This window comes from Streptomyces sp. NPDC046939, assembly GCF_040644575.1.
Lineage (GTDB): Bacteria > Actinomycetota > Actinomycetes > Streptomycetales > Streptomycetaceae > Streptomyces.
This window is the reverse complement of the sequence record NZ_JBEYWV010000008.1, coordinates 164998-219856: the sequence shown is the minus strand read 5'-3', so window position 1 is coordinate 219856 and position 54859 is coordinate 164998. Positions and strand designations below refer to the sequence as shown.

65 protein-coding genes, 6 tRNA genes and 2 pseudogenes (1 of these 73 cut by a window edge) are annotated in these 54859 nt (G+C 62.2%); 31 read left to right on the top strand and 42 right to left on the bottom strand.

What is annotated here, in order from left to right; translation table 11 throughout:
• Window positions 1–31: 31 nt before the first annotated feature.
• From ABZ877_RS11875 to ABZ877_RS11785, 19 genes and pseudogenes are all read right to left on the bottom strand, one after another.
• A complete protein-coding gene (locus ABZ877_RS11875) occupies window positions 32–307 on the bottom strand; it encodes a hypothetical protein (RefSeq protein WP_361068275.1) in 276 nt (91 codons plus the stop codon).
• Window positions 304–510: a hypothetical protein gene (locus ABZ877_RS11870; protein WP_361068272.1), complete on the bottom strand. Its 207-nt coding sequence runs from the start codon at window positions 508–510 to the stop codon at window positions 304–306. Before ABZ877_RS11870 ends, ABZ877_RS11875 begins: the two co-directional genes overlap by 4 nt.
• Window positions 511–663: 153 nt before the next feature.
• On the bottom strand, window positions 664–2472 hold the full coding sequence (locus ABZ877_RS11865; RefSeq protein WP_361068269.1) for a DNA polymerase: 1809 nt from the start codon (window positions 2470–2472) through the stop codon (window positions 664–666).
• 12 nt (window positions 2473–2484) lie between these two features.
• Complete coding sequence (locus ABZ877_RS11860) at window positions 2485–3039, bottom strand: SAM-dependent methyltransferase (RefSeq protein ID WP_361068266.1); 555 nt, start codon at window positions 3037–3039, stop codon at window positions 2485–2487.
• A gap of 262 nt (window positions 3040–3301) precedes the next feature.
• Window positions 3302–3745, bottom strand: coding sequence for a hypothetical protein (locus ABZ877_RS11855; protein ID WP_361068264.1), 444 nt, complete (start codon window positions 3743–3745; stop codon window positions 3302–3304).
• 232 nt (window positions 3746–3977) lie between these two features.
• Window positions 3978–4529, bottom strand: coding sequence for a hypothetical protein (locus ABZ877_RS11850; RefSeq protein WP_361068261.1), 552 nt, complete (start codon window positions 4527–4529; stop codon window positions 3978–3980).
• Window positions 4522–5334, bottom strand: a complete 813-nt coding sequence (locus ABZ877_RS11845) for a metallophosphoesterase (RefSeq protein ID WP_361068258.1) — start codon at window positions 5332–5334, stop codon at window positions 4522–4524. Before ABZ877_RS11845 ends, ABZ877_RS11850 begins: the two co-directional genes overlap by 8 nt.
• Window positions 5331–5717, bottom strand: coding sequence for a hypothetical protein (locus ABZ877_RS11840; protein ID WP_361068256.1), 387 nt, complete (start codon window positions 5715–5717; stop codon window positions 5331–5333). Before ABZ877_RS11840 ends, ABZ877_RS11845 begins: the two co-directional genes overlap by 4 nt.
• Before the next feature lie 271 nt (window positions 5718–5988).
• On the bottom strand, window positions 5989–6393 hold the full coding sequence (locus ABZ877_RS11835) for a DUF3310 domain-containing protein (RefSeq protein WP_361068253.1): 405 nt from the start codon (window positions 6391–6393) through the stop codon (window positions 5989–5991).
• Complete coding sequence (locus ABZ877_RS11830) at window positions 6390–7088, bottom strand: topoisomerase (RefSeq protein WP_361068250.1); 699 nt, start codon at window positions 7086–7088, stop codon at window positions 6390–6392. Before ABZ877_RS11830 ends, ABZ877_RS11835 begins: the two co-directional genes overlap by 4 nt.
• Window positions 7089–7107: 19 nt before the next feature.
• A pseudogene (locus tag ABZ877_RS11825) lies at window positions 7108–7314 on the bottom strand (hypothetical protein); the annotation flags it as partial.
• The gene (locus tag ABZ877_RS11820) at window positions 7277–7438 is read right to left on the bottom strand and encodes a hypothetical protein (RefSeq protein ID WP_361068393.1); all 162 of its coding nucleotides are present in this window, start codon (window positions 7436–7438) and stop codon (window positions 7277–7279) included. The gene ABZ877_RS11820 and the pseudogene ABZ877_RS11825, both read right to left, overlap by 38 nt.
• Window positions 7438–7731 (bottom strand): hypothetical protein, encoded by a 294-nt coding sequence (locus ABZ877_RS11815; RefSeq protein WP_361068247.1) that lies wholly within the window; start codon window positions 7729–7731, stop codon window positions 7438–7440. The genes ABZ877_RS11820 and ABZ877_RS11815 overlap by 1 nt, the downstream gene beginning before the upstream one ends.
• A 43-nt stretch (window positions 7732–7774) precedes the next feature.
• Window positions 7775–8050, bottom strand: coding sequence for a hypothetical protein (locus ABZ877_RS11810; protein WP_361068244.1), 276 nt, complete (start codon window positions 8048–8050; stop codon window positions 7775–7777).
• Complete coding sequence (locus ABZ877_RS11805; protein ID WP_361068241.1) at window positions 8043–8480, bottom strand: endonuclease VII domain-containing protein; 438 nt, start codon at window positions 8478–8480, stop codon at window positions 8043–8045. The genes ABZ877_RS11810 and ABZ877_RS11805 overlap by 8 nt, the downstream gene beginning before the upstream one ends.
• A complete protein-coding gene (locus ABZ877_RS11800; protein ID WP_361068238.1) occupies window positions 8480–8830 on the bottom strand; it encodes a hypothetical protein in 351 nt (116 codons plus the stop codon). The genes ABZ877_RS11805 and ABZ877_RS11800 overlap by 1 nt, the downstream gene beginning before the upstream one ends.
• Window positions 8831–8863: 33 nt before the next feature.
• Window positions 8864–9697, bottom strand: a complete 834-nt coding sequence (locus ABZ877_RS11795; protein ID WP_361068235.1) for an AAA family ATPase — start codon at window positions 9695–9697, stop codon at window positions 8864–8866.
• 128 nt (window positions 9698–9825) lie between these two features.
• Window positions 9826–10620, bottom strand: coding sequence for a PD-(D/E)XK nuclease family protein (locus ABZ877_RS11790; RefSeq protein ID WP_361068232.1), 795 nt, complete (start codon window positions 10618–10620; stop codon window positions 9826–9828).
• 453 nt (window positions 10621–11073) lie between these two features.
• On the bottom strand, window positions 11074–11295 hold the full coding sequence (locus tag ABZ877_RS11785) for a hypothetical protein (protein ID WP_361068229.1): 222 nt from the start codon (window positions 11293–11295) through the stop codon (window positions 11074–11076).
• Between the two features lie 270 nt (window positions 11296–11565).
• On the opposite strand from ABZ877_RS11785, the gene ABZ877_RS11780 reads away from it, so the two are divergent.
• Window positions 11566–12537, top strand: coding sequence for a hypothetical protein (locus ABZ877_RS11780; RefSeq protein WP_361068226.1), 972 nt, complete (start codon window positions 11566–11568; stop codon window positions 12535–12537).
• On the opposite strand, the gene ABZ877_RS11775 is transcribed toward ABZ877_RS11780, so the two are convergent.
• Window positions 12534–12968 carry a hypothetical protein gene (locus ABZ877_RS11775; RefSeq protein ID WP_361068223.1) on the bottom strand — a complete coding sequence of 145 codons (435 nt, stop codon included), beginning with the start codon at window positions 12966–12968 and terminating at the stop codon, window positions 12534–12536. The two genes, ABZ877_RS11780 and ABZ877_RS11775, sit on opposite strands and share 4 nt — an antisense overlap.
• A 527-nt stretch (window positions 12969–13495) precedes the next feature.
• Here ABZ877_RS11775 and ABZ877_RS11770 point away from each other — a divergent pair.
• The 9 genes from ABZ877_RS11770 to ABZ877_RS11730 all read left to right on the top strand — a co-directional run bounded on the left by ABZ877_RS11770 (window position 13496) and on the right by ABZ877_RS11730 (window position 18343).
• A complete protein-coding gene (locus ABZ877_RS11770; RefSeq protein ID WP_361068387.1) occupies window positions 13496–13843 on the top strand; it encodes an HNH endonuclease signature motif containing protein in 348 nt (115 codons plus the stop codon).
• Between the two features lie 67 nt (window positions 13844–13910).
• Window positions 13911–13981, top strand: a tRNA-Leu gene (locus tag ABZ877_RS11765).
• 105 nt (window positions 13982–14086) lie between these two features.
• A tRNA-Asn gene (locus ABZ877_RS11760) sits at window positions 14087–14158 on the top strand.
• Between the two features lie 102 nt (window positions 14159–14260).
• Window positions 14261–14333 (top strand) — tRNA-Lys (locus ABZ877_RS11755).
• 65 nt (window positions 14334–14398) lie between these two features.
• Window positions 14399–14472: transfer RNA gene (locus ABZ877_RS11750), tRNA-Trp, on the top strand.
• 138 nt (window positions 14473–14610) lie between these two features.
• Window positions 14611–14686, top strand: a tRNA-Pro gene (locus ABZ877_RS11745).
• A gap of 417 nt (window positions 14687–15103) precedes the next feature.
• Window positions 15104–15328, top strand: a complete 225-nt coding sequence (locus tag ABZ877_RS11740) for a hypothetical protein (RefSeq protein WP_361068219.1) — start codon at window positions 15104–15106, stop codon at window positions 15326–15328.
• A 403-nt stretch (window positions 15329–15731) separates the two neighbouring features.
• Window positions 15732–16910: a terminase TerL endonuclease subunit gene (locus ABZ877_RS11735; RefSeq protein ID WP_361068216.1), complete on the top strand. Its 1179-nt coding sequence runs from the start codon at window positions 15732–15734 to the stop codon at window positions 16908–16910.
• An 11-nt stretch (window positions 16911–16921) separates the two neighbouring features.
• Window positions 16922–18343, top strand: coding sequence for a phage portal protein (locus ABZ877_RS11730; protein WP_361068213.1), 1422 nt, complete (start codon window positions 16922–16924; stop codon window positions 18341–18343).
• Here the strand turns inward: ABZ877_RS11730 and ABZ877_RS11725 are convergent.
• Complete coding sequence (locus ABZ877_RS11725) at window positions 18340–18552, bottom strand: hypothetical protein (RefSeq protein WP_361068210.1); 213 nt, start codon at window positions 18550–18552, stop codon at window positions 18340–18342. The two genes, ABZ877_RS11730 and ABZ877_RS11725, sit on opposite strands and share 4 nt — an antisense overlap.
• Window positions 18553–18627: 75 nt before the next feature.
• On the opposite strand from ABZ877_RS11725, the gene ABZ877_RS11720 reads away from it, so the two are divergent.
• From ABZ877_RS11720 to ABZ877_RS11645, 16 genes are all read left to right on the top strand, one after another.
• On the top strand, window positions 18628–19182 hold the full coding sequence (locus tag ABZ877_RS11720) for a hypothetical protein (RefSeq protein ID WP_361068207.1): 555 nt from the start codon (window positions 18628–18630) through the stop codon (window positions 19180–19182).
• Between the two features lie 96 nt (window positions 19183–19278).
• Complete coding sequence (locus ABZ877_RS11715) at window positions 19279–20382, top strand: hypothetical protein (protein WP_361068204.1); 1104 nt, start codon at window positions 19279–19281, stop codon at window positions 20380–20382.
• Window positions 20383–20409: 27 nt separating this feature from the next.
• Window positions 20410–20994 carry a phage gp6-like head-tail connector protein gene (locus tag ABZ877_RS11710; RefSeq protein WP_361068201.1) on the top strand — a complete coding sequence of 195 codons (585 nt, stop codon included), beginning with the start codon at window positions 20410–20412 and terminating at the stop codon, window positions 20992–20994.
• Window positions 20995–21002: 8 nt separating this feature from the next.
• Window positions 21003–21320: a hypothetical protein gene (locus ABZ877_RS11705; RefSeq protein WP_361068198.1), complete on the top strand. Its 318-nt coding sequence runs from the start codon at window positions 21003–21005 to the stop codon at window positions 21318–21320.
• Window positions 21317–21682: a hypothetical protein gene (locus ABZ877_RS11700; RefSeq protein ID WP_361068195.1), complete on the top strand. Its 366-nt coding sequence runs from the start codon at window positions 21317–21319 to the stop codon at window positions 21680–21682. The genes ABZ877_RS11705 and ABZ877_RS11700 overlap by 4 nt, the downstream gene beginning before the upstream one ends.
• The gene (locus tag ABZ877_RS11695) at window positions 21679–22065 is read left to right on the top strand and encodes a hypothetical protein (RefSeq protein ID WP_361068192.1); all 387 of its coding nucleotides are present in this window, start codon (window positions 21679–21681) and stop codon (window positions 22063–22065) included. Before ABZ877_RS11700 ends, ABZ877_RS11695 begins: the two co-directional genes overlap by 4 nt.
• 63 nt (window positions 22066–22128) lie before the next feature.
• The gene (locus tag ABZ877_RS11690; protein ID WP_361068189.1) at window positions 22129–22722 is read left to right on the top strand and encodes a hypothetical protein; all 594 of its coding nucleotides are present in this window, start codon (window positions 22129–22131) and stop codon (window positions 22720–22722) included.
• 73 nt (window positions 22723–22795) lie between these two features.
• Window positions 22796–23104, top strand: coding sequence for a hypothetical protein (locus ABZ877_RS11685; RefSeq protein ID WP_361068187.1), 309 nt, complete (start codon window positions 22796–22798; stop codon window positions 23102–23104).
• A complete protein-coding gene (locus ABZ877_RS11680; protein ID WP_361068184.1) occupies window positions 23104–23517 on the top strand; it encodes a hypothetical protein in 414 nt (137 codons plus the stop codon). Before ABZ877_RS11685 ends, ABZ877_RS11680 begins: the two co-directional genes overlap by 1 nt.
• A gap of 9 nt (window positions 23518–23526) precedes the next feature.
• On the top strand, window positions 23527–28122 hold the full coding sequence (locus tag ABZ877_RS11675; protein ID WP_361068181.1) for a hypothetical protein: 4596 nt from the start codon (window positions 23527–23529) through the stop codon (window positions 28120–28122).
• 12 nt (window positions 28123–28134) lie between these two features.
• Window positions 28135–29133, top strand: a complete 999-nt coding sequence (locus ABZ877_RS11670) for a phage tail family protein (RefSeq protein ID WP_361068178.1) — start codon at window positions 28135–28137, stop codon at window positions 29131–29133.
• An 8-nt stretch (window positions 29134–29141) separates the two neighbouring features.
• Window positions 29142–30380: a hypothetical protein gene (locus ABZ877_RS11665; RefSeq protein WP_361068175.1), complete on the top strand. Its 1239-nt coding sequence runs from the start codon at window positions 29142–29144 to the stop codon at window positions 30378–30380.
• 4 nt (window positions 30381–30384) lie between these two features.
• Window positions 30385–31443 carry a hypothetical protein gene (locus tag ABZ877_RS11660; RefSeq protein ID WP_361068172.1) on the top strand — a complete coding sequence of 353 codons (1059 nt, stop codon included), beginning with the start codon at window positions 30385–30387 and terminating at the stop codon, window positions 31441–31443.
• Between the two features lie 110 nt (window positions 31444–31553).
• A complete protein-coding gene (locus tag ABZ877_RS11655) occupies window positions 31554–31985 on the top strand; it encodes a glycerophosphodiester phosphodiesterase (protein ID WP_361068169.1) in 432 nt (143 codons plus the stop codon).
• A gap of 362 nt (window positions 31986–32347) precedes the next feature.
• Window positions 32348–33244: a peptidoglycan-binding protein gene (locus ABZ877_RS11650; RefSeq protein ID WP_361068166.1), complete on the top strand. Its 897-nt coding sequence runs from the start codon at window positions 32348–32350 to the stop codon at window positions 33242–33244.
• A 10-nt stretch (window positions 33245–33254) separates the two neighbouring features.
• A complete protein-coding gene (locus ABZ877_RS11645) occupies window positions 33255–33488 on the top strand; it encodes a hypothetical protein (protein WP_361068163.1) in 234 nt (77 codons plus the stop codon).
• 103 nt (window positions 33489–33591) lie between these two features.
• Here the strand turns inward: ABZ877_RS11645 and ABZ877_RS11640 are convergent, their stop codons facing one another.
• The 6 genes from ABZ877_RS11640 to ABZ877_RS11615 all read right to left on the bottom strand — a co-directional run bounded on the left by ABZ877_RS11640 (window position 33592) and on the right by ABZ877_RS11615 (window position 37575).
• Window positions 33592–33828, bottom strand: coding sequence for a hypothetical protein (locus ABZ877_RS11640; protein WP_361068160.1), 237 nt, complete (start codon window positions 33826–33828; stop codon window positions 33592–33594).
• A 96-nt stretch (window positions 33829–33924) separates the two neighbouring features.
• On the bottom strand, window positions 33925–34125 hold the full coding sequence (locus ABZ877_RS11635; RefSeq protein ID WP_361068157.1) for a hypothetical protein: 201 nt from the start codon (window positions 34123–34125) through the stop codon (window positions 33925–33927).
• Window positions 34118–34384: a hypothetical protein gene (locus ABZ877_RS11630; RefSeq protein ID WP_361068154.1), complete on the bottom strand. Its 267-nt coding sequence runs from the start codon at window positions 34382–34384 to the stop codon at window positions 34118–34120. Before ABZ877_RS11630 ends, ABZ877_RS11635 begins: the two co-directional genes overlap by 8 nt.
• Window positions 34385–34836: 452 nt before the next feature.
• Window positions 34837–35175 (bottom strand): Lsr2 family protein, encoded by a 339-nt coding sequence (locus tag ABZ877_RS11625; RefSeq protein ID WP_361068151.1) that lies wholly within the window; start codon window positions 35173–35175, stop codon window positions 34837–34839.
• Between the two features lie 294 nt (window positions 35176–35469).
• Window positions 35470–36162, bottom strand: a complete 693-nt coding sequence (locus ABZ877_RS11620; protein ID WP_361068148.1) for a hypothetical protein — start codon at window positions 36160–36162, stop codon at window positions 35470–35472.
• 12 nt (window positions 36163–36174) lie between these two features.
• Entirely contained in the window at window positions 36175–37575 is a 1401-nt protein-coding gene (locus ABZ877_RS11615) for a DUF3987 domain-containing protein (protein ID WP_361068145.1), read from the bottom strand.
• A 178-nt stretch (window positions 37576–37753) separates the two neighbouring features.
• Here ABZ877_RS11615 and ABZ877_RS11610 point away from each other — a divergent pair, with 178 nt between their 5' ends.
• On the top strand, window positions 37754–38011 hold the full coding sequence (locus ABZ877_RS11610) for a hypothetical protein (RefSeq protein ID WP_361068142.1): 258 nt from the start codon (window positions 37754–37756) through the stop codon (window positions 38009–38011).
• A 124-nt stretch (window positions 38012–38135) separates the two neighbouring features.
• On the opposite strand, the gene ABZ877_RS11605 is transcribed toward ABZ877_RS11610, so the two are convergent.
• From ABZ877_RS11605 to ABZ877_RS11550, 12 genes are all read right to left on the bottom strand, one after another.
• Entirely contained in the window at window positions 38136–38471 is a 336-nt protein-coding gene (locus ABZ877_RS11605) for a hypothetical protein (RefSeq protein ID WP_361068139.1), read from the bottom strand.
• Window positions 38472–38909: 438 nt separating this feature from the next.
• Window positions 38910–39197, bottom strand: coding sequence for a hypothetical protein (locus ABZ877_RS11600; protein WP_361068136.1), 288 nt, complete (start codon window positions 39195–39197; stop codon window positions 38910–38912).
• A 95-nt stretch (window positions 39198–39292) separates the two neighbouring features.
• Window positions 39293–39661, bottom strand: a complete 369-nt coding sequence (locus ABZ877_RS11595; RefSeq protein ID WP_361068133.1) for a hypothetical protein — start codon at window positions 39659–39661, stop codon at window positions 39293–39295.
• Between the two features lie 274 nt (window positions 39662–39935).
• Window positions 39936–40295, bottom strand: coding sequence for a hypothetical protein (locus tag ABZ877_RS11590; protein ID WP_361068131.1), 360 nt, complete (start codon window positions 40293–40295; stop codon window positions 39936–39938).
• Window positions 40295–41059 (bottom strand): hypothetical protein, encoded by a 765-nt coding sequence (locus tag ABZ877_RS11585; protein WP_361068128.1) that lies wholly within the window; start codon window positions 41057–41059, stop codon window positions 40295–40297. The genes ABZ877_RS11590 and ABZ877_RS11585 overlap by 1 nt, the downstream gene beginning before the upstream one ends.
• Window positions 41060–41475: 416 nt before the next feature.
• A complete protein-coding gene (locus tag ABZ877_RS11580) occupies window positions 41476–41781 on the bottom strand; it encodes a hypothetical protein (protein WP_361068125.1) in 306 nt (101 codons plus the stop codon).
• A 108-nt stretch (window positions 41782–41889) separates the two neighbouring features.
• Window positions 41890–42222, bottom strand: coding sequence for a hypothetical protein (locus tag ABZ877_RS11575; protein WP_361068122.1), 333 nt, complete (start codon window positions 42220–42222; stop codon window positions 41890–41892).
• Window positions 42219–42473: a hypothetical protein gene (locus ABZ877_RS11570; RefSeq protein WP_361068119.1), complete on the bottom strand. Its 255-nt coding sequence runs from the start codon at window positions 42471–42473 to the stop codon at window positions 42219–42221. Before ABZ877_RS11570 ends, ABZ877_RS11575 begins: the two co-directional genes overlap by 4 nt.
• A gap of 301 nt (window positions 42474–42774) precedes the next feature.
• Complete coding sequence (locus ABZ877_RS11565) at window positions 42775–43149, bottom strand: hypothetical protein (RefSeq protein ID WP_361068116.1); 375 nt, start codon at window positions 43147–43149, stop codon at window positions 42775–42777.
• Between the two features lie 2909 nt (window positions 43150–46058).
• A complete protein-coding gene (locus tag ABZ877_RS11560) occupies window positions 46059–46859 on the bottom strand; it encodes a protein kinase (protein WP_361068113.1) in 801 nt (266 codons plus the stop codon).
• Between the two features lie 11 nt (window positions 46860–46870).
• Window positions 46871–47722, bottom strand: a complete 852-nt coding sequence (locus ABZ877_RS11555; protein WP_361068384.1) for a radical SAM/SPASM domain-containing protein — start codon at window positions 47720–47722, stop codon at window positions 46871–46873.
• Between the two features lie 68 nt (window positions 47723–47790).
• Window positions 47791–47884: transfer RNA gene (locus ABZ877_RS11550), tRNA-OTHER, on the bottom strand.
• Window positions 47885–48843: 959 nt separating this feature from the next.
• Between ABZ877_RS11550 and ABZ877_RS11545 the strand changes: the two genes are divergently transcribed.
• Window positions 48844–50193 (top strand): hypothetical protein, encoded by a 1350-nt coding sequence (locus ABZ877_RS11545; protein WP_361068110.1) that lies wholly within the window; start codon window positions 48844–48846, stop codon window positions 50191–50193.
• Window positions 50194–50343: 150 nt separating this feature from the next.
• Here the strand turns inward: ABZ877_RS11545 and ABZ877_RS11540 are convergent, their stop codons facing one another.
• The gene (locus tag ABZ877_RS11540) at window positions 50344–50583 is read right to left on the bottom strand and encodes a hypothetical protein (protein WP_361068107.1); all 240 of its coding nucleotides are present in this window, start codon (window positions 50581–50583) and stop codon (window positions 50344–50346) included.
• 31 nt (window positions 50584–50614) lie between these two features.
• The gene (locus tag ABZ877_RS11535) at window positions 50615–51430 is read right to left on the bottom strand and encodes a hypothetical protein (RefSeq protein WP_361068104.1); all 816 of its coding nucleotides are present in this window, start codon (window positions 51428–51430) and stop codon (window positions 50615–50617) included.
• 349 nt (window positions 51431–51779) lie between these two features.
• Between ABZ877_RS11535 and ABZ877_RS11530 the strand changes: the two are divergent.
• From ABZ877_RS11530 to tyrS, 3 genes and pseudogenes are all read left to right on the top strand, one after another.
• A pseudogene (locus tag ABZ877_RS11530) lies at window positions 51780–52046 on the top strand (metallopeptidase TldD-related protein); the annotation flags it as partial.
• Complete coding sequence (locus ABZ877_RS11525) at window positions 52043–53443, top strand: metallopeptidase TldD-related protein (RefSeq protein ID WP_361068101.1); 1401 nt, start codon at window positions 52043–52045, stop codon at window positions 53441–53443. The pseudogene ABZ877_RS11530 and the gene ABZ877_RS11525, both read left to right, overlap by 4 nt.
• A gap of 64 nt (window positions 53444–53507) precedes the next feature.
• Window positions 53508–54779 carry a tyrosine--tRNA ligase gene (tyrS, locus tag ABZ877_RS11520; RefSeq protein ID WP_361068098.1) on the top strand — a complete coding sequence of 424 codons (1272 nt, stop codon included), beginning with the start codon at window positions 53508–53510 and terminating at the stop codon, window positions 54777–54779.
• 64 nt (window positions 54780–54843) lie between these two features.
• Here tyrS and ABZ877_RS11515 read toward each other — a convergent pair whose 3' ends face one another.
• On the bottom strand, window positions 54844–54859 hold the 3' end of the coding sequence (locus tag ABZ877_RS11515; RefSeq protein WP_361068096.1) for a GlsB/YeaQ/YmgE family stress response membrane protein. Its footprint extends 260 nt past the window's final position; only the last 16 of its 276 coding nucleotides appear in the window; its start codon lies beyond the right edge, outside the window — the gene reads right to left on this strand; it ends in the stop codon at window positions 54844–54846.

Here is a 54859-nt window from a genome sequence, read left to right as displayed (position 1 = left end):
CAGTCACAGTCCATCTCCATGTCTTCGAACATCAGGCTTCGTCTTCCTCTGCCGGGACGAAATCAACTGGGGTCAGGCACATGACCGCATTCCAGGTGTCCTGTGCCATCTCCTTCGCAAGGTCGTACGGCACGCCCGTAGCCATGGCCTCTGTGAAGACGGAACCTGCGATCCGAGCAGAGGTGATGGCAAAAGCCCCCTGCTTGTGCAGACGAGTCGCGGTCATCTCGGTCTCAATGCCAGAGATCAGTTCCTCAAAGGAGCCCGCGGGCTCCTCCTGCCCCCGAGCCTTCTCGTTCTCGCTCACTTCTTCTCCCCCGTGTCCTCAAGCCAGTTGTTGTGAATCTCTGCCACATGCTTGGCCATCTCTTCCGTGCAGAAGTCCGCAAGTGATGGCGCCCCCCCTGCCGGCGTCCGCTTGTCGGCAGCAGGCGTGACGCACCATCCGCCGATCAAGTCGTCTTCCTGAGCACGCCACTTCTGCGCACGGAAGTCAATCGGTTCCTCCATCGATTCCCCCTCGAAATCGTTCCGCCATCGGCGCTCTTCCTTGGCTCTCTGAGAGCCCTTGCTGTACCAATTGGGGTCGTGGCCCGGACAGCAGTACCAAGACGGTCTTTGGGTCCAACGGGCCTTGGCCATCATCCGAGCCACGAAATCCCCCTAGTGCTTGCTTGCTTCGAGTTCCAGCACGCTCCCCCAGGAGCGCTGACCGATCTCCGCGTCAGCGGGTATCAGAAGCCCTTGAACCGGAAACTCCATGATCTTGGCCGCTTCTCGCGCCAACTCAGGTGCGTCCTCTTCCGGAAACGAGAAAACGATCTCGTCATGAATCGGGAGGCGCATGTAAGGCGTGAATCCAGCTTGGTCGAGCTTCAGCAATGCCCGAGCCGTGACGTCACGACTACCGCCTTGGATAGCGTAGTTGAGCGCCCGGAACCACTTGCCTGGGTCGACCGGAAGGCGTCGGCCGGTAGCCGTCCAAACGAATCCCGTCTTCCGGGCTTCGTCCGCAAGGCGTTTACCGAAGGCCCCTACCCCCGGATACGTCCTGGCGAAGGCATTGAGAACGGCGCGAGCGGTCTCTTCGTCAATGCCCGCCTGCTCCATGAGAGCAGCCCAGCCCCCTCCGTATACGGTAAGGAAGTTCGCCATCTTCCCTACCTTGCGAGGCACACCGGCAGCGTCAGCCGTGATCTGGTGCAGATCCCTCCCATTAAGGAAGGCGTCCAGCATGGTCCGATCTCGACAGAGCGCCGCCAAGTAGCGCAGTTCCATGTTTCCGAAGTCGACGGAGCAACTGACATGGCCCTCGTCCGCAAGGAACATATGCCGGACATAACCATCCCCAGAGGGGAACGTCTGAGCCGGAATGCTCCCCGAAATCGACATCCTAGACGTTCTGGCTTGGAGCGAATTGATACTTCCGTGCACCCGATCATCTGGGCCACGGCCGTTCAAGGCTCGCTCAAACCATGTCTTACGCCATTTCCCCGCCTTGCGCGACTTGATAACCGCATCGGCTAGCGGGTGTTTCAGCCCAGACAGAACGTCGTCATCCATGGCCAATTGACCGCTCGGATGATTTTTACTCGGCTTCGTTCTCTTGGTCAGCTTGACGCCCAGGGACTTGAAAACGTCGGTGAGTTGCTGAGAAGAGTTGGGGTTCTCGACGCCGAAGGACTTAGCTACGGCCTCCCATCTTTCCTGCTCGTCGGTCAGTTCCGCACACCGCCTTTCGGCGTACTCGACGTCAATCAGGTAGCCGGTCCGCTCCATTTTGGCCGTCACGTGGGCTAGACGGTGCTCCCACCCGATCAGCCCCCGCTCCTTCGACCGGTGAGGAACCAGGCGATAGAGGATCTGAAACAGGCGGTAGGCAAGAGCCGGGTCCATTCCTGCGTAGAGAAGGAAGTCCGGATCTAGGGTTTCAACCGTCTTCCAAATCTTCTCCTTGGTCGTCTTGTACTTCTTGGCTATCTGGGTCATCGACCCCTTGACCTCATCCGCAGTCTTTTCGCAGATGTAGAACTTGGTCAGCTCTTCGAGCTTGAGGCCGGGCCCACGCTCCTTCACGGCCCGTGGGTCAACAAGGTGCGCCAGAAGCCGTGTATCCCACATCTTCGGAGCAAGCTCCTCCATGGGAATTCCTAGCGCGGCTTCAGCCACGTGAAGGTCAAAGGTGCCGTTGTGTGCGACGAGCCATTCCAAGCGCCATAGGGACCGCCTGACGGCTTCGGCATAGGCAGGCCCTAGCTCGACCGGGACCACCCACGTCTCAGCACCAGTGCCGAACTGAGCCAGCCGGCACCTGAAGTCTGCTGCCCACCAGTCGAGCCCTGTGGTTTCCGTATCGAATCCAAGGATTCGGTGTTGAGAGATGAACTTCTCAAAAGCGGGAAGGTCCCGCTCCGACTCGACTACGTGAATAGAAACCGGCTGCCCCTTCAGCCGATACGAAAGCTGGATCAAGAACCCTCCCCCCTAGAGCTGTTCGAGGAATGCGTTTCCCACGTACTCCGTGTACGCAGGTGGGATGCACTCCCGGATACCTTCACGGGACATCCAAGGAACACCAAGGTCCCTTCTGGCGTCTTCCACCCCAATGAAGTTCCCGACGTAAATACCCATCTCGTCGGGCTTTCGGCGGCGCCCCATCTTGGTCTGCCGCCTGACGTGTTCCGGATGGTCCGGAGTCTTAAGCTCCCAGCCGCCTGGCTCGAAGAGTCGGTGCCTGTACGTATCGAGCCCGAAATAGGCACCGCACAAGAGAACCGGGTCACGCATTTCCGCTTCGGCGCCCATGACGTTTTCGATGACCCACGGAACACCGATGGCTCTAAGCGCGTCCCTGGTCGGCCCCAAGAGGTCTGGGTGACTGTTCTGCATGATTCGCTGTGTCTTGCTGTAGAGCTGACACGGCGGAGAGGCGTGTATGAGGTCGAAGCGATGCCCGTACGTGAGTAGGAACTGTATCGCTTCCGCCTGAACGAATTCCCACGGGTAGCGCGGCTGAGGAGCGATATCGACACCGACCACGGCAAAGCCCGCATCACGGTATCCCTTACTTGCTCCCCCCTGGCAGCAGTAAAGGTCAAGCAGTTTTCTAATCCCCCGACCCCCTTTTACAGGCCCCGCAATGCCCCGATAAGCCCAAGCAGAGCCACGGTCAGCCAGACCCCCACCCAGAAGCCGGGACCGTTCAAATCAAGGTGGAACATCACGATGTAAACCTCCAGAAACAAAAAAGAGGGCCGAGGAATCCCCGGCCCCCTTGGGTGCCTTTACTACCGATCAGCCTCTACGAGAAAGAGCCGTCCTTCTGACGCCAGAGCGGGTCACAAGCGCTGCCCTTCGGGGCATTGCAGAACATCGCGGCCCACGGACCGTTCTTGCCCTGTCCTTCTCGTAGCGTTCGGCCGTGTGGGCAGGAATCCCCGTCCGGTGCTCCCTGCTGGGTCTGGACCTTGCCGCCGCTGAAGGTCTTGGGAGCCGAGGTGCCGCCCTTGCCGCCACTGGGCTGGTGCGTCTCACGGACCTTCTTTGCGGCCAGTGCCGCAAGGTCGATGACGCCCTTGTCTGCGAGGGACTTCATGAGATCAACGGCATTCGAGGCCACCTCGTCGGCGTTCTCGCCGTAAACAGTGGGCGTGATCCACTCGGCGTCGAAGCCGGCAGCAGCCTTGAAAGTGAGGCCGATCTTGAACTTGTTCGGGGAAGTGGCGGTCACGGCAGGCTGGGTCATAGGCGTCTCCTGTTGCTGTTCTGGTTCGCCCCAGGGAGAGGGGCCGTCAAATGGGTTCGGGAAACTCAACCGTTCTCCTCTTGTAGCGATGGGCAGAGGTAGCCGTCTGGCCGTTTCACGGGCGCGGCGCCCCGATGGAGAATCGAGCACAGAACTGGCGGATAGCGCCGAACGAAAGCCGAGCAGTCGAGGCCCCGCCGAAAAGCGCACTGGACCGAAACCCCGCGCTCTGTCACGCGGTGACCCTACGAAGGTCGCGGTTCATCTGGCGGGCAAGAGCATCGAGCCCGCGGTTGCTCTGCTTGCGCTCCGTGTCGTCCTTCGCTGGAAGGCCGTAGACATACCGGCGTAGAAGTACGGTTCGTTGGCTCTTCGTGAGCTTGGTAAGTGCCAGAGAGGCGTCAAGCCGGGCAGAGACGAGATTGTCCGTGATCCGGCAGGAAAGAAGGTCGTCCTCCTTACCAAGCATCTGACCAAGCTCTTCGTCTGAGTAGACGAAAGTGGCAAGTGCCAACTTCGCTTCGTCGGGCGTGTAGTAGTAACGCCCATCCTCAACGTCTCGTGCGTCGCGCTCCTTTGAGGCGTATTGCGCTCCCGCCTTCTTGCAGAATTGCCACAAGAACTGATCTGTGTAGTTCTGCTCAATCAGCGTCCGTCGCTCGTAGGCGTGGAGAAGAATGGACTGCTTAACGTCGTCCTTCTCCACGACGCTCCATGCTGAAGCGATGGATCGTGCCGTCTTTTCTGCGATATCCGCCACGTGAGCCCAGTCGATTTCAGTCACGCGGTGCCCCCTTCCTTGCAAAGCGCCCCCCAGCGCCACGGATGAGCCTGCCGTAGCGCTCGCCTTCCACGACGAATGAGCCGTCTCGGCGGATGTCCACGGGGTAGGGGGAAACGTCGTGGTCTCCGACGTAGAGAATCCCAAAGCCGGATTGCCAGTTGGCCACGGCACCGGGACCCAGATATTGAGCGGCCCGGGGGTTCATCATGTGGCCCACCTCCATACCCCAGCGCATTCCCCCGAGATGCGAAGGGCCGTGCCGGCGGACGCCCAGGCGGTGAGTGTGACCCATGACGAGATTAGTGGTTGCCTTGCTCGCATGACCGTATGCGGTCGTACCCGCGATGCTCGACAGGCCCTTGATCTCATGACCGTGAATGAGTCCGGTGTCGGGCCCAACCTTGTGAAAGGGCGGGGTCAGTGAGATCCCGAAGCCGTCGAAATCCAGGAGCTTGGAGAAATGGAAATCGTCGGCATACTCAGCCAGAGCCGGGGCCTTGGCCGAGAGGTACGTTCGCGGCCGAAGGTCGTGGTTACCCTCTAGGATTCCGAAGGGGCCGTCGTAGACGGCCCGGATCGGCTCCAGGACCCTGCGCTTCGTAACTTCCGAATCGCTTTTGACCTGCTGCCGGTACTCGTACCGGGTGCCTTCGTTCCAGCGGCTTGGGGTCTCGTAATCGTTCAGGTCACCGATCTGATACAGCTCGTCAGGCTGGTAGTCCCTGAGAAATCCGATCAGATTGTTGAGCGCCTTTGTATCGTGGTACGGAACCTGGAGATCCGATATGACAACTATGCGTTTCAAATGGTTACCCCCGTCGCCTGCGCGTATGCCTGGCCCCAAGGCAGCCCTGTGTCCTGGTACGTCTGCATGTCATTGAGTACGTCCTTGGCGCGCTTTGAGAGCCTTGGAGCAAGCACTCCGAGGACTCGGTAAGCGGGGATTGACTCCTGCGCCGCCAGCTTTTCGAGTGGGACCCCAAGCTCGGCAAGGACCACGCCGACAGCGCAGCCCGCAGACACCAGGAAGCCGTCTTCGTCGTCGGTGTGCGCGTAGAAGCACGAACCAATTTCGTCCTTCATGTGCTCGGGCGGCGAGTAGACGTAGTCAGGCCGCTTCGCCACGACATCCCGCAGCTTCGAAAGAACCGTCTCGTCCGTCAGCTCACCTGCAACGGCAGTCGTCATTACTTCTCCCCGTTCTTGAAACACTTCGAATCGTTGATAACGGCAACGGCCTTACCTCCGCCGTTGTCAGTACCGCGAGTCGTAAAGACTCGGTGCCCGAACCCATCGCACTTTTCTGCGAAGTTCGCGTATCCGTCAGGCATGCTGTGAATCCGCGCCGGGCCGTCGTCCTTGTACTGCACTGGCGCGTCATTCCACTGTTCAGTCATGGAACTGCACGCGGAAAGAGAAAGGGCCGCAGCAGCGGCCCCGAGGATGATGGCAGCACGTTTCATCGCGCGGACTCCAGCCGTTTGATCTCGCGCTGTATATACCAAGCCGCCTTCTTGAGGTCTTCAAGCTCTGTCGTCGTGGACTTTCGACCAGCCCGACAGAGGTACTTGACGGCGTTTCCCCGGTTGAAGCAGAGGTGTTCCGTGAGATCGATGACCTCTAGTCCGCCCGGGAGCCACGTGTAATGGCTGGGTCGGTCAACGGCGTCCTCGACCCTAACGGGGTCTGTCGTGGGCTCGATCTCTTCGTCTGTGTACCAGACATGCCGAACAACCAAATCCTTGACACGCACGAAGTTGGGCCACCCCATCGCTTGCTTGGGGTCCACGCTGACGACTACGCCGAGCTTGCCCGCATGCCTGCCCTTCAGGATGGAAACTTGGTCCCCCGACTTGTACTTCACAGTCCGATCCTTTTCTTCAGAGCCTCGGGCCCGGAATTGCATAGCAGGGCATTGGAATCCTGGTGGTCGGCCATTTTGATGACCTTGCCGTTTGGTATGTCGGCAGCGAGCTGGTCCATGAAGACCAATCCGGGCTCGTCCTCAGCGATGAGGTAGACAACCTCGTATCCGAGCAGTGCGGGAGTCCAGTAGTCCCGCCATGTCCCGGTGCCAGGGGCACCCACGGCAGGGATGTCGGCCAGAGCCCAGGACTGCGTGTCGAACTCCCCTTCAACGACCACCAGGAGCGGGCTGGGCTCGATGAGGGCGGGCGTGTTGTAGAGGCGCGGCGGGTCCCCCGGGAGGGTCATGAACTTGCCGTGTCCGGTGTGCTGTTCCTTCTGGCCTGCCTGGAAGAGGTACGAACCGTCGGGCGCCTTCACGCACTGGTCAGCCACGCAACGGAACCGGACCGTTGCAACTCCGTCCTCTCCGCCGGCAGGGCGGAGGTAGGGGATGGCTAGGTACCCCGTATACCGCTCATGCCCAGGTAGAGCCGAATCGACGTAGCCCATCCCGAAGCGGCTTGCGACCGCCCCCAGGCCCCGAGCTGTTACGTACGCCTCTGCGGGGCTGCCCTGGTAGCTCTGGTGGTACCGCTTGGCTATCGCCACCGAATCGGCTATGTGCGAGTTCTTTGGCTTCAGTGAAGCCAACGCCTTCCTCCCTCATGATGACTGCGTAGGAGTCCTCCGAAAGATTGCATGTGAAGCAAGCCCATCGGCTCCTATCAACATCCACTGAAGCGGACGGATTTGAGTCCGGATGCGAAGGGAGGGGGCAAGCGGCTTTCACTCGCCCCCTCGTGGCCTTCGTTTCGAACCCGTAGTAATAGGCCAGGACTTCAGCGATTGGCGGTTTCGATGAGCTGTCGCTCACCATTGGGACCAACCTTGTAGGTCGTTACCGGAAAGTCGTACTTTCTGGCTGCGGCCATCCACATATGGTGGTTGCCGCGCCACTGACGCGAGAAGGACGGGTCAGATCCCGCGCTCATCTCTGGCATCAGAACTCCGTGGAGTTCTTCGGGTAGTTCTTGAAGTACAGGCTCGAACCGCTCGTCACGAGGTTGCTCGGGTGGCTGTTCCCATAGCCGTAGCTACGAACCCCGGCGGCGCGGAGCGCCTTGACAACTTCGCGGTACTGCCCCCGCGGGCTGTCCTTGATGTCCCCGCCGATGTACTGGCCGACTACCGCAAGAACCTCAGCCTCCTCAAGGGAGAGGGTGAGGGTGATGCCGGGGACCTTCTTGGTCTCCGTAACCTTCTGCTCAACGGTCGTGCTCTTCGCCTCAGCCATGGTTTTTCCTAACTGGTGAAAGATGGTTTGGTTTGCGAGCGAGTTAGTACGAGTAACGAGCCTTGGGCGTGCTCAACCAACGAATGGACCCACTGAGCTGCCGGGAAACGTCCTTGCCGAGGGTGTCCACTCCGGCGTTTCGGAGCGCGTAGTAAATCGCGTCGGTCGACTTGCGCGGAGAGGCGGACTCACCCGAGACGTTGCCGACGAGCACCAAGAGCGCTTCGGCTTCGTCCTTGGAGAGGGTGAGGGTGACACCCGGAACCTTCTTGGTCTCGGTGACCTGCTTCTCGATCGTGGTGTTCTTGGCGTCAGCCATTGTCATTCCCCTTGTCGAATGTGTAGCGCGGTCCAAGGACTTTCCAGGCCGGATAGTCCTCTAGGTAGTCGGCGGCTCGGCGCAATACTTCGGGACGGTCCCTAGCCCCCCGAGCTAGGAGCTGCCCATTGCAGCGGGCACAAAGAAGGCCGCGAACCGCCTCTGTCTTGTGACAGTGGTCCACGGCCAGATTGGTTTTTCTGGTCTCTCGGCAGATTGCGCACCTGCCGTCTTGCGCCTCGAACAGCCGTTGATACTCCTCGGACGTCAGTCCGTAGGTTGCCTGTAGGCGGGCGTTTCGGGACGCTTGCCGGCGCCCCGCCTTTCGGCAGGAGGAACAGACCTTCCCCCGAGAGGAGGTATAGAACCTCTCAGCCCTGTTCTTCCCGCACTTCGTGCACTCCCGAAATCCCTTCCGGGCTTCGGCCATTAGACCCCCGTCCTGATGGCCCTTTCCAACTTGCGCATCTCCGCGAGTCGGGCGCTGTCGTCCACCATGGCGAAAAGGTTGAACAGTGGGATCGCCACCGTCAATCCCTTTTTCTGGAAGTTGATTACGGCCGTCTTCACGCCCCCGTTTGCTGCCCCGATGAGAACCCTAGAAAGTTGATGCAGATTCAGGCGCTTGCCGTCGCTGATTTCCACAACGATGGCAACGCCCTCCGTGTCAACCTCCGATAGGTCGAGCTTGGGGAAGCGGCCAGCAAGCGCGAACCCGAACTCACGATCCGCCTTGAACCCGCCCCGGATGTTGTCCTGAACTTCTGCCACGGTGCCCATATCCAAGCTACCTTCCGCCCAGGGGGCAAGTAATTAAGCCGAAAGAAATTCGGGAAGCTCCTCGTCAAGTTCCTCCCACCGCAGGTTTGCACGGTTGAGGCGGAAGCTGGCGAAGGTTCCTCCCGAAGAGTCCTCGAAGCCTTCTCGGTTCTTCACTGGACTCACATGAAGCACACGGGAATTCATCCCGTCAACTTCCTTGTGGATTGTCAGGATCAGAGAAGGCACTCGATGCACCTTTCCCTTGACACCAGACAACGGAATCGGCTTCAGCCCATCGGAGTGTTCCCCCGTCACATGGTGGAGGCCAAGTACATGAGCACTCGTCGCCCTCGCCATGTCGTTCAAATATTCACATAGCCCCTCAAGGCCGAATGTGAAACTCTCAGCGTCCCCAACAATCCCAGTGTCGACGTTCGTCACGTTGTCGACCACTAGAAGGTGCGGAGTGCACCCGTACACCTCTAGGTAGCACAGAAGGTGCGTTTCTATCTCCTGCTGAGATGGCCTGGCAGAGAAGTTGAACCTCGTCCACCATCGTTTTCCCAAGGCCGCTTCGTACTCGGAGAAGTCCCCCTCAGTCAAGGCGTGCTTGATCGCCGTGGAGTCATCTCCGGTAATCATGGCCGTAGCCCTGGATACCTGAGTCGCAGAGCTTGAGTCCGCGGAGAAGTACAGCACCGGCACATTAGCCGTCATCGCCAGGAAGAGCGCAAAGAGGCTCTTGCCCGTGCCCGGTCCGGCCACCACGAGAGAAAGCTCCGAACGCCGGAACTGTACCTCTAGCCGCTTGAGCGACTTGAACGTGTGAGGAATGGGGTCACCGGCAGCCCCCCTTATATGCACCGACTGCGCCAGAGAGAACAACGACTCACCTTCCTTCCATTCACGCCCACCCAGGGGGCAAGTAATTGCGGTTTAAAAAAGCCCCGGGTGGGGCGCTTCCTGCTAGTTGTAGCCTATGTCAGGAGTGCTCTTGGACGCAAAGCCCTTTCTCACCCTCGACGGGAAGAACAGGCATAGGCAACGTCACAGAACCGGCAGAGGAACCCTGGCCTCGCAGGGAAGTCCCCTGCCTTGACTCCCTGATCCATGGCTATGAACTCGGCAGCAACCTCCTCCTCCGTAACCTCCGTCAGGTCGACAGGACGAGAGAGGCCCCCCGTCTTGGCCATGTACCAGTCAGCGTGATTGACCTCGACCCCGAGAACTTTCCGCGTCAAGACGCCGTACGTCTTGAGCTGAAACTTACTCTTCGTCGAACCCGTCTTAAGGTCCCGCACCCTGACCGAGCTATCCGGCTCGTCATGGAGCTGGTCCACGTACCCCTGAACCTGCACGCCGCCAAGATCCGCGGTCAAGTGCATTTCGATGCCAGCCTTACCCGTCACCTCGTCACGCCAGATGGAAGGCTGGTTCTTCTCGGCCCAGCGCACGTAGGCGCGGGTCTGCTCCATCCCCAGCACATACCGCGCCTCGATGTCCGACTGTCCATCGGTGCCGGCGGTCAGCCAGTGGTCTAGGTTCGGCTCCTGCACGAGGCTCGCGTTCACGAGCCTCGTGTAGTCATCATGGAACAGGTCTGCCACTTGATTCGCGGTGAGTCTCCTGCCCCCCTGCTCGAACGTCTCAATAGAGGCGTGGAATGCGGTCCCCTGGTGGGACCAGGCGGCAGGACGAGGCTCGACGCGCTCGATTCTCTGTAGCTCAAACTGACGCGGGCACTTCTTGTACTGCTCGACCTGGCTTACGGATCGAGTCATGGTTGCCACGGTCGTGAAGCGGTCCACAGTCCTCCTCGCAGTAGATGAGTCCCGCATGCACGACATGCACAGCAAACACGCTGCTTAGCGGGAACCATCGGTGAGGATGACGGTAAAGCGTGGTTTCGACAACCCTTTTTTGCCAGGGCGCAAAGAGGTCCAGCTCAAGCCTTTTGAGGGCCGAGTAATCCTCATCCTGCATGGCGTCTGACTCTGTGACGAGGTAGTACACCCCCGCCACATCCGTAGACACACGCAGGATTCTCAGACCATCTGAGACATGCGTTTCGACCCGGTGAATGACTCTGGCCCCGGCCAGAGCCGTTCGGGCAGCCTCTCTAGTCCGCCACCCCTTTGCGGCAATACCCCCAGCAACAACCCTGCCCCTGCTCACTTGCCCCCCTGTGCCACCGGATCAGGCGCGCTCTGACCGCGCCCAGTGTGTAACCAACCCCCCGAAGACCTAGCGCCCGCTAGCCCTCATCCCCACTGCGTATCCATGGGGGCGGCAGGCTCCGCCCCGCGATCGGTGGCAGGCAGCTCCACCACTACGCCCGCCGACTCGCCCGCACCCCAGTTGGGGTCACTCGGCCGCGCCGGGGTACTGCCCAGCAGTCCCAGCGCAAGCGCCCCAAGGGCGGCGGCGCCCAGTGCCTTGGTGATCCGTTTCCGGATAGTGCGCTTCTGCTCCATCGTCGTCAACCTCGTTTCCATGCTCAACTGACACCGTGTGAAGAGACCGGAACTTCTACCTCCACAGCCAGCGTCCCCACCCTTTGCAGGTTGCCAGTCCAGCGGGCTGGCAGGGTTCGACTGTACCCCTACGTTCGTACGGGTGTACGAGTCGAGTCGTCACCGTCTGTGAGCCGATGCCCCGGCCCTCGTGGTACAGATCAAGTCATGCGCGGTGCTTCGCGGGCAAGAAAATGAGGGTGTGCATGTGTCTGATGCACAGATGTGGAGGTGGTAAAAGTGGACGAAACGGGATCTTCTTCTGCGTACGACGGGTGGAACCTGTCGAGCGACGCTCGCGCGCTCACACGCCGGGCTCTCAACGGCCACCTTCTCAAGGGCGACGAGCCCGGCGCCCAAGAGCTGATCGAACGAGGTGTCCTCGTCTACGAGCCGTGGAACCAGCGCTACACCGTCGTATCCCTGTGGCAGCTTCAGCGGCGCGTGCACGCCGAGCAGCGAGCCCGCGTTTCAGACCTGCTCCACGAACAGGCGACCGCTGACCGGTTCTTCGAGGACATGACTCGCATCGAGATGGAGCAGGTCCCCGGAGTCCGGTACGCGGAGAACTTCGCCGAGGCACAGAGCGCCTTGCAGGCCGCGCTTGCCGAGGCCACAACGGTCATTCGCACGGCGCACCCCATAACGCGCACCGCAGAGTCCCTGAAGGTCTCCCTGTCGCTCGACATCCCTCGCCTGAAGCAGGGCATTGGCCTCAAGACCCTCTACCCGGACAGCGCGCGAAGCCGTGCACCAGAGCAGAACTACGCCAAGACCGTCAGTGAGCACGGCGCCGAAGTGCGCACCCTGGCGGGCGAGTTCATTCGGTGCATCATCATTGACGATGCGCTCGCAGTCATCTCGGACTACCGCACGCTGCCGGCCGACCGGAGCACCGCATGGCTTGTGACCCACCCCGGCATCCTGGCCTTTGTCACTCAGGTTTTCGAGTCCCAGTGGGCACTAGCGGCCCCATGGACGGGCGACCGCGCTCGCTCCGTCGACAACGGGACGATCACAACGGCTCGTACGCGCGAGATCCTGAGGCGGTTCTCACGGGATCAGACCATTAGACAGATCGCATCAGGCATGGGCCTCAGCGTGGCCACTATCAACGCCGAGATTGCCAGCTTGTATGAGCAGACCGGGACGGGCTCCCACTTCGCCCTAGGGGCTTGGTGGGCCCGATCAGAGGAACAGAAACTCGTTTAGTCCGCCCTCGCGAACAGTTCCGCGTTCTGGTCCCGAGGGACTTCCTCGGGCCAGCGGATCACGAAATCCCCGTCCTGCTCTGCATCCCAGGGTTCCCACTTAAACCCGTGGACAGCATGAAGCGACAGGACTTCCCCGGCCCGAATGTGATTGAGGAAGGTCCGAAGGGCAAGTTGCCCCCGATTCGACAGCTCCATGCCGAGCCGCTGACGGACAAGGGCCCGCAATCCGATGTACGCCTCGGAATCCTTCAGCTTCGAACTAGCAGGATGCCGGGACAAATCCCAGGGCAGGACCGCTGAGACATCTCTACGCGCTGCCTGGACATATTTGCCCATCAGATTGAAACGCAGCGTTACAGCCTGCCGACTAACACCAAACATCTTGCCGATATCACTATGGGAGTAACCGGCCGCTTCGAGTTGCAGCAACTCATGATCACTCTCAGGGAGCTGTTGAGGTCTCCCACGGCGGGGTTCAGTCATCATCATTGCCCCTTAATCGGCTTGTCGACGGGCTCGGCTCAATCAGCAACCTCCAGCGGTAGGCGCGGAGAGTGCCCTTAGCTTATCGACACACCCTTGCCCACCAGTGACGTTCCAGCACCGCTGTGATCCACGTCACACCTGCACCTCGGTCAGTCCGCAAGGGACCAACAGGACACGTACATACTTAGTGAGAAGTAAGGAAAACTCACTCGGTTCCCAGTAACTCAGTTACTACCGTCAGTAGTGCATCTCAGTTGACAAAGCCGGACTTCAACGCCCGGTTGCTGACCTCGTGCACCATACTTCCCCCTCTGTCGAGTCTCCCTGTCGGCCCTGCCCAGGTAGAGAGCCAGAGGCGGAGGGTGGCCCCGGCGCCAGACTAGAAGCCTCCGGGGCCACCACCAACCCTCTGAGATCACGAGTGGTGAAGACTCTGACCCGGCATTCGAACGCACGAACGATTAGGGGTGATGCTCGTGCCTAGAGCTGCGAGCATCTGCCTCGTAAGTGGCTGCCCAAGGCGAACCGTGCGCTCGGGACGTTGTATTGACCACGCCCCGCCCGAACGGGCCTGGTCACGAACGAGTGCAAGAAACCAGAACAGGGATGCTGCACGGCGCCTTTGGGACCGGCAGGTGAGGCCGCGAGCCCTGGCGCGCGACTGCTTCGCCTGTGTCCGCTGCGGGGCGCGTGAGGGCTTGGAAATCGATCACGTCGTACCCATCGCCAAGGGCGGTACCTGGACGCTCGACAACGCGCAGACCCTTTGCCGGCCATGCCACGCAGACAAGACCGCAAAGGAACGGCGGCAGCAGTAACGGCCCCTATCTCGTGGGGTAGCTCCCCTGTCTCTGAAACTCGCCCTGATCAGGTGACGGAGGAGACGGGCGTTTAGTGCAGTGGCCTAGCACTCCGGAGGAGATCCGGCGACATGGGTTCGAATCCCATAACGCCCCAAACATTTTGGAGCTGGGAAGCATGCGCGGTCCGGGACCAGCGGTGACGCCGCGTAAGAGTTCCAGTGGGGGCATGCAGGGTACGGCGTGGTTTCCGTGCCCCTATGACGTGTAGCTCAATGGCAGAGCAGGGCACTGTTAATGCTCGGGTTGCTGGTTCGAGTCCAGCCATGTCAGCAAGGGAACGAGGTAGCCCGCTGGGTAGCGGAGCACGGCTAACGCCCGTGTGGTTGGCCTCCGGGGGTTCGAGTCCCCGCCTAATTCCTTGGCCATCTCTTCGGTTCTGTAGCTCAGTTGGTAGAGCAGGGGACTCTTAATCCCTGGGTCGTAGGTTCGAGTCCTGCCGGAACCACAGAGCAAGAGACATATGTAGGGCATGCACTCCCTTGGCGCTGTGAGACAGCGGCTCTCTTGCAATGGGACGTAGCTCAAAAGGAAGAGCGCTCGGTCTCCAAAACCGAGAGACGTTGGCTCAAGTCCAACCGGCCCAGCAACGCCCGTACTTCGCGCCTTGACCGGCGCGACGACCGGGCTAGGGGAAGCTCACGAGAGAGCCCCGCCCTAGTACCCGGAGCTAGTCACTCCGTTGGGAACCGGCGGCGGGCCGGTGCAAGTCCGGTGCCCCGCATCTGGCTATAGCTCAGTCGGTAGAGCGCTCGCTTTGGGAGCGAGAGGCCGCAGGTTCGAGACCTGCTAGCTAGACCACCACCAGGCCCCCGGGAGGGGCCTTCGTTATTGATGTCGCAGCAGGAGTGATGCACAGATGCACGAGGGCCAGGACGAGCCCGAGGGCCCTCGCTTGAGGACCCCTGACCAGCCCAACCGCGCACAACTCAAGGCAGGTTGGCGCCAAGACGCGCTCTTCGAGCTTGAGGACCTGGCGGACCTCGTGGGCCTCGACCTCTCGGGGGTGCGGCTCCCATGACACGAGGGCCTGCACCTAAGGAGAACGCTCAGCGCCGCAACGTGCACCCAAACGCACAGAGGTTGCCGGCGGAGCCCCAACCCGGGCGCGAGCTGCCCAAGGGCCTTGGCATCAACACCCCCGGAGCTAAGCGCTTTTGGCGGACGTGGAGCACTTCCCCGCAGACGGCTGCATGGACAGAGACCGACTGGGCTGAGTTGGAGCTGACCACGAAGTTGGTCGATGGCCTCTTCCTCGGTGACCTCAAGTTGGCAGGCGAAATCCGGCAGCGAGTCGCCAAGTGGGGCGCCACGGTCGAGGACAGGGCGAGATTGCGCATGACTTTCGAGAAGCCGGGCGATGACGAGCCCGCGGGCGCCGCTGAGGCGCCGAGAGAACTGGATATGGACGAGGAGCTTTACAACCTGCTGAACGGCTCCTAGATAGGCGGTGATCCTTGCAGACAGGAAATCTGCCCGCAGGGGTCCCGAAGCCCAGTGAGACGCTGGGCTACCAGATCATTCGATGGGCCCAGAAATTCATTGTTCAGCCGGATGGAGACAGGGCCGGTGAGCCCTGGCAATTCACCCCCGAGCAGTTGAGGTTTGTGCTGTGGTTCTACAGCATCCGACCTGATGGGGGGTGGGCCTACTCAGCCGCAACGCTCCGACGAGCGAAGGGCTGGGGCTTAGCAAGACTCCACTTCTGGCGGCTCTCGCCATTGTCGAGTTCCTAGGCCCCTGTAGGTTCTCCCACTTTGACGCGCTCGGCCTTCCAGTTGGCAAGCCTGTCCCCCTGCCTGTCGTCCAGATTGGCGCCACAGCGCTCGATCAGACAGAACAGACCATGGACATGATCCGAGGAATGCTCTCGGAGTCCCCTGCCGAAGCGGTATACGGCCTGGACATCGGAAAAATGGTCGTCCAGTTCAAGTCTGGGAAGCCTGGAAGCATCAAGCCAAAGGCGACTGCGGGCCGCACAAATGAAGGCAACCGCCCATCGTTTTGTTTGATGGACGAATGCCATCACTGGGTGGGCTCGACGGGGGGACCGGACTTCTTTCAGACGTTGAAGCGCAATATCGAAAAGACCACGAAGGCGGGTTCCCGCTGGGTCTCTACGACGAACGCTTACAACCCGAACGAGGACAGCGTTGCCCAGATCATTCACGAGTCGGAGATGGTCGCTCAGGGCTATTGGCTCTATGACTGCCTAGAGGGCTCCATTGCCCTTGAGGACATTCGAGACCCTGCCGCAGTGCGAGCGGCCCTCGTAGAAGCGTACGGGGACGCCAGTTGGGCCGATATCGAGGGCCTGACCCGCACCATCCTCTACGACCGTACGACTCCCGACAGCACGTATTGCCGCTTCTTCTTCAACCAGATAGCCGAGTCTTCAGACGGCTGGATGAGTAAGACCGAGTGGGACGCCTGCTTTGAGGAAGACGACCCCATCATGCCAGGCGACCAAATAGCCATCGGCTTTGACGGGTCAATCCGGGGAGACGCAACGGGCCTTGTCGGCGTCCGCCTCCGTGACGCCAAGCTATTTGTCCTCGGCGTATGGGAGCGCCCAGAGAACGCGCATGATGACTGGGAAGTCGACGTTCTCGCCGTGGAGGCTGCGGTTGTCCGCGCCTTCAAGGAGTACCGCGTTGAATGGCTGTACGCCGATCCGCCGTACTGGCAAGAGGCCATTGGGCGTTGGGCAATTGAACATGGCGAGGACTACGTCTTTGAGTTCTGGACCAACAAACCAACTCGAATGACTCAGGCCGTGGAGCGTTTCCGTACCGCCGCAATGGTCAATGACCTGAAGCACGACGGAGACCCCCGCCTTACCCGTCACGTGCTCAATGCCGTGACCCGGGAAGTGCCTCAGGGGCTTCTCATTCAGAAGGATTCTCCGCGCTCTAAGCGCAAGATCGACCTAGCCGTATGCGCAGTACTCGCCTTGGAGGCACGCGCCGATGCCATCGCTGATGGACGTCTCAAGATTCGCAGGAGCCGCGTAGTGGGCTTCTAAGGAGGCCCTTTATGATCGTTCCGCCAGGAGGCCATACCGCTTTCATCGGTAAGCCGGAGAATCCTGAGCAGTGGCTCATGTACCTGTATGGAAAGGTACCGGGCCCAATGCACCCCTCACAGGCGTACAGCGCTTATTACGAGGGAGAGCAGCAGAAGCTAGCGTTCTCGCAGATGCGGTATAAGGCTGCTTTCGCCAGTGTCTTCGAGCAGTGGCGAGACAACTTCTGCGGCACGATCATCGACGCCACAAACGAGCGTCTGCACATCGATAGCTTCCGCATTCCTGGCGGGGACGATGGAAAAGACGCACGTTCCTTCTGGCAGCGCTCCTGTATGGATGCCTACTCGACCTCGGTGCACCTTGAGTCTTTGATCACGGGTAACGCGTATGTCGTCGTGTGGGCTGACGCTGATGGTGAGCCGACCATCACGCCTGTCCCTGGCAACCGTATGGCTGTCAGCTACAAGCCAGGGTCGCTCTGGGAGCTTGAGGCAGCAGCTCGGTTCGAGATGGACGCCTGGGGCCGGCAACAGGTCACGCTCTGGACCGAGGAGTACGTCTACGAGGTCGCTTACGGCACGACCGAATGGGACCAAGGCGTACGGCAGACGAACCCGCTGAAGCGTGTTCCCGTCGTGCCGTTCGAGAACCGTTCTCGACTTGGCATGGAGCCCGTATCTGATCTGGCAAATTGTGTCCCGATTCAGGACGCGATCAACAAGATCACCATGGACGCTCTCACCGCTTCTGAAGCGGCAGCGTATCCGCAAAGGTACGCCACAGGTATCGAGATCCAAGAGGACGAGAACGGAAAGCCAAGAGCGCCGTTCGATGTCGGCCTAGACAAGCTTCTTCAGGCCGAGGACCCGCAAGCCGCATTCGGCGCCTTCCCTTCGGCCGACCTCAAGAACTATGTGGTTTTGGTCGATATGCTCGTGCAGCATCTCGCCACCGTTTCGCGGGTTCCGAGTCATTACTTCCTGGTCAACTCCAGCAACACGCCTTCCGGCGAAGCGATCATCTCGGCTGAGGCCGGACTTGTCGCCAAGGTCCGTGAGCGCATGCTTCATTTCGGCGAAGCATGGGAGCGAGTCATCAGGCTTTGTTTCGCGGTTAAGAACGACAAGCGTCAAAACGCCTTCGAAATGGAGACGCGTTGGCGCGATCCCGAGTACCGCACTGAAGCGCAGCACATTGACGCGCTTCTCAAGCTGAAGCAGCTCGACGTGCCCCTTGAGTTCTTGTGGCACGAGGCCGGGTTCTCAGCAGCCGAGATATCCGACTTCCGCGAAATGCGGAAGCAGGACGCGAAGGCTCAGGCCGAGGTACAGAAGCTCATGCCGCAGCCTCAGGCGCAGCCCCCTGCGGCAACCAAACCCCCTCAGGGCAACGCGGGCAACGCGAACCGCAAGATCCACGAACCTGCCTAAGCGGCGCTGTACTCGTGGGCGCGACCACCGCGCCAGGAGACCCACATCGGGTCATCAAGGAAGCTCTCTGCGTCCTCCAGACCAGCGCGCCGCAGGAACTCGACAACATCGGCGTCACTGTGCGCCAGGCCGAGGATCTGCCCTCGCGCGGTGACGCGTCGGCCCCCACTCGGGGACGGCGGATGAACGGTTATCGGTGCCCTCTCCATACACCCACCTTGCCTCGCAAGGTCTCAGCACGCACGACGAGCCGAAATGGCTGGTCCCTCCGAAATGGAGCACGTATGACGACTCAGAACGCTGGTGCCGGCGACAAGCAGACGCCCGAGGGCAATCCTCCGGTGACTCCCCCTGTCACACCTCCGGTCACACCCCCTGCCTCTCCCACGCTGGAAGAGGTCATTGCGGATCGAGACCGCTGGAAGGCGCTGAGCAAGACCAACGAGAAGCGTTGGAACGACAGCAGCGCCGAGCTTCAGCAGCTCCAGGCGGCGCAGGAGGCTGCGCTTGAGACAGCTCGGACCGAGGGCCGGACGTCCGCCCTTGGAGAGGTCTCCAACGAGCTGGTCACTGCTGAACTTCAGCTCCAGGCCCTCAGAGCCGGTGCCAGCCTCCCTGACCTGAAGTTCCTCGACCTGGGCCGTTTCACGGGCGACGACAAGCGCCCCGACTCCGACGCGGTCAAGGCGTTCGTTGAGTCCCTGCCCCCCACGGCTTCCTCCGGAACGGAGTTCCCGCACCTCGCGGGAGCCGGTCACAACCGCGACAGCAGCGGCAAGTTTGCCAGTACCAACCCCACGGAACTTGCCGATTACATCGCAGGCGGAACGTTTCTCTAAGTCTCCCCCTCTACCGCTTAGCCCTCAGTAGAGGGGTTTTTGGCAGCCTCAACGGCGTGCGATTAAGCCCCCCTCGGGGGCTTTTTTCATGCCCCCTTGGAGGCTGCATTGCCAACACAGCACCACTTTAATCTTGACCCTAAGCAAGTCACCATTGCCGCGCTCGGCATCCTGGACCGTCAGCTCACCCTTGGGGGCATCCCGGCCCGATACAGCGAGCTGAATTTCACTGGCGGAATCGGTGACGTAATCAACGTCAACCGAGAGTCCAGGGGTATTCCGGTTCAGGAGTCGGGTATCTCGACTCCGATCAAGAACCCGATCACTGGTGACAAGAACGTCTTTGCGGCTGCGTCGGATCGGCCTCTGCCGGACACTGACCGTCGAGCCCCAAATGGCTACATCAATGAAACCCGGTTCCCGGTTCAGCTCACCACGCTCGCCCAGAACGCCACGGCGCTCGGTATGGAGCAGGTTGCTTTCGACCTCCGCCAGTTCGGCGCCCAGGTACTCACGAAGCTCACGAGGGGTTTCGCTGAGTATTTCGATGACACGGTTGCCGCGTTCATCAAGGCCAATATCACCCGGTCTGGCCTGACTGCCGCTCAGGCGAAGGTGCTTGGCGGTGACGTCGCAGTCACAATTCCGCAGGCGGATGGTACGGGCGAGAACATGTCTGCGCGTGCTCTCGCAATTCGTGCCGCACTGGTCGACGCGCGGAAGAATATGAATGTTGCTCAGGTTCCGACCTCTGAGCGCTACCTCATCGCCGGTCCTGAGGTTGAGGCAATCCTTCTGAAGGACCCGGAATTTGTGGCGTTTGATTACAGCGGCGACACCAACGCCCTTCGGCGTGCGACTGTCGGCCGTATCTACGGTTTCGACATCGTGATCCACAACAGTTTCGGTCTGGAGATGTACCTCTTCCACAAGAGCGCCATGCTCATTGCGTCTGCCTGCCCGTCGCTGCCGATGGGTGCCGTCACCGGCAGCATCCAGAACGTGAACGGAATCGCTACCCGCATGCTGGTTGATTACAACTACAACCAGAAGTCGGACACCATCGGGCTCGACACGATGTATGGCCTCACCACCATTAAGGAAGACCCGGACTACAACGTCCGAGGGACCGTGATCGGTGAGAAGTTTGTTAGGGGCCTGAAAATTTCCATCACGGAGAGCGCCCCCTCTGGTGGCTGATCTCCCCTGTTCGTTTAGGGAGTTCGAATGCCGCTAGCAACTGCTGAGGACGTGGCTGCCCGTATCGGGCGGCCCGTCCTTGCGGACGAGCAGCCCCGCATTAACGCCTTCCTCAGGGATGTCACTGGTCTCATAGAGGACTACTGCGGCCGAGACATGGCCAGGCGGACGAACCAGCTCATCACCCTGTACGCCGAGGGCGGGTGTGTCCTCACTGTCCCGGCTCGGTATCAGACCTTCCTCACCGTTGCCGGCGTTCTCGAGGACGGCCAGGAGGTCACCGGCTGGACATTCAACGGCCGCGAACTGATCCGTGAGGCCGGATGGGGCGAATCCGCGGTGACCCTGACGGCCTCTTGGGGCTATGAGGTTGTCCCTGACTCCATCACTGCCCTGGCTTGCTCCGAGGTCATCCGCTGGCTTGCCCTCACTCCTGGGGTCGGCAGGGAGCGAGTGGGGGAGGTCGAGGTTGAGTTCTCCGCGCCCAGCTCGGCGCAGACGCTCTCTCCTGCCACTCGTACCAGTCTCACGCCCTACAGGCGGAGCCGTCTGGGATCTCTCACTCTGCGCAGGGAGGGCCCTTCTCTGTCTGTCAGGGGGTGGCCCGCCTAGTGCTCTTCATGACAGACCCAGTGGAGGTCTGGCGAGCCCCCACGACATCGAGCGCGTACACCACGCGCCCCGACTGGGACCAGGCCGCGAAGGTCTGGGAAGGCTTCGCCTCAGTCCAGCCCGATGCGTCGTACGAGTCCTTCTCCCCCGCGCGGGACCAGTCCAGTGAGCGCCTTACTGCCTTCCTCCCCTACTCCGCCCTCGTCTCCTCGGGGGACCGGGTGAAGTGCAACGGCTTCATGTACGAGGTCGACGGCGAGCCCGAGGTGTGGGGCTTCACCTCCCGCAAGCACCTGAAGCTCTCCCTCTGGAGGGCTGTGCGATGACCGGTAAGAGCGCCCGCACCAAGTTCGTCCTGCATCGCGGCTGGGAACGTCAGGTCCTCATGTTGCCCGGCACCAGGGAGGCGCTTGAGCTGGCCGTGAAGAGGATCGACGCGTACGCCAAGGGCGATGCACCACGGCGGCCTAGCCGCCGAACCGCCTGGAACAGCATCCGGAATCAGATCGATTCCGTGGTCTACATGGACAAGTCCGGGTGGTACGGCGGCATCGTCATTGAGACTCACCCCCGAGCACGTCACGCCCTGTTGCAAGAGCGCGGCTTCACGACTCCTCGGGGCCACAGGGTGAAGGGCCGTCACTGGCTCAAGGGCGCCCTTCTGAAAGCGAGGGTCGGCACACGATGAGACTCGATCCCATTGAGTTCCTGGTCACCTACCTCGGAGCCCAGAAGGACATCCCTGCGGGCTCCGTCCTGGGTGACCTCAACAATCACGTCACCGGCGAGACAGCCGTCTACCTGGAACACATGGGTGGCTACCGGGTTGTGCGGGATCGTATGGACCGTGTTGACGTCGAGTACGCCGCCTACTCCATGGACCGCAAGGAAGCTGTAGACCTCGCGCTTCTCGTAAGAGAGAAGCTGCTTGAGGGTCTTCCTAACACGTCGGTTGGTGACGCTCTCGTTCTGGACGTTGAGGAGATCGACTCCCCGAAGTACGACCCCGACGACAGCTCACGAGAGCACGTCTATTGCGGTCAGGTGGCCGTGTTCTACACCGAAGCCTGACCCAACCCAACTCCCCCTCTCAGCCCCCTCCCTGGGGGCTTTTTCATGCGCTCAGGAGGCCCTATGGCCAACGATCCAAAGAAGATCCGGTTTGCGCCGAACGGCGCCATCTACGTTGCCCCTATTTCTGAGGGGCTGGTTGTTCCGAAGGATCTCGGGACGGTCGATACGGCGCCCGCGGGCTACAAGGCTCTTGGCTACGTCGATGAAGGCGGTGTCACTCTGACGCCTTCCATTGAGACGCAGCCTGTCAACGCGTGGCAGTCCGCAACTCCCGTTCTTTACAACGTTACTTCGGCTAGCTTCTCCGTGAAGGCGACCCTCCAGGAGACGAGCGAGATCACCACAGAGCTTTTCTGGGGCGCCCAGTGGGTTGAGATCATGTCGAATGATCCAACTCCTGTGGGTACTGGCGTTTTCCGGCTCGACCTTGCTTCCACTCCTGACCTCAAGGAGTTCAGCATCGTTGTCGACTGGAACCAGAACGCCATCCGGAACCGAGTGGTCATCCCCCGGGCCATGATTTCGGACCGTGGCGCTATCCAGCTCAGCCGGACCGAAAACGGAAAGTTCGAGCTGACGATGGAGGCCCTGGACTCAGCCGGCACCCTCGGGTCCGTTTTCACCAACGACGACATCATTTCCGCTGCTCCGTAGCAGAAACGATCCTCCTGAGCTGGGGCAGGACGCCTTCCCCAGCGCCTCTCTCACCCACCCCAAGGAGTCACCAATGCCCGAAGACAAGAAGCCCGCCCAGAAGAAGGCCAGCACGAAGAAGAAGGTTGCTGCGGCCGAGGCTGAGGCCAAGGGCACTTTTGCCAAGTTCGAGCACCGAGGGCTTGAGTTCAAGATTCCACACCCAAGGAACTTTCCCCTTGAAGTCCTGATGACGGATGACGAGCTGGTTGCCACTCAGCTCATTCTTGGCGAGGACCAGTGGGCGGCCTACATGGCCACCCGGCCTGACATCGAGGACTTCGGTGAGCTTTCCGTCAAGATGTCCGAGGCTCACGGGCGGGATGACGACTCGGGAAACTAATGGCGGTCGTTCGCGTCATTCAGGAGTTTCCCGACGAACTTGAGGCTGACCTCCTTGAGTTCTTCGACGTTGACCTCCTGGACCTGTGGCGCGGACGGCTATCCCTCCGCCGTATCGGCGTGCTTATCAACTCCCTGGTGGCAAAGCCGGGACGCTCAACTCTGCTTATGGCCATGGACCATCGGGCCAACTGGGCTGAGTCGGATTACATGCTTGCTCGCGTGAGTGACGCGCTTGAGCTTTCGAATTACCTCTTCCTCAAGGCGAACGTCGATGAAGACGACGCACGAGCCCTTGAGCTTCCTCCCCCGATCACACGGCCCGGAGATCCGGAGCCGCAGCCCGAGCAACAGCCCGAGTTCAGCGATGCACGCGAACTCACGGAGTTCTTTGGGCGGCTGAATAGCGCCTAAGGAGGCCCCATGGCTGAGGGTCGCGGACCAATCAAGGTCGGTACCGGCTACGTCGAGATAGTCCCCAAGATCCTTCAGAAGGACGTGCAGGAGCTTCGGGCGAAGGTCTCCTCCGAGCTGGGCAAGATCGGCGTCACTGCCGCCAAGGAAATGAACAAGGCAGTGAAGGAGGGCCTTTCGGGGCTTCCGAAGGAGGCCGCCAAGCAGGCGAAGAAGGCCAAGGAAGCCGTTGAGGCCGAGGCCGTTGACTCGGCCAAAGCTCTGAAGAAGATCGAAAAGCAGCTTACGCGCGAGTTTGGCGAGGAAGCAGCTAAGCGGTTCAAGGAGTACCGCAAGGCCGAGGAGAAGAAGCAGCGGCTCTTGGCGGAGACCTCCTCTGAGACCAGGCGGGCACTCAGGGAAACGGTCCGCCAGGAGGAGACCGCTGCACGGCAGCGGCAGACGGCGGCTGAGCGCCTGGAGCGCGACCGTCAACGGCTCCAGCTCCAGACGCAGCGGGAGCACGACCGCTTGGAGCGGGAGAAGACCAAGCAGGCTGAGAGGCAGGCCCGGCTTCAGGTCCAGGCCCAGCGCGAGGCTCTGCGGCAGCAGATAGCCGCCCAGCGCGAGGCAGTACGACAGCAGGTTGCGGCTCTCCGGGAGCAGGCCGCAGCACAGCGGGCGACGCTTCAGGACGGCATTGCTGATCAGCAGCGCCGCATGGTGCAACTCCGCGACCAGATTCGGGATATCAACCGGAACATCAACACGACCAACACGACCACTCAGTCTTACTTCGCGAAGACTGGTCAGAGTCTCCGGAAAATGGGCACGTGGTTCGATCAGGTCGGGCAGTCCATCAATGAGGCTGCGAACATCCTGAACACCCGCTTCCTGATGCCGTTGGCGGGTGCCGGCGCCGCGCTGACGGCCATCGGCGTGGAGAGCGCGGATAAGCGCCTTCTCGGTCAGCTCGGCCTTTCGGCTGCTGGCGTCTCTAAGTCAGTTTCAGCGGGCCAGATGTCCGCAATTCAGAATTACGCGATCGATACTCCGTTCAGCATCGACGTGATGCACGAGTATCAGATGAAGCTCATTCGCTCCGTCGCTGGCTCTGACAAGGACTGGTACAGCAAGAACGCAGGAACTCGGACGAGGGCCGCCAACGGCGCGGCCGAGAAGACCACAGACCTCATTATGGCCATTGGCGACTCAATGGCACGAGCGGGAAACCTAGCGCCCGATCAATTCCGCCGCGCCATGTACGCAATGGACATGATCATGGACATGGACCGGGCGCCGACGAAGAACGTCAAGCAACTTGCGGCGGCCTCCGGTATGCCCGCCTCGGAACTTGCTCAGCTTCTCGGATTCCCCAGCGCTCAGAAGATGTGGAAGGTCGTGGGTACGCCTGCGGCTAAGGGCGGGGGCGTTAGCGGAACCCAGATCATGAACGCCATGCTCAACTACTGGAATCCCGATAAGTACAAGGGATCTCAGAAGGGTGATGGCTCGGTTGGGTCCGCCGCGAAGATGACTTCTGAGACGATCACCGGTCGACTTCAGCAGATGAAGGAACGAGCGTCCTTCGAGCTGGGCAATCTGTTCGTCAAGGAAGGCAAGGGCGGTCAGTACGAGTACACCGCTCTTGGCGAGAAGCTCATGGGCAAGAAGGTCCCCGTCTACACAGAGGACCGCTTCGGTAATCGCAATGTGACGGGTTACCGCACTGAGGGAGGAATCCTCAATCAGGTAACCGACATGGCCGGGAAGTGGGCCCCCAAGGTTGACGATTTCCTCGGAAAGTTTCTCGACGGGGCATCGCACTTCATCAGCGTCTTGGACTCTGCTGCCGACTGGATCGAGGAGTCCGGGCTCGCTGATCTGGCGGGCCCGATAGCGGATTTCCTCATCAAGTGGGGCCCTCTGATCCTGGCCGTGGGTCTCCTGTCCAAGGTGCTGGGCAAGGCTGTGGGGTTGGTCGGCAGGCTCTTCCAGCCTGCGGCTGCCCTCGTCCGTGGAGGTGTTCGCACCTACGAGGGACAGAGGGACATCCGCAGTCAGCGGCGGGCAGCTCGTGACGCTCGCAGGGATGCACGGGACAACGGGGAAAGCCGCCGTGACGTGCGCCGGGCAGGCCGTGACGCCTACCGACAGCAGCGCACCACCCTCCGGCAGGGAGACGACCGTTCAACCGGTCGCCGCCTGGTCGACGGCCTTCTAGGCCGGGACTCCCGCCAGGAGGACGGACAGCGCCAGATCCGGGCCCTTGAGGACCAGATCCGGGAGGCACGTGACGAAGCAACTCGACTCCGCGACGAGCTGCGGGAGACCAACCGCGAGTCCATGCGCCAGATCGCTCAAGCCCTCGCCGGCAACGGCAACGGGTCCGTACAGGGCGCCGCGACCCAGGCGTCTCAGGCGGTCAACTCGGTCCAGACGCAGGCTCGACAGGCCAACTCGACTTCCCTGAACCAGCTCCGCCAAGAAGTCGAGAAGACCCACAAGGCCGCTCAGGATCTCGTGACCGAGCTGGGCAAGGCCAAGCGCGATGTCAACGCGCTCGACGGCCAGAACCTCAATAAGGTCACGACCGAGTTCGATCAGCTCCGGAGCGCCGCTGAGGCGGCAGGCAGGCAGATCACGTCTGACAACACCCGTGTGGGCAACCTCGACGGCAAAGACGTCAAGGGTGTCACCGGCTCCATAAACGGCCTCAAGGACGCTGCGAAGAGGGCAGCGGACCAGATCGGCGACGGCGCTATGTCGTCCTCGACCTCAGGCCGCACCGCGAACCTGAACAAGCGTCGCCTGACTGACCTGATCAACGAGTTCAAGAAGCTGACGAATGCCGCTGACGGTGCGTACGACAAGGTCGGGCAAGGCACGGGAGCGGGCTCTCTGGCTGGCCGTATAGGGCTGCTGAACAACCGGAGCCTGAAGGACATCACCAAGCGGGTTGACGACCTCCGAAAGGCCCTGAACAAGGCTAAGGACGAGGGCGATGGGCTGGACGATGCCCTTGGCCGGATCGGCAAGCAGTCGCCTGGTGGCGGTGGCTCAGGCAGCGGCGGAAAGAAGAGCAAGAAGCGAGCCCGCGGTGGCGTCATGCGCACGTCCGACGTGGGCGCTGTCATGCCGGGCTATGCCCCGTGGGTCGACTCCATCCCGGCGATTCTGTCGCCCGGTGAGTCGGTCCTTCGCCCAGAGGTCACCAACGCCATTGGTGAGGAGCGGATCAACTCGTGGAACGCTCTGGCTATCCGTGGCCAGATCAGCCGACATGCGCGAGGGTCCGGGGGCAAGTTCAACCTCCAGGACATTAAGGATCTCCAGGCCCTTCAGGATATTCGCCCTATCGGCACAGCGATGCTCCAAACGATGGCAATGGACTCCACGTCTGACCCGCTCGGCGGAAGTACGCAGGGCGGCATATTGCGCACGGGCGATCACTCGGCCCGTGTAGGTGGGTCGGTCACATCAAACCGCATGCAGGGAATGTACGACTGGATCACCCATGATGTGTATTCGCTGCTGAAGAAGGTACCCACGGGAATCGGTCAGCTAGCCGGTATTCTCGGCGGAACCCTGAGCCCGATTGTGAGTGAGTACTTCTGGCAGGACGTCTGGCAGGGGCACGGAAACATTGTCGAGCGAGGTAAGCGCTACTTCAGCGACATGTGGTCGGTGAAAACCCTCGAAAAGATGTGGGACAACCTCCTAGGAGGAGTCACCGACTCTGCGGGCGCTATCTGGGACACCGTAACCAATCCGATCGACACGTTTTCCGGCGCATTCAGCGATGTCACCGAGGTTGTCACGGGAAGCTACAACAACCTCATTGGCATGGTCCAGACGGTGAAGGATGTCATTCAAGCTCCCGACGAATACGCGGGCCGAGTGGCAGGGGAATACCTAGCCAACGCGAAAGAAGCAATGCCCAACCTCGACGGGCTCTTTGACTTCTCGGACGGCGAGAGGGTCAATTCCACCTCGTCAGCGGCAGCGAAGAAACTCTTCGAGGGCTACAGCGGACCCATCAAGGGCGTTGGCGGGGCTAAGAAGTGGAAGAACGTGGCCATGCATGCCATGACCATGAACGGCATGCCCGCATCCGCGCTCCCCACAGTTCTGCACCGAATCAACCTGGAGTCGGGCGGTAACCCGCTAGCGGTCAACCGGACCGATATCAACTGGAAGAACGGAACTCCATCAGTCGGGCTGCTTCAGGTAATCGGTCCCACCTTTGCTCGTTACGCCGGGCCTTTCAGGGGGACACAGCCCCAGATGTACGGGGTCTCTGTGGAGCCGCTAGCCAACATCTATTCCGGCTTGAACTACGCCAAGAATCGCTACGGCTCTCGGTGGCAGTCGGTTCTAGCCGGAAACACCGGATACGCCACTGGAACTCTTTCCGCCTCGCCTGGCCTAGCCATGGTGGGTGAGAAGGGTCGGGAGCTTGTCGCCTTCAACGGCGGTGAACGCGTGTTCAACAACAGGGAGACCGAAGGGCTCCTGAACGGAAAGAAGTACGAAATCCATGTGCACGAGGCTCGGACAGAGCCAACGCCTCAGGCCGTGCTAAGGGCCTTGCGGACGGCGGAGGCCCTTTACACCACCCTGTAAAGGAGGCTCCCATTGCCGATTCCCGTTGGGGCCCGGTCCGCTGCTCCGAACACCCTTGCACTGGCACCGCCCGTACCGGTCGCCTGGAGCAGGACCAGCGTTTCCATAACTGGCAACAGCGGTCAGGGGGAGGAAATCCCCCTGACCGTCCTCAATGGCGGTCAGTGGCCCTCGGCCATCATGCAGCCGGGAGCTACCGGGCTAGACATGCCGCCCTTCGGGCTCTTCTCAGATGACTCCCCGAATCTCGACGGCTCGATTTACCGATCTGCCCGTGCCACTGCACGAGAGGTCATGATTCCGGTCTATCTGTACGGAGTTGACCGCCAGACCATCAACGCGCTGAAGCGAAAGTTCTTTCAGGCCCTCAATCCGAAGCGCGGTTACTGCGTACTCAAGTTCACCGAGGGCGGCGCGAGCGTCGCACGCAAGTTGAACGCGTACTACAAGGGCGGAATGGAGGGTGCCGAAGGCGAGGCCGCGGGCTTCTGCTGGGCAAAGTACGGCCTCACATTCACCGCTATGGACCCCTGGTTCTATGCCGACCAGTGGGAGAGCACTCGTTGGGCCTTCGGGACCGGTGACCCGCTACTCAGTAAAACTCGGGCGTTCCTCCCCTTGCGGCTCAGCAATGGCGTACTCGGCGGTGCCGGCGAGAGCCTGACCATCACGAACCCCGGCGACATCGAGGCATGGCCTATGTGGGTGCTGTACGGGCCCATTAAATCTTTCTCCCTAAGGGGACCCAAAGGAGACAGGATTTCCGCATCTCCGATACCAGACGGCACCGACCTCGTTCCCACGGGCCGAACCCTGACCATCGACACACGCCCGGGACAGAAGACCGTCAAGGACGATCAGGGAAAGAACTACTGGAGCAAGCTCGACACTAATCCGCAGTTCTGGTCTGTCGATCCAGGAGATTCCGAAGCAAAAGTATCCGTTGTCACCGGTTCGGGTAAGGCCGCTGTCCTCCTTACGTTCCAACCGAAGTACGCAAGTTTCGTCTAGGGGGATTCTTGGGTTACCGCGTCGAGGTTTTCGACAAGAGCCTGAAGCGAGTCGGTGAAATCGACCAATGGCTTTCTCTGGACTTCACCGTCCGCCTCTGCCAGGAAGGTGCCTGGCAGCTCCTCATTAAGGACGGCACGCCGCAGTCCGAACTCATCGAGAAGGGCGGAGGCATCGCCATATGGCGGGATGGCGTCAGCAAGCCGCTTCTCTCCGGTCAGGTTGACACCTATCAGAAGTACTGGACCAAGGTCCAGCACACCGGACCGGGGTCGCTCTACATAGCGGGCAAGTGCCATAACACCATGGCCTACCGTCGCCTTGCTTTTCTGGACCCGACCAAGCCTGTAGAGCAGCAGTACCAGGCCCGCATGCCCGGCCGGATAGTCCCGGGCAGCAGGGCTGGCAGCGCCATTTGGAGCGAACTCCGGAACAGTCTCGGCCCTTCCGCCCTAACGAATCGACAAGTGCCAGGGATCAACTTCGGCACGCAGCCGACAACCATAGGAATCCCTCTATCCGACAGTCTCCAGTTTGATTCCATAGGCTCCAAGATTGAGGAATGGTACGGCAAACGGGGTGCGGCCTACAGGTTCATTTACAACGCAGAGACGCAACAGATCGACCTAGAGATTTTCGCCCCGCGAGACCGCTCCAAAGAAGTCCGCTTCTCGCCCGAGCTGGGGAATCTGCGCGAGTACATTTGGACACTGAATGCTCCTAAGGTGACCAGGGTCATTGTCGGCTGTGCCGGCGAGAAGCTAGAGCGCTACTTCTACCAGAAGATTGACGCCGCCTCTGAGGCTGAATGGGGCGTTCAGATCGAGTCGTTCCTTGACCGTCGAGACATTCAGCTCAAGGTCGACAGGGCAACAGGGCTTCCCGTGAAAGCGGATTCGACCATGACGGCTGACGATCTGACGGCGGCCAAAGACGCCCTGACGGAGGCCGCCTCCGATGCCCTCACCGAGGGCGAGAAGAACGGCAACTTTCAGATTTATCCCATCGACACCGAGGCTTGTCAGTTCGGCCGTGATTACTACGTGGGCGACAAGGTGACCGTCGCTGTCGACGGTACCGAGTATTCCGATGTCGTGAGAGAGGTTGTCGTCTCAGTCGATGACGGCGGAAACACGCAGGACGTTTCGCCGAAGATCGGCGAACAAGGAACCGGCGACCCCTTGAACCTCTATAAGACCGTTTACGAGATGCAAAAGAAGCTGCGCAGGCTTGAGGCGAGGATGTGACGTATTGGCCGAAATCAGTTATCCGTTCACAGAGGACAACTCACGCGGCGGGACGCAGGTCGTATCCCAAACCCAATGGCAAGCTATGGCCGCCTCCTGGGCTCCCGACTCCATCGACTATCGCTTGCAAGTACCGGGTGAGACGCTTCCTTTTACGGCTACCGTTACAAACGGTCGGGACGTGCAAATATCCCCCGGCAACGCTTGGGTCTGTGGCTTCTACTATCAGAGCACTTCGCCCAAGACATTCACGATTGCGGTTAACTCGACGAGCTATGCACGCAAGGACCTTATCGTACTCCGCCTGGATATCGCGCAGAGTGCCGTGAATATGGCCCTCCGACAGGGGACGGCAGCGGCCTCGCCTACAGCTCCGTATCCCACCCGGTCCCGTAACGGGGTATGGGAAATGCCGCTCTACATAGTCGATGTGCCTGCACAGAACGGTGCACCCACCCTCGTCCTGTGCTCCACCTTCCGCGTGGGTCATCACGTCGCTGTGCCGTGGAACGCGGCGGACACCGCAAGCCTGATGGCGCAGAACGCTTTTATCGTGGACACCGATCACAACGATACTGGGGGCCAGGCCGAGGCTTATAAGGGCGTTGATGGCTACGTGCCAACGCGGCACCTTGGGAAGTCGCAGAAGTACGTGCCTTCCCTGGTCAACGTCGATACGAGCGTGCCTTTTCAGTGGCGGACTGGGCGCTGGCGCTGGCTTGGTCCGAATATCGTTTGGTTCCAGGTCACCATTGAGAACCCCTGGCGCGTAGGCTGGAAGACAAACGATAGTACGCGGCGTATGGGCATCGCCCTGCCGCAGGTCTGCAACTCAGGCGGGATACAGGTTATCCACGGATACCTGAGTAACCCCACCCAGGCCGATGGGTACCCCAACCTTGTGGCAATCACGGCCACGACGAGCCCCAAAACAACGACGCTCTACTTGCACTACCCAAATCCTACGACTCCTGCGGCGGGACTTGACGGCCTGACGCTTTTTCCCGGCACATCAACGCTGTCTCTGTCAGGGGTTTACGAGGCGAACTACTTCAACGAGTAGGAGGCCGTATGGCCCGTAATCGATTCGGCGGCACAGCCGCTGATGTGGCAGAGGACGCAGCAGGTGTCCGTGTCCCTCACGCGACTGGAACCGTCTGGGACGGTCCATCCATGGGGGCCACCCAGATAACGGATCTGCGATACACGGATGGCAGCCCCACAGACAGTCTCACAGCCGACGAGAACGGCATGATCCCGTCTTTCCTTGGCCCGGAGATGTCGCCGCCACACGAGCGTGTGTGGGTCGACTTCGGCGGTGCTCGCGTGGCACTCCTGGCTACCGATGTCGGGGAGCGGCTGAGCGCGCACGTGACCGCTGAAGACCCTCACGGAAGCCTTGAACGGGCCGCTAACGCAGTGTCCGCCCGCATGGGCGTCCCCGGAGGTCTGGCCCCCCTGAACGCAGACGGCGGAGTGAGCCTGACCAACGTTGTCTCTCCGCCGGCAGAGTCCGTGAGTAACGGCGGCGTCCTGTACGCCGAGGGTGGCGCTCTGAAGTGGAAGGGCTCGAACGGGACCGTCACCACCATTGCCGAAGCCTGACATCTAGCTCTTAGCCCTAGCGATCACTTACGAGTGGTCGCTTTTTTCATGCCCTCAGGGGGCCGAATGACCCTTTCTCAGTTCCTCTCTGTCTCGGGCCCTATAGCGACCTTTGCAGCCGCCCTAGTCGTAGTTCTGGCGAGCGGTCGGGCGAGCGCTGCGCGCGTATGGCGTGAAGAGGCAGAAGCCCAGAAGCAGCGGGCAGACCGCCTTTCCAGCGATCTCACCGAGATCAAGAACCGCCTTGCACGGATTGAGGCCGAGAACGCTCGGCTAATCCAGCTCCTTACTTCTCTCGACCCTATCCGGCTTGCCACTCTTCGGCTGCCCGCTAACCCCACGGAGGATTAATGGCAACTCCTATGACCGCCGATCAGTTCGTTGCAGCGCTCAAGGCCGAGGGCCTGAGCGTATATGAGCATCCTGGATGGCGGACCCATAACCGGAACCACAAGGGCTCTTGGGGACCAATGAATGGCGTCGTCATTCATCACACCGCAGGCTCCAATTCTCTGGGCGTGGTCTACGAGGGGACCCCGGATCTTCCGGGACCGCTCTGTCACTCTCACCTTGCCAAGTCGGGCAAGGTGACCATGGTTGCTAACGGACGTGCAAATCACGCCGGGACCTTCGCCCAGAACGCTCACGCGGCTGTTATTGCCGAGTCCAGCAAGCATCCTGCCCCGACCAGGTCCGAGCCTGTAGACGGCAATGCGCACTACTACGGCATTGAGATAGAGAATCTGGGCAACGGCAGGGACTTTTACCCGCAGGATCAGTACGACGCTGCGGTTAAGTGGGCCGCTGCAATCTGCCGCCATCACGGTTGGACCGCCAACTCTGTGATCGGCCACAAGGAGGGCACCACGCGGAAGATCGACCCTAAGGGGCCGGTTGGCTCCGCCAAGGGCGAAGCGTGGGACATGGACGATTTCCGCAAGGACGTAGCGGCTCAGCTCAAGAAGGCTCCGGGCAAGGGCTCGACCTCCCCGAGCAAGCCGCCCGCGAACAAGCCCGGCATTCCGGCGTTCCCCGGAACCTCCTACTTCCGCACGGGCGCCAAGAACGCGTTTGTGACGCAGCTCGGCAAGCAGCTCGTCAAGAAGGGCTTTGGCCGCTTCTACAAGCAGGGCCCAGGCCCTACCTGGACCGCCGTTGATCGCGCTGCGGTGAAGGCATTCCAGCTTGCCCACGCAGAACTCAAGGGTGACGCGGACGGCTACCCCGGTCCGCTCACGTGGAAGATGCTTTTTAGCTAAGGAGATCCTTATGACCAACTTCGTTTCGACGCACGGTGTGCGTATCTACTCCGTCCTCGCGGCCCTGGTGCCGGCTCTGGTCCTCGTGTGGCCAAAGATCCCGTGGGAAGCGCTCGTCACTGCGTCCGCTGGTCTGCTCGGTGTCGGTGTCCTGGCTGCGTCCCACGAGGATGCTAAGACGGCTTCGGCACTGACCAAGGACCCAGCAGGCGACCTGACTACCGATGACACCCGCTGGGGTTAGTCGTCGGAACTGGCTAGGTGCAGGGGTGCACCTGGGGTAGAGAGAGAAACAAAAAAGGCCCCCTCCCGTTTCCGGGAGGGGGCCTTTTTTGCGTTCACCGACGTTATCCCTTGTCGTTGGGGCTTTGGGTACTCGTGCAATCGCCCTCCGCAGCCTCCTCATGGAGGTCGCGGGTCATAACCGGAGTCCAGCCCGTGACCGGAAGGAACTGCGCGTTCTTTTCCTCGACCGCCGCCCTCGCAAGGAAGTTGGCCTCCGTGTAGTCAGACGCCTCCACAACCGCAACTGCCTTGGCGTGTGCGTGAAGCGTCACGCGATACCGCTTCTTCAAGTCGCTCACTGCTGCTCTCCCCAGTAGTGCCCCCGGTAGACGTGCCCCGGGCAGCGGCCTTCAGCCGCCCTCTTGAGATGGGTTCGGTAGTCCCGAGCACCGCACTTACACATCAGCGTAGGTCACCTGCTCCCCGACCTGCGCCGAGAGCGGGAAGGCGAGTTCCCGCGTCCAGACCAGCACGGCCAGGCCCTCAACGTCGACATGGTCAACGGTCAGGATCAGGGGCGCCTCCGTCGGGTCCCCCGCATCGATCTCCCGCCCCTCTTCGAGCTGTTCGGCAGTCGTGAAGACTCGCTCACTCACTGCCCCTCCCCCGGAACGCCTCGACGTGTCTGACGACCGTTTCCGCAGCCAGCTCCCCGCACATGAAGTGCTCAGTGTGGAGCAGGGTCACCAGGGCCACCCGCAGGCCCTCGGCACGGGCGTTAGACGCCCGTCTCGCGGTCCGAACCTTCGTGACGCCCCCTCTGTGCAGCTCCCCAACGAGGAGCCCCAGAAGAGCCGAGTAGCCCCGCCCGTAGCGTGCCTCGATGTCCGGTGTACTCAGTACTGCTGTCGACACGACTTCCCCTTGTCTCATCGGTGCTCACAGACCCCCTGGGCGCCGTTCTTGAAGGTCGCCCATATCTCGATGGCCTCGCCCTGCGGAGGCTGGAACGTCCATCGGAGATCCGCCCCTATCTCCATCGCGTCCAAGCCCTCCGCCTCAGAGAACGGCTGGGCGTCGTCCACCTCTCTGGCAAGGGCGCACCAGTCGCACCCACACCGGAGGCACCTGCACCCGCCTGCGGGAGCACAGGGCTCTTCGCAGGATTCGCGGTAGTAGGCCGCTTGGAGGGCCAGGAGTCGGCATAGGGCCGAGAGAGCGGGGGCGGCTTCGAAGAAGCACTGTTGTTGCCCGGGCTCTTGTCCGGGCACGTTGTGCCCAACGTGAACGTGCATGCATCCCTCAAACGAAACGAAAAGCGGCCCACCCCCGAAGGGGTGGGCCGCTCAACTGACCTACAGAAGCGGTTACTTGTTGGCAGCCTCGTATGCCTCACGGATGGAGGCGGGCACGCGCCCACGGTCATTGATGTCGTGGCCGTTCTCCTTGGCCCAAGCCCGAATCTTGGCCGTGTCCGAGTTGCCACCCGCAGCGGCGGAGGCACGCCCGCGGTTGCCGGCGGAGGTCGTCCTCCCGACCTTGCGGCCCGCACCCACGAACGGCTGCAAAGCCTTCCTCAACTTGTCAGCGTTCTTCGCCTTGAGGTCGATCTCGTACGTCTTGCCGTCGAGCGCAAACGTCAGCGTCTCGTCCGCCTCGCCCCCGTCGAGGTCGTCAATGAGGAGAACTTCAACCTTCTGAGCCATCGCTATACCTGCCTGTGTTGTGTAGTTACGGCGAGTCGAGAGAGATTCCACCGCATCCCTACGCGGAATCTCGTTCGTTACTGAGCGGAGACTTTCACGGCAGTCCCCCATACTTCAAGTGTGATCTTTCACGCCCATTGTCCCCGCGCCCACTTCTGGCACAGAGAGGCATAGCGACCCTGCACTATGCGGCCGGTCGTGGTCTTGCGCGGGGGCATACAGGTGGGGGCCGGGCACGGCCTCCCTGCACTGATGTTCTCACTCATCCCTCAAGCTCTCCCCAGGGTTGTTCGTTTACTCAACGTCTCCAATCGGGGTGAACTTCAGCGGGGTGAGGTACCCCACCACCTGTCCCGTCCTTACGTGGTATACCGCCTTTCCGTATCGGTGCTCCGTCGCCGTCTGGTCCTGCGGCTCGTTCTGCTCCTGGCGCTCGTGCTCCTGGTCCTGGTCCTGGTCCTGGTCCTCGATGTACGGCTCTCCGTTCTCCGCAGCGGGAGACCACCAGAGCTGTGCGCCCCAGGCACCGGAGAACAGCGCCTTACCGGATGCCAGCGAGCGGACCTCGTAGCGGCCCTCCCCCACGTGAACGATCTCCGCTCGTTCCCCGTTCGTCGGCTCCTGAGTGGCGCGCTTGCCGCCCTTGCCCCCGTAGAGGATGTGCATGGGCGCGTCCACTCGCATTCCGGGGATGTCCTTGAGAGGCCCGTTCGTCCAGTCCTCGCCCGGCACCGGGGGCTTGATTCGCTTCACGGAGCCGTTGCTCTCGTAGAGCAGGGCCCACGTGGACCGCTGCTCGGGGTCGGTGCCCTTGAGCCCGATGCACAGTCGGGCCCCTTCTCCTCCCTTGCCCTTCACCGGCTTCGGAGGGGCAAGAAGTGTCCCTACCCGCTTGACCTCTGCTCCCCGGGTGTCGACGCCAACGGCGGTGACGTAGTCCCCCGGCTTGACGTTCCCGAGCAGCTTCTTGATTGCTTCGCTGAGCATGTGCCTTCTCCTCTACTTACCAGCCGCTACGGGCTGGGCGGCATTACTGGGCGCAGCCTTCTTGGCCGCTGTCTTCCTGGGTGGCGCCTTCCTCGTGGCAGGCTTCCGCGCAGCCGGCACCGCGGCCTTCCTCGTGGAAGCCCGGCGCTTCGGAGCAGGCTTCACGGGCTCGGGTTCCGGCATGACAGGGACCAGCCGATAGACACTCGGGTTGGCGCCAGGACGGCGCTGCCGCTCCTGGATCACCTCCACGTCAGCCATGTCCTCAACCGCGCTGAGGATCTGAGCGGAGGAGTACCGCCCCGAGAGAGCCTTGTAGAGCTGCGTCTGAGTCATCTCCCCGCCGTACATCTCCAGCTTCTGACGGATCTTCACGTCAAGCGGCAGGATCGTGCGGGACTTGGTGACGTTGCTCTGAGAGATGAGCTGCTTCACAGAGGCTATGGAGAAGTCCACGAAAGCCTTGGCAGCCTCCAGGGCCTTGACCGTCACGACCAACTTTCGCTCTGCCGCAGTGAGCACACAGGCAACGCGCATGACCTGTTCTGCTGACCGCTCAATGAAGCAGGCCACATCTTCCGGCAGCTCCTCTAGAGCGTCCTCGTACTCGGCACTGATTTCGTCAAAACGGTCAGCGGCGGTCTCCCCGAGTACCATCCGACGCCGCTCCTTGGAAGCCCACTCGTACGCCGTCTTGAGGGAGCCCGAGACCTTGATTGCGTCCAACGGGTTGCTCGTCCGGTAGTCCCTGCGGCGGAGCCGCTTGGACCGCTCGACCATGACGGGGAGGATGCGGTTGTATGAACCGCCCTGCGCCTCCGTGAGGCTGATGAACTTGGCCCACAGGGCGGGTTGGATATGGGCGTGGAACCCGAGGGCGGGTTCCTGAACCGTGATCTCAACCTTCTTGCCGTCCTTCTTCGTGACATTGGAAATCCGCTTCCCATCCCACGAAGTCCGCAACACCCCGCTGTACTTGGGGCAGCGCTTGACCATGAGAAGCGTTGACTGCCACTCCTCATCGATGATCACGCATCGACCGTCCAAGCCCCCCTCGGACGTAAGTGACTCCTGCTCCCTCTCGTAGAGTGTCTGCACGAGGGACGGGCCCGAGGAGATGCCACCCTCACGCCTGAGCATGAGCCATTCCCCGATGCTGTCCCACAGGAGCTTCTCAGCTGTCGCCAGAGCGAACCCCTTGCGCCCAACCATCGACCGCCCCGCAAGAGCGGTCCATACGACCACGGGTCTCCCGTCCGGCTGCATCACCTTGCCGTTCAATGCGGCCGAGAACAGCGCCAGTACCGCAGCGTGAACCCCAATAGGGTCCGCCTCCGTGTGCGGCATTGCGTTCTTCACTGCGGCTCCTACCGGGCCGTACGACATGGGCTCGTAACGAGCCTTCTCGTCCATACCTTCCTCTCTCCTGTTGTGATGGCACGTTCACACAAATCGGTGAGCGTCCATGGATTGAGCCGGGAGCATCCCTATCCCCGGCTCTCACCAAAGCAGCTCAGCGCCTTACGACCACGTTGGGCCGTTGCCACTCTGAGAACACGTCGTAAGGGGGGTCGTACCGTGTTCGCTGGTCGTGCTCGATGAGGAGGCATCCCCCGTCGCTGATCTCGCGTACGACACCGGGAAGGCCGCCTTTCCAGCCGAGGGCTTCCCCTCCCGTCTCACCGCCTACGACTCGGAAAAGCTCCACGCGATCCCCTGGGATGACCGTTCTACCGAAACGGTCGTGTCCTCTCTTGGCCATTACCCTCTCCCGTTCGGGTCGTTCATCAAACAGGCTGTAGAGGCATGGCGCCGGAACGGGGAGCGCTTGAATATTCGGGCGTTTTGAAGAGGCTTCCCCTCTACCACCGCGCGGGCAACGCTCTGCGCTTCCAGCACCGAGGAAACGCCGCGAACATCCACCTGTACGGTTCGCTCCTCAACGACGAACACCACATAGTTGTGATTCCTGCTCACTCGCTCTCCTCCCTTTCTACGTGCCAGAAAGCCAACTCGTTGCCTTGGATGGGCCACTTGGGCTCAGCGCCCCAATCCTTACCCCAGCCCCCGCGTTCTCCGATCCCCCACTTATCCGGGTATAGCCAGCCGAGGGGGATGAAGCCCTCGGCCTTTACGTCCTCGATGTTCGTTACGAGTGCGTCCGCCCAGTGGTGAACGAGCCGCCCGCCTGTACTGGTGTAGACGGCGGCCTCGCCCCTAAGCAGGATGCGCATTCCGTAGTTCCAAAGCACGTCTCCCGCCCGGAGCTTGAAGGTGTTCAGGGTGACCGTCGGCCTCTGCTCTGTCATCAGACGAGCACTCCTTTCCGAGCCTCCTCGTACGCGCGAGCGGCCTCCTGCACCAGGAGGCGAACGGCCTCAAGGGGGCAGGCGTACCCCCAAGCCGTGTCCGCCGCGTAGCTGCACACCTCTGCGTACGCACGCATGCGCGTGCACGGGTCCGCTCCGCCGGCAGCAGCTCGGGCACGGTCGCGGACGGCCTCGATGTCGAGAAGCCATCGCCCCATGCGGCTCACAAAGCGCCCCCGCGGATTTCCTCAGTAGTGCCCTGCCTGATGAGCCAGAGGTCCCGCGTCAGCGGGACAGGGCCAACCCCGAGCCCCCACCGAACCCAGTAGACCCAGCGGGTACGGACCCATCCACGGCGCTCGACGGACACGACCTTGCCCACGGCCCCGTGCCCTCTGGGGTGCCCTACTCGGTCACCCACACTGAACTTGGGCGACTTCACGAAAGCCCCGCAGGGAGCCAGGTGAACCCATTCCTGCACGCCACGGCGTACGCGTAGAGCGCTCGTCGGCACGGCGTCTTGGCCGAGCCCAGGATGCCCCGCAACGCGGAGTTGAGCGTTGCCGCGTCGGGCACATACGGCATGATCGCGTGCCGCTCGGCGCGGTAGGCCGCGTACTCCTCCAGCGTTCCGGGGTGCTTGACCGCCACCTGAACCCCGTTGACTCCGGGCGTCCACTCCACGTAGAGGCGGACCGCCCCACGCGGTTCGGTGCCGATTGCCAAATGTGTTCCTTGCATGCCCTTCCCTTCTCTAGTCACCGAGCACGGAGCGCGGAAGAGCATCCCTATTCCGCCGCGCTCCAAACTCACCTGACTAGTCAGGATTCGTCGATCGCCTTCAGGCTCGCCTCAAGCCAGGCGTCTGTGAGGCGATGCCGCTTGCGCCATTCCACGAGCGCAGATTCGCGTTCAGCGGTGCCAAGGCAGCCCTTGTGACGGGGGCTCGGCTTCCAAGTGCCGTCCGCGAGTTTGCGCCCCCGAATGTGACTGTAGAACTTCTCAACCACCCTGCCACAGCCCTCAAGTTCGCACTTGAAGTAGGACCGGACATCACTGCCGTTGTATGTGCCTTCCAGCGTCCACGCGAAGAAGTAGGCCACGGTTACGGCCTTACGTGCAGACTTGATGTTGCGGTTGTACTGCCCTGCCATCAGCTCAGGCGAGAGCTTAGGAGTGTCGTTGAACATGTCTGTCCTTTGCTAGTTGGTCGGGCGAGGACCCGGAGCGTCCCCGTGACGCCGAGCGTGAATCAGATCGATACCGCCGTCAGCGCATTTGGCGGCGCAGGGAATGGTGTTCTCCTGCCACCACTGCGCAACGGTTATGTAGGTGACTGCATTGCAGCCAGCACAGCGCATGGGAACTTTTCGCACTGTGGTTTTCATGGTTCGCCCTTTCGTTAGAGGCAAAGCAAAGGGCACGAACGAGCATCCCTATCCGTTCATGCCCCAAGCTCAGTCGCTAGCGGACGTAGCTGCGTCCCCGGCAGGACCGGCAGAACCGGCACGGATCTACGATGCGCACGCCGTGACGACGCACCATCATTTCCGACCAGCCGTGAACCAGCTCGGAGGAGTCACCCTCCTGCATTGCAGCGGTGGCCTCGCGCCAAAGGCTGTAGCCCTCGGGGTCGACCTCCTGCCATTCCGCGAATGCGGCATCCCGCTCTTGGGTGTGCCGCTCTCGTTCTTCCTCCGTGTACTGCACCGGGACGGGCCGTGCCCCCGAGCCGTTCGGGTAGGTGTTGTAGAACGCCCCTGGCTCACTGGCGTACACGTAGAACCGAAGGTTCATTGCGATGGTCTGCGACGTACGGCGCATCACTTACCCCGTTTCTGGCTCTTGAGGTGAGCTACGGCCTCGCGCTCCACGAGCCGCAGGAAGTCAGGCGGAAGAGCAGCGCCGTTCTGACCGTAGTCCTCCCGCATATAGACCGCGTACATGCCCTCTGCCCGTTCCTGTGCGCGCTTCCAGTGCTCTCGCGCATTACTGCGCGGTCCCTCGTTCACGTCGAGCGGGTAACGGGCGTAGTGCCCCCGCCAGTACGCGTAGTCGGCCAACGGACGAACGACGTTACCGAGCGCGATCCACGCGTTCCGCTCCGCGAGCGTGCTCGCCTTCAGCACCGCTTCGCCTATGGGCGGGAGGTCGAGCGGGGGAATGATGCGCTTTCCGATGATGGGGTCGTTAGGTATGAGCCCGTGCTCAGTTCGGTACTCCTCAATCCGAACGCGTTCCCACCCCCTCATGACCCCAGAGTGTGCGCCACACAGGATCATGCGTAGACGCTCACCCCTGTAGACCGTCGTCCGCACAATTACACCGGGCCATGGGCAATGACCGGTTACATCGTCGCGGTAGACCTCACACAGGAACTCACCCTTTACGGCTTCCTGTGCGTCCTCAGCGGTCGTTGCACGGCCAACCCATGCATGCGCCTCCTTGCTCGCGTCCCACTCGTAGGCGAACCACACTTCAGGGTTCGTCCCGCCGCGCGCACGGACCACGTAACCGCCGTACTGCTCCGTCCCCTTCTCTCCCAGGTAGAAAACTCCGTCATAACCACCCTGCCGCCATTCGGCCATTGGGTGATCCTTTCTGTCCGAGCCTCTGAGCTTGTCTCTAGAGACTGGCCGAGTAGGGCACGGGTGATCTCCGCCCGAATGCTCGGGTGACCTTCCCATGCCCTCTACGGTCAATCGCTAGCGGCAGCGATGGCCGAACCCGTCTTGCCCATGGCGGCAAGCTCCGTCCTGAAAACCCGCATTGAACTCAGCGATACGAACGCGCTCGATGCGAGCCTTAGAGTCCCGTTGCGATATCTCGTAGGTGACCCTGGCGGTTGCCCCGATGACGGCGCCGAGCACCGCAGCGCACGCGAGGACCTGTTTGAGCCGCCGTACGAAGAGCGGCACGCTAATGACCTGGACGGACAGGGTCATGCGGAGGAACGCGGCCACGGCGCCGCCCGCAGGTCGGGGCCTGCTTAGGCTGAGGGCCATCAGACGCGCTCCTCAACGATGCGGTAGAAGGTGTATGCGTCGGTGCGAACCTTCCAGGTACTCAAGTCCTGCCATCCGGGGCCCCAGTTGGCATGCAGGTGGGTGTACTCAACGGACTCGCCGGGGCTCCAGGCGGACGGCTCAGTGAGCGTCGGGCAAGCAAAGATGCTCACGCATCCGTCCGGGTGGTCGTGCATAAACACCCGGTCACCGGGCCTCAGCGCATCCGGGTCAACTGCCTCCGCCTTGAACCTCGCGCCGTTGTCCGCATCGAGGTAGCGCACTTCACGTACTGCTGCGGTCACCGAGACCTCTCCCCTTCTCTGCATGAGAAAGGGCACGGGGGAGCATCCCTAATCCTCCGTGCCCACTACTGCGCCTCCGGTGCCGGCGGCGCCCTACTCATTGATCGTTTAGGCGTCGACCGGTCGGGCGTCGCCCTGAGCCATGGCCAGTTCGTGGCTGACGCGCTCTCGCGTCTCTGCGTCCAACCGCGCGAAGCGACTCGCCACGGCAGCCATGAGGGCCACGTAGTCGTCCTCCGCGATGTGGAGCACGTACTTCATGTCATCGCCGTCCTGGTATGCGTCGCCCTCCGCCTCCCGCAGTGCGTCATGCACTCGGCGTGCCTGCGCCACCTTCGCGGCAGCCCTGAAGCGCACGACGCGCTTCGTGTAGCCGTCGACCAGCGCACGCCAGTCGCGCTCTTGCAGGTACACGGGATAGCGGTACAGGGTGACGCTCACTCGGCCCACGCTTCGACTTCCGCAATGCCGATACCCAGGAGGACGTACCCCTTGGACTCAAGGGCTACCAATGCCTCCTCGACAGCAGGCCGACCCTTAGCGCGAAGCGCCTCACCGCTGTACTCCCACGCAAGCCCAGAGTATTCCTCATCCCATTCCCTGAGCATGAACTTACGTACGTCATCCAGGGTTTCAGCCGACTCCCGCTTACGGAGCTGCGACCCATTCTGAATGAGTGCCACACGGAACATGTTGACCTCCCTTGTCTACCGTGCCCCTATGGCGCAGTAGGTAGAGGAGAGCACGGAAGAGCATCCCTATTCCGCCGTGCTCTCGTGACTACCGACTACGTGTAGGACAGCCGGATAGCGCCACTCTTCGTGACGACTAGGCCCGTTGCTACGGGCCGCCCGCGATAGCGCCTCTTCTCAACGTTCAACTCCACGAATGCGGGGCCGCATCCGTAATGAGCCGCGTACGTCACCGCGTCCACGTGCCTGGTGAAACGCTGATGTGACGCCGTACCGATGTGAGCGACGTACAAAGCTCCCCCTAGCCCTCAAAGAGCGTCATCGCATGACGCTCACCGTGCAGGTACGAGCCACACCCCTCACACTGCGACGTGCTGAAGGTGTTCGTCTCGCAGTCGCACTCTTCGGGCTTCGGCTGACACGACCCGTCGCAGAAAACCGGTTCGCCGACTCCCGCACCGCTGGTCAGTGCGTCGTCCGTGTTGTAGTGCCCCTCGCACGCCTCACGGCATGAGTGCTCTTCCTGAGCCATGCCCATAGCGACGTGCGACGGGTGCTTGATCCGCGACAGCGGCTCGTGTCCGTCGCCGCCATGCTGTTCGTTTTCGCAGCATTCGCCATTCGCGTGCGACAGCATGCAGCACATGCACACCCATATCGTTCCGAGGTTGTTCACAGTTCCTCCCCTTGCCTCATTGCGCCTGTCGCAATGGGTGAGGGGGTGTACGGAAGAGCATCCCTATTCCGCCGTACACCCGACGCCCCTACGAGAGAGCTACGTAAGCGGCGTGACTCGGATGTTGAACCCGTTCACCAGTCCGTACCCGGTCCGGTAAATGTCCGCCATGCCGCGTGTTGTTTCTCCGGGCAGGGACACGCACTCCGCAAAGGTGCGGACCTGCTGTGTCATGTTCCCGAACCCCCGAACGTCAAAGACGAACGGTTCCTTATCGCCGCGCCCCATGACGCTTACCTGAAACGCTGCGTGATTCTGGTAGTCCTTCCAGAAACCGAACTGCCGCAGCGGGACGGTTCCCCGCTCACGAGTTGCGGTCGACGCCGATATAGCCACTGGCATTGCTTCCCCTTGTGGGTTGCTGTGCGGCCCGCTAGGACCCTTGCAAGTGCCGTACGACACTTCCCCCGGTAGACATGAACTCAGGGGCTTAGGGAGCAATCCACGGGACGTGTGAGTATCAGTCACTCGGCCCGCCACACTCCGGCCCTCCCCTTGTCGCTCATGTCTGCCGTAGGCAATCTCGTAATGCACGTACCTGCTTCGCTCGCCTCTTGTGCTTTGCACTGCTTCCGCTGGTGTTGTTCGGTTCCGTAGGCACGTCACAACGCATCCACAGTGCGCCACACTCAATGTCTGCTACGCATGTAGGTCTATTCATCCCGGATGACCAATCCCGGTTATCGGTGTGCAGGTTGGCAGCCTGCCCCGTATGGATGCTCACCCCACGGGGTGAGAGGACACGCAAGTCTGGCTTTAGCCGTCCTCCCGCTCATCCCGTCAATGCGCTTTCGCTAGCCCCTGTCACGGCAGACAGGACCCCATCAAATGCGTCTGAGGCTGCGTCCAAGCCTCTTGTGGGTGCAGCATGGACCTACGGCCCACCTGTGTAGCCACAAGCGCTCAGAACGCCACTCAGGGCACGTCACATACTCGCGCTCAGGGAATGAGCAGTCAGACTGACTGCCACTCAGACTCGCTATCCAGATGTCAAGGAACGGATTCTCCGGTGTCACCCGTCGCATTCACGGCCGGACCACCACCGAGATTGGTCGCTCATCAACTCCCGACCCCGTGCGCCTGAATCCCCATCTCTGCGTGAACCCCGTTTCCGCTCTCCCCTTCTGGGGCGGTACTCCGGGGCCGCTCCGGGTCGGCGCGGTCGGTGTTGCAGGGAGGACGCTGCCCTAAAAACACCCAGGGGGCAAGTAAGTCTCCGAACCGGGATGGAGCCGCGCACGCGCGCATAGGGCCACATATCCGCAGGTCAGATGGGGTGAGGTGACACACAAACAAATGCGACATAACTACGCACAACATCCCAACACCCAGGGGGCAAGTTATTTGCGTAGCCTTTACCTTTACAAGCCCCGTAAGCGGACATCAAGGGCGACGACTTTGCGTTCTCATTACCCACCTTCCCGTGGAACGATACGGGCAATAGAGGGCATAAAGACTTTCGCAAGGTCCCTGCATAACCGTTACTGACGCGTAGTCAGGCATGCCCCATATCCCATATGGAGGCGTATAGGCGTGACCTAAGTCACGAACCTAACTTCACGTCAGATTGCCCCAAGCGCGCGCCCGGCGGGCAGTCACCTATGACCGGGTCACGGGTTGCTGCGCCCACCCACGAAGAGGGGGCGCGATCACGCGTTAGTTGATTTCAGGTGCCACGCATCGCGCAATGCGTATTGGTATCGCACTTAGTGCTGCAACAACATCATCAGGCAATGCGCGCGCGTTATTAATGTTGTCTCACCCCAAGTGCTACATCATTACGGGGGTAATATAACGTAATTCATGTCACGAGGACCGCAGGGGCGCCTTCCCTCCATCGTGTACGGGTATCAACATTCACAAGGGAACAAGCGCTGATCCGCTGAAGTTGGCTCCAGCTCCCTAACCCGGCCTCGCGAGGCCGGCACCGCGGGCTCTGACAGCCCGTAATGGTGTATCACTTAGGCTGCGACAACAATAATGTTGTGCGTTGCGCCACATTTCGGAGCACTTCTGTCCCGGTTTCCGTCAGAGGACACGTACGTAATCTATGGAGGCGGTTGGTTTAAGCCGTCCGCCTCCTCCGCGTCTATGAGCTTCCTGAGGAGCCGCAACCAGCCTCCCTCTTCTCTCGCCAACTGTGCCCAAAACGCATGCTCGGCCTCGGCAACTGGGTCTCTCACGTCGAAAGTGCAAGGCCCATCGTGCTTCATGTAGAGAAGGCAATGTTCATCCAACTCCTCCGAGCGCTGATCGCAGCCTTCCCAGAAGACAATGCAGTCCGGCCCCTCCGAATCACTCCAGAAGAGCCACATCTGTAGATTGGACCCCGGAATGTATCGCAGGAATTGGGCGTGTGAAACCGTGTGCTCCTGCCCGAAGGCACACTGTAAGACGCCGCCTGGGCGGGAAGGGATATCGTCATCATCAAGAGGAGCCGAATATGCGGCCAAGAAAGCCGTCTGAAGAGATAGGCGCCTTTCTGAAAGGCAACGGAGCTGGGCCACAGCTTTCCTCCAGGAAATAAGGAGCCCCGGCCGCTCCGCAGGGAGAGAGACGACCGGGGCCTAACCCGACCTAATGCGTGGCCCACCTAGGAGCCGCAGGAGTGAACGGCACATAAGGTCGGGCGGTTGTGTACCAGGGCTGAGAGGAACTCTCCTGAGCCTCCCTGATAACGGCTTCTCCGTAAGCTTCCATCTCTTGCATGCAAGGCTCACAGGCAAACAAAGGGACAATACCAGCGCGGATTTCCAACGGCCCGATGAACTTCACACGAGTGTCTGGTCGGCGGCAGTACAGCAAACAGCGGCCTAAAATCCAGTCATCCGAAGTGGGGTACTCATCTCTCACGACCGCGCTGCACCACGGTAAAGATGCCAAGCACGAGCTGCTTCGTGCATTGAGGAGAGCCATCCGGCGTCAGGGTCACGTTGGGAACTTTCGGCGTACATTCGGTGCAGGGCCCCAGCAAAGGCGGTGATAGCCCTGGGGTTTGCTGCTGCCCAGCCGGTACACCGACTGGCCCAGGACTCTGCGGCTTCAACCGTGTGGCCTGCCGCGATAAGTTGCACTGCCCAGAGCGCGGGGTCAATGAATGGAGCACCGAGGGTGGGCCACGCCCAGTCTACGAGCCAGGTTCGCCCTGTCTCGTCCAACATAAAATTGCTCGGATTGATGTCCGTGTGCAGGAGTGTGGCCCCAGCGAAAAGGGCAGCCTCCTCTTGGTTGGCCGCGAATCGGTCCCACCGAGTCTCACGCCAGTCCAATCGTGGCGGCGCAATCCGCGCAATTCGATTCAGGGCATACACGACCGCCTGCCGGTCCGGGGAGCCCAGCTTGAAGCTGGCACGCCTTCCCTCAATAGCCTCGAACCCGAGGACAATCCAGTCAGCGTTTTCCCGGTACCAGAGCAGTGGTGGGGAGATCACATGTGCAACCGCAGGGTTGATCTCGCGCTCTCGGAGGATGGAGTCACGGCGGCCCCCCGGCCGGTTCCGCATGGCCTTCACGAAGACTGGACCGGTCTCGCCCTCGATGATTGCCGTCAGGTCTGAGCCGAATCCGCGCTCAGTGACCTCAGCGTGACTTGCTTGGCCGATCTCAGGCTCGATCAGACCCCAGAACGCGGGGCCGGGAAGCTCGCTCATGGTTCCTTCTTCTAGTTTCGAGGGTCACAGTCGCTCGGAGGGAAGCCCGGATTGCATTCGGCATTGGGGTCGCAGCCAGGGTCACACCCGCCGCGGAGTTCAGAGCCGCGAATCGCGGCGTTGGCCTCCGTCATCGCCTGACCGGTGAGAATGGCAGTGAGGCTCTGGCTCTGAACGTTGCCGACGACCATGTGCGTGGAGAAAACACACGGAGAGACTTCTCCGTCCGGTCCGATGGATGCTCGGCCATCACCGCAGTTCCCGCAGAGACCGTTGATGCTCGGCTCCTGGCCCTGGGCGGCCCTGCCGTAGGGCCGAACGCGGTCCACACGGATGCGGGTCACTCCGAGGCTCCGAAGGTCCCGTTGCGCGTCTTCTACGCCCTGACCACCGTTTATCTCAACGATGCCCACCCGGATGGGGATGCCAAGCCGGACGGCTCGCCTGATGTTGTCCCGGGTCCGGGTGTGCGTTTTGCGCCCGGTGATCGCGTCGTGCTTCGCGGCATCGCCCGAGTAGTAGCTCGTGGCGAGGGTTGCGCCCTCCCTGACCAAGAGGGTCCACCATGCCTGAGTGAGATGGACGAGGTTGGAGTACACCTCTACGTCCATCCCCAAGGCGCGGGCGAACCGGACCAGCTCGGGCGCGTCGGGGTGCATAGTCGGCTCTCCGCCGATGAGCTGGACTTGCGGAATGCCAGTGCGGGCAGCTTCCTCGACCGCTGCGAGCCACTGTTCAAGGCTCATGGACCCGTGCTCGCCCTGCGGTCCAGAGCTGTTGTAGCAGTGTTGGCACTTCAGTTGGCACTTGCGGGTGAGGTCCAGCCACAGAGCCCCATGGGCCGTATGTGGATCGGAGTGCACCGGTTTCAGGGGTGCAGTGGTCACGATTCGCCTCCTTGACGATCGTTTCCCCCTCGATTGGGGGGCCGTTCCCTCGCCCGGACTCGAACCGGGGACCTGACGCCAACGCGGCCGTTCGACTAAGGCAGTAAGCGTCTGCTCTACCGTCTGAGCTACGAGAGATCGCACGTCTCCTCCGGGAGAGGACTCAACCGAAGGAGACGGCGGGTCACCGGGCTAGGGCAGTGAACTGTGAGGGGCTTGCGCTGCTGTGGCACCCACGATTACGCCGGAGGCAATCAAGAGGAGGGCGGCGATGAGTGACCCCGCGACTTGCTCCGCTAAACGTCGCATGCTTTTGAGCGTCCTTCCTGCTGCTGGGTAGCGGTGGTACGGCGGTAGGCGGTCATTGGCCGGGGCATGACCCAGTAGCCCCCTGGCCATCCCTGAAGTCGCAACGTCCGCCCGCCGGCACCGGCCTGCTTCATGTCCTCTACCGGATAGAAGCGGCCCCCCATGAAGAGGAGGTCATGCCTCCTCACCGTTGTTGGTCCGACCTGCACCGGCACAAACCCCGATGGAGCCCCCTCATCCGTTGCCTCGATGGCGGGCACCAACTTGCGCAGCTTCACGGGCCAGGTCACGCCTCCGGGGGACTGAGCGATTCCGGACGTGCCCTTGGCCTCAATGAGCGTGCCGAATCGCCTCGTCCTCTCGTCCCATACCTCGTCGCCCTGTTTAACGTCCGCCATTGACGACACCCCCCAACAGGCAAGCAAGCGCCCTCACGTCTCCAACGCTGGCCCTGCCCAGGTCGATCAGGGGGAGCCGTTGAGACTCGTCCACGAACATCCCCCGGAGGTCAATGTTGTGTTGCGCCAGGGCTGCCGATAACTCGTCGCGGGCCTTGTACGCCTCGTGCAACGGAATCCTGTGCAACTGATCTGCGGTTGGCGGCGCCCCCACGGGGCGCTCACCCTCCGGTCTCGTCTCCACTTCGACCACCACGGACTCTCGGATTGATCACTTCCGGCTTGTTCTGACACTTAGGTAATCGCCTGATGACGTTGCGCGGGTACCTTGGAAGAGAGGCGGTCGCGTAAACGCCGTAAAAGCTGTCGGAGCTGCCGGGAGATGCGCAGATGTCATCGAGCCCCCGAGACCCAAACACCAAGCTCAGTGCCCTACTTGCGCAGGCAGAGTGCCAGCGGCAAGAACTCGCACGAGCCGTAAACCGCATCGCGCGGACGTCCGGGGTGCCCCTCAACTACTCGGGGCAGACGGTCTCCATGTGGTTGCGCGGCCACGAACCAAAGGCCCAGGTCAAGCCACTCGTGCTTGCTGCACTGTCAGAAAAGTGCGGGCGTCCGATCACTCACGCCGAAGCGGGCCTGACTCCGCCCTCAGACGCCGACGGGTCACAGCAGCTCGACACTGTTGAGCAACTGCTCAACCTAGGAAGGGCGGACATGGACCCATCTCGGCGCGGCGTACTAGCCGCTGGCGCGTTCTCCGCAGCTATCGCGGTACCAGTGTTCGGAACGTCTCCCGCTCGCGCGAACGAGTCGGTGAGTCCCGGCAAACAGACAACACGCGTAGGAGCTTCGCAGGTTGCGAGCGTCCGCCGTACCACGGCGCGTATCGCGGACATCCTCGATGAAGACGGCGCGGGCCACGCGCGCCCGATGGCCGCCGCATACCTGGTGAACACAGTAAGCCCGTGGTTGCGGGCTCAGGCAGCCACCGATGTGGCATCCAGCATGCGCGCTGCTGCGAGTGATCTGGTCTACCTGACAGGCTGGATGGCGATGTACGAGGCGGACCACGCTGCCGCACAGCGCTGGTACCTGAAGGCGTTGGCCCTTGCTGACGAGGCAGGAGACCATGTCACCTATTGCCGCACCCTGCGGGGCATGAGCTTGCAGATGACCAGCCTTCGGAAGGGCTCGCGGGGCCTTGAGTTTGCCGACGCCGCCGCCGAGGCTGCACCTGCGGCGGGTCCTCGTCTCGTAGCGTTCCTTCGTGGGCAGCAGGCCCACGCGGCATCGATGGTCAAGGACCACCGTCAGGCACGGGTGCGTTTGCGTGAGGCAGAGGACGCCCTAGCAAAGGCCGACAACCGCAGGGACGCGGTAGGCGGCTATGACCGAACGGCGTGGCTGTTCCATCTGTCACATGTGCTTATGGAGGCCAACGACCTGCCGGGGTCGATCAAAGCACTACAAGACTCCATCAAGGTGCAGCCGCCGCAAGAGCGGCAAGGACGGGTGCACTCGTACGCGCTGCTTGCTCAGCGGCAGCTCCAGCTTGGCCACGTGGACGCCTCCGCCGCTTCTTGGAGGCGTTTCCTGGACGAGTACGAGCAGGTCTCTTCTGTGCGCGGGGATGAGCACTTTCAGACGATGCGGAAGGACATGCTCCGCCACCAGAAGGCGCGCTCAGTCCGGGAGCTGAGCGTTCGGGCCCGAGAGGTAGCCGCTCTGAAGGCGTGACACGGCCTGGCAGGGCCGACATCAAGCTTGGTCCCGTAGACTGAAGACCTGAGAGCCCCTGCCTGCATCCCTGGCAGGGGCTCTCAGGCGTCTCCTGAGGCTCAGCGGGCACGACCACTGCGCAACGCTCTGACCTGCGTCATACGCGTGTCATACAGGGTCCTTCACTCGGTACGAGACCCGCATGTCCGGCATGACGCCGGGCTTCTCGTGTCCGTTCTCCCACGCGAGAGCCAGGCAGTTGGCTGCCATGTTGAGCGCCCATTCGGTCGCCTCCGTGGTGTTCATCCCCGTAGCGCTGATGATGCTGAGCGCCCTGTTGATCTTGGCGTTCCGGCGCACTGACAGGATCTTGGGCCACTTACGGGCAGGCTTGCTGGGGGTAGTCATCTGCGTGTGCCTTCGTCAGGTGAGGGGGCCGTCAGCGGCAGTTGCGGCAGACGCCGCCTGGGTGACCGAGGGGGAAGATCACGTCACACTCCGGGCACCTGGCCCGTGTCACGGGCTTCAGTGCCGGCGAAGAGGGCAGAGCCCTTGGCACGGCCCTCTCTGGCTGGTTCTTCAGTCGGTACGAGATGAGAGCCGCAGCGGAGTTCACCGACTCGGGCAGAGCGTTCGTGAGGGCCTTGACTACCTCCATCTCCCGGAAGCCAGCTCGGAGCCACTGTGCTGCCAGAGGAGCCAGCCTGAGGGAGTCCCGCGCCGAGAGCCGAAGGGCAGGCTCGACGCGCCCGACGCTTCGCAGGCACTCGACAGCTCGACCAGTCACCGCGTCAGCGGTGGCGGGAGTCTTGTCCTCGTTCTGGTGGGACTGCTGGCCCTCCCCCTCGTTGACGCATTCGGCGCCTGCTGCCTGATCCGGGAGGACGGTAGGGAGGTCATTGCACCCAAGGTCTTTCTCTCCCTTGGGAGAGCCGCCGACCACCTGACCAGTCGGAGCACCGACCGCCGGGGACCGGTCACTCGGAGAGCCAGAGCCCTCCGGGCTGTCCGTGACAGACGTGATCGTGACCCACTTGCCCGTCTCTGGGTCCTGAACTCGGGCGCGCTTGTAGTAGCCGTGCGCTATCAACTCGTTCATGGCCTCGCTCACACTGCGCCGCCCGTTGGGCACTTTGGCAGTGATGCGCTCGACCGTGGCGCCGTTGACGTCCGGGAGCGACAGGAGATAGGTCAGCAGTCCCCGAGCCTGAAGGCTCAGGTCTCTGTGCCGAGCGATCCCGTTCGGGATCTGCACATAGGCATGGGTGTGCCTTGTACGATGGACCTGCATCTAGAGATTGCCCCTCTAGGTGAGATGTGGGACCCCGGGTCGAGTGGTGTTGGCGCACCGTTCAGAGCCGGGGTCTCTTACGTTGTGGGAGGGACCGTATGCGACAGGGCACCCAGGGGGCAAGTTATTCACTCCTCCGACATCGTGGTCGGCGCGCTCATGACGGGACCCGTGGAGGTCGACACGAGGTCTGCACGGGACCCCGTAGAGTCCGGTTTCAACCGGTATGAACAAGGAGTGAGGCTCAGTGATGAAACATGCTCTGACCTGCGGAAACACTGGTCAGGCGCGTATGCCCCCTGTCTATCCCATGAACTTCCAGTTCACGGCGCAACGCGCGTACGAGATCAAGAACGGCCGGCTCGCCGGGCAGGTGCGGGACTTCGCCTACCAGGCGACCACCACCGACTTCTGGGGATCGATGGCGGCGGTCGGCGGGCCGCAGACCTATGTCCTCGGCGGCGCCTTCAACTGCGGCAAGGCCCAGCCGGGCCAGGTCGCGGCCGTCTCGCACGGCTGTCCCTCGGCCCTGTTCAAGGGCGTCAACATCCTCAACACGACGCAGGAGGCCGGTCGATGAGCCCTCGTACGAACAAGCCGCACGAGATCGTCGAGCGGGCCCTGGAGCTGTCGCGGGCCGACGGCTGCGTCGTCATCGCCGACGAGACGTCCACCGCCAATCTGCGCTGGGCGGGCAACGCGCTGACGACGAACGGGGTCACGCGCGGCCGCAAGCTCACCGTCGTCGCGACCGTGGACGGCAAGGAGGGCACGGCCTCCGGCGTCGTCTCCCGGTCCGCCGTCACCGCCGACGACCTCGAACCGCTGGTCCGGGCCGCCGAGGAGGCCGCCGCGAAGGCCGGGCCCGCCGAGGACGCGCAGCCGCTCGTCGACGGCGTGCCGCACTCCCCCGCGTTCACGGAGGCGCCCGCCGAGACCTCGTCGGCCGTGTTCGCGGAGTTCGCGCCCGCGCTCGGCGAGGCGTTCGCGCGGGCCAGGTCCGGCGGGCGCGAGCTGTACGGCTTCGCCAGCCATGAGCTGACCAGCACCTATCTCGGTACGTCCAGCGGTCTGCGGCTGCGTCACGACCAGCCCGACGGGACCCTGGAGCTGAACGCGAAGTCCACCGACCGCAAGCGCTCGGCCTGGGCGGGCCGCTCCACCCGGGACTTCAAGGACGTCGACCCGGCGGCGCTCGACGCGGACCTCGCGACCCGGCTCGGCTGGGCCGAGCGCCGCGTGGACCTGCCCGCGGGCCGGTACGAGACGCTGCTGCCGCCGACCGCCGTCGCGGACCTGCTGATCTACCTGCTGTGGTCGGCGGGCGCGCGGGACGCGGCCGAGGGCCGGACCGTGTTCTCCAGGCCGGGCGGCGGCACGCGCGTCGGCGAGCGGCTGAGCGAGCTGCCGCTGACCTTGCGCAGCGACCCGAACGAGCCGGGGCTCGAAGCCGCCCCGTTCGTGATCGCGCACGCCTCCGGGGACGACGCCTCGGTGTTCGACAACGGGCTGGCGGTGGGCGCCACCGAGTGGATCTCGCGCGGTGAGCTGCGCCACCTGTCGACGACCCGGCACAGCGCGGGACTGACCGGGCTGCCGGTGGCGCCCGCCGCCGACAACCTCGTCCTGGAAAGCGGCTCGGGCGCGGGGAAGTCCCTGGCGGAGATGGTCGCGGGTACGGAGCGCGGGCTGCTCCTGACCTGCCTCTGGTACATCCGCGAGGTCGACCCGGCCACACTGCTGCTCACCGGTCTCACCCGGGACGGCGTCTACCTCGTGGAGAACGGCGAGGTCGTCGGCGAGGTCAACAACTTCCGGTTCAACGAGTCGCCGGTCGACCTGCTCAGCCGGGCCACCGAGGCCGGGCGCACGGAAAAGACGCTGCCGAGGGAGTGGGGCGACTGGTTCACTAAGGCGGCGATGCCCGCGCTGCGCGTGCCCGACTTCAACATGAGCTCGGTCAGCCAGGGCGTCTGACCCGCGGTGTTTCGCCCATAGACTGGGCAGGACCCAACAGCACTGTTCAAGGAGACACAGAACCGTGACGGACATCGTCGACGAGCTGAAGTGGCGCGGGCTGTTCGCCCAGTCCACCGACGAGGACGCTTTGCGCAAGGCTCTCGCGGACGGTCCTGTCACGTTCTATATCGGGTTCGACCCGACCGCGGCCTCGCTGCACGTCGGGCACCTGGTGCAGGTGCTGACCATGCGCCGCCTCCAGCAGGCGGGCCTGCGCCCGCTGGCCCTGGTCGGCGGCGCGACGGGCCAGATCGGCGACCCGCGCCCGACGGCGGAGCGCACGCTGAACGACCCGGAGACCGTCGCGAACTGGGTCTCCCGGCTGCGCTCGCAGATCGAGCCGTTTCTCTCCTTCGAGGGCGAGAACGCGGCGCTGATGGTGAACAACCTGGACTGGACGGCCGGCATGTCGGCCATCGAGTTCCTCCGCGACATCGGCAAGCACTTCCGCGTCAACAAGATGCTGACCAAGGACTCCGTCGCCCGGCGCCTGGAGTCGCAGGAAGGCATCAGCTACACCGAGTTCAGCTACCAGCTGCTCCAGGGCATGGACTTCCTGGAGCTGTACCGGCGCCACGGCTGCACGCTCCAGCTCGGCGGCTCCGACCAGTGGGGCAACCTCACGGCGGGCCTGGACCTGATCCACCGCCTGGAGCCGGAGGCGTCGGTGCACTGCATCGCGACGCCGCTGATGGTGAAGGCGGACGGCACGAAGTTCGGCAAGACCGAGGGCGGCGCCATCTGGCTCGACCCGGAGATGACGACCCCGTACGCCTTCTACCAGTTCTGGCTGAACGTGGACGACCGGGACGTCTCGACCTACCTGCGCATCCTGTCGTTCAGGTCGCGGGAGGAGCTGGCGGAGCTCGAGGAGCAGACGCGGGAGCGGCCGCAGGCGCGTGCCGCGCAGCGGGTGCTCGCCGAGGAGCTGACGACGCTGGTGCACGGCGCCGAGCAGGCCGCGGCCGTGATCTCCGCGTCGAAGGCGCTGTTCGGGCAGGGCGACGGCAACCTGGCGGACCTCGACGAGGCGACGCTCGCCGCCGCGCTCTCCGAGCTGCCGAAGATCCAGGTCACGGAGGTGGGCCCGGTCGTGGACCTGTTCGCCGAGGTCGGTCTCGTCGCCAGCAAGTCGGCGGCGCGCCGGACCGTGAAGGAGGGCGGCGCCTACGTGAACAACGTCAAGGTGGCCGCCGAGGACCACGTGCCCGGCGCCGACGAACTGCTGCACGGGCGCTGGCTCGTGCTGCGGCGCGGCAAGAAGAACCTGGCCGCGGTCGAGGTCACGGCCTGAGGCACTGCGCTCGCCCGAGGGGCCGGGTCCGCGTCGCGCGGGTCCGGCCCCTCGGGGTTCGTCGCTAGGCCCGCCTGCGG

Excerpts from the sequence above, each read along its gene's own strand:
- ABZ877_RS11585 (WP_361068128.1), bottom strand. The coding sequence starts at position 41,059 with ATGGCCGAATGGCGGCAGGGTGGTTATGACGGAGTTTTCTACCTGGGA.
- ABZ877_RS11655 (WP_361068169.1), top strand. The coding sequence starts at position 31,554 with ATGGGGGCCACCCAGATAACGGATCTGCGATACACGGATGGCAGCCCC.
- ABZ877_RS11690 (WP_361068189.1), top strand. The coding sequence starts at position 22,129 with ATGGCCAACGATCCAAAGAAGATCCGGTTTGCGCCGAACGGCGCCATC.
- ABZ877_RS11650 (WP_361068166.1), top strand. The coding sequence starts at position 32,348 with ATGACCGCCGATCAGTTCGTTGCAGCGCTCAAGGCCGAGGGCCTGAGC.
- ABZ877_RS11770 (WP_361068387.1), top strand. The coding sequence starts at position 13,496 with ATGCTCGTGCCTAGAGCTGCGAGCATCTGCCTCGTAAGTGGCTGCCCA.
- ABZ877_RS11605 (WP_361068139.1), bottom strand. The coding sequence starts at position 38,471 with ATGACAGAGCAGAGGCCGACGGTCACCCTGAACACCTTCAAGCTCCGG.
- ABZ877_RS11820 (WP_361068393.1), bottom strand. The coding sequence starts at position 7,438 with ATGCCAGAGATGAGCGCGGGATCTGACCCGTCCTTCTCGCGTCAGTGG.
- ABZ877_RS11810 (WP_361068244.1), bottom strand. The coding sequence starts at position 8,050 with ATGGCTGACGCCAAGAACACCACGATCGAGAAGCAGGTCACCGAGACC.
- ABZ877_RS11680 (WP_361068184.1), top strand. The coding sequence starts at position 23,104 with ATGGCGGTCGTTCGCGTCATTCAGGAGTTTCCCGACGAACTTGAGGCT.
- ABZ877_RS11815 (WP_361068247.1), bottom strand. The coding sequence starts at position 7,731 with ATGGCTGAGGCGAAGAGCACGACCGTTGAGCAGAAGGTTACGGAGACC.
- ABZ877_RS11525 (WP_361068101.1), top strand. The coding sequence starts at position 52,043 with ATGAGCCCTCGTACGAACAAGCCGCACGAGATCGTCGAGCGGGCCCTG.
- ABZ877_RS11595 (WP_361068133.1), bottom strand. The coding sequence starts at position 39,661 with ATGTTCAACGACACTCCTAAGCTCTCGCCTGAGCTGATGGCAGGGCAG.
- ABZ877_RS11855 (WP_361068264.1), bottom strand. The coding sequence starts at position 3,745 with ATGACCCAGCCTGCCGTGACCGCCACTTCCCCGAACAAGTTCAAGATC.
- ABZ877_RS11645 (WP_361068163.1), top strand. The coding sequence starts at position 33,255 with ATGACCAACTTCGTTTCGACGCACGGTGTGCGTATCTACTCCGTCCTC.
- ABZ877_RS11685 (WP_361068187.1), top strand. The coding sequence starts at position 22,796 with ATGCCCGAAGACAAGAAGCCCGCCCAGAAGAAGGCCAGCACGAAGAAG.
- ABZ877_RS11540 (WP_361068107.1), bottom strand. The coding sequence starts at position 50,583 with ATGACTACCCCCAGCAAGCCTGCCCGTAAGTGGCCCAAGATCCTGTCA.
- ABZ877_RS11805 (WP_361068241.1), bottom strand. The coding sequence starts at position 8,480 with ATGGCCGAAGCCCGGAAGGGATTTCGGGAGTGCACGAAGTGCGGGAAG.
- ABZ877_RS11695 (WP_361068192.1), top strand. The coding sequence starts at position 21,679 with ATGAGACTCGATCCCATTGAGTTCCTGGTCACCTACCTCGGAGCCCAG.
- ABZ877_RS11570 (WP_361068119.1), bottom strand. The coding sequence starts at position 42,473 with ATGTTCCGTGTGGCACTCATTCAGAATGGGTCGCAGCTCCGTAAGCGG.
- ABZ877_RS11560 (WP_361068113.1), bottom strand. The coding sequence starts at position 46,859 with ATGAGCGAGCTTCCCGGCCCCGCGTTCTGGGGTCTGATCGAGCCTGAG.
- ABZ877_RS11840 (WP_361068256.1), bottom strand. The coding sequence starts at position 5,717 with ATGACGACTGCCGTTGCAGGTGAGCTGACGGACGAGACGGTTCTTTCG.
- ABZ877_RS11705 (WP_361068198.1), top strand. The coding sequence starts at position 21,003 with ATGACAGACCCAGTGGAGGTCTGGCGAGCCCCCACGACATCGAGCGCG.
- ABZ877_RS11735 (WP_361068216.1), top strand. The coding sequence starts at position 15,732 with ATGGACATGATCCGAGGAATGCTCTCGGAGTCCCCTGCCGAAGCGGTA.
- ABZ877_RS11720 (WP_361068207.1), top strand. The coding sequence starts at position 18,628 with ATGACGACTCAGAACGCTGGTGCCGGCGACAAGCAGACGCCCGAGGGC.
- ABZ877_RS11730 (WP_361068213.1), top strand. The coding sequence starts at position 16,922 with ATGATCGTTCCGCCAGGAGGCCATACCGCTTTCATCGGTAAGCCGGAG.
- ABZ877_RS11615 (WP_361068145.1), bottom strand. The coding sequence starts at position 37,575 with ATGGACGAGAAGGCTCGTTACGAGCCCATGTCGTACGGCCCGGTAGGA.
- ABZ877_RS11675 (WP_361068181.1), top strand. The coding sequence starts at position 23,527 with ATGGCTGAGGGTCGCGGACCAATCAAGGTCGGTACCGGCTACGTCGAG.
- ABZ877_RS11545 (WP_361068110.1), top strand. The coding sequence starts at position 48,844 with ATGTCATCGAGCCCCCGAGACCCAAACACCAAGCTCAGTGCCCTACTT.
- ABZ877_RS11725 (WP_361068210.1), bottom strand. The coding sequence starts at position 18,552 with ATGGAGAGGGCACCGATAACCGTTCATCCGCCGTCCCCGAGTGGGGGC.
- ABZ877_RS11620 (WP_361068148.1), bottom strand. The coding sequence starts at position 36,162 with ATGCTCAGCGAAGCAATCAAGAAGCTGCTCGGGAACGTCAAGCCGGGG.
- ABZ877_RS11590 (WP_361068131.1), bottom strand. The coding sequence starts at position 40,295 with ATGCGCCGTACGTCGCAGACCATCGCAATGAACCTTCGGTTCTACGTG.
- ABZ877_RS11710 (WP_361068201.1), top strand. The coding sequence starts at position 20,410 with ATGCCGCTAGCAACTGCTGAGGACGTGGCTGCCCGTATCGGGCGGCCC.
- ABZ877_RS11870 (WP_361068272.1), bottom strand. The coding sequence starts at position 510 with ATGGAGGAACCGATTGACTTCCGTGCGCAGAAGTGGCGTGCTCAGGAA.
- ABZ877_RS11800 (WP_361068238.1), bottom strand. The coding sequence starts at position 8,830 with ATGGGCACCGTGGCAGAAGTTCAGGACAACATCCGGGGCGGGTTCAAG.
- ABZ877_RS11700 (WP_361068195.1), top strand. The coding sequence starts at position 21,317 with ATGACCGGTAAGAGCGCCCGCACCAAGTTCGTCCTGCATCGCGGCTGG.
- ABZ877_RS11625 (WP_361068151.1), bottom strand. The coding sequence starts at position 35,175 with ATGGCTCAGAAGGTTGAAGTTCTCCTCATTGACGACCTCGACGGGGGC.